Below are 57,671 nucleotides of genomic sequence, written 5' to 3' on the forward strand. Positions count from 1 at the left end.
AAGATGGTTAGCGGGTGTGAGAGCATGGCCCGTCTCACTGGGACTGAGACACTGCCCAGACACCTACGGGTGGCTGCAGTCGAGAATCTTCCGCAATGGACGAAAGTCTGACGGAGCGACGCCGCGTGCGGGATGAAGGCCTTCGGGTTGTAAACCGCTGTCATAGGGGAGGAAATTTTGACCGATCCTAAGAGGAAGCACAGGCTAAGTTCGTGCCAGCAGCCGCGGTAATACGAACTGTGCGAACGTTATTCGGAATCACTGGGCTTAAAGGGTGCGTAGGCGGCTACAAAGGTCAGATGTGAAATCCCACGGCTCAACCGTGGAACTGCGTCTGAAACCATGTAGCTTGAGGAAGTCAGAGGTAAGCGGAACTGATGGTGGAGCGGTGAAATGCGTTGATATCATCAGGAACACCGGTGGCGAAAGCGGCTTACTGGGACTTTTCTGACGCTGAGGCACGAAAGCTAGGGGAGCGAACGGGATTAGATACCCCGGTAGTCCTAGCTGTAAACGATCTGTACTAGTCTGTGGGGGCTTCCACACCCTCTCGGACGTAGCGAAAGTGTTAAGTACAGCGCCTGGGGAGTATGGTCGCAAGGCTGAAACTCAAAGGAATTGACGGGGGCTCACACAAGCGGTGGAGGATGTGGCTTAATTCGAGGATACGCGAAGAACCTTATCCTGGTCTTGACATGCTTGGGAACCCTCTTGAAAGGGAGGGGTGCCTTTCGGGGAGCCCTTGCACAGGTGCTGCATGGCTGTCGTCAGCTCGTGTCGTGAGATGTCGGGTTAAGTCCCTTAACGAGCGAAACCCTTATCTCTAGTTGCCAGCGCGTTATGGCGGGGACTCTAGAGAGACTGCCGGTGTTAAACCGGAGGAAGGCGGGGATGACGTCAAGTCCTCATGGCCTTTATGACCAGGGCTGCACACGTCCTACAATGCGTCATACAAAGGGAAGCAACCTCGCGAGAGCAAGCAAATCCCAAAAAGTGGCGCTCAGTTCGGATTGCAGGCTGCAACTCGCCTGCATGAAGCCGGAATCGCTAGTAATCGCGGGTCAGCATACCGCGGTGAATATGTTCCTGAGCCTTGTACACACCGCCCGTCAAGCCACGAAAGTGGGGTGCGCCCGAAGTCGCTGAGCTAACCCGCAAGGGAAGCAAGCGCCGAAGGTGAACTCCGCGATTGGGACTAAGTCGTAACAAGGTAGCCGTAGGGGAACCTGCGGCTGGATCACCTCCTTTCTAAGGATATTGATCGCTGATGTTTGGGGTAACCCGCATCAGAAGTTGTGGACATAGTCTTGTGTATAGCAGAGGTCGCGTCATTCGTCACAAAGCGAATGACAACTGCCGATTGAAAAAGACGAAAGCCGCCCGGGCTGAGCCAGCCCGGAGCGGTTTTTTCGTGCGCGCTCAGTAAAATCCCCCCAGCCTATTTACTGGATTTCGTAGCGAACTTACTTCAGAATAAAATAACCTGAGTTCATCCATCCCTCCTTCCACCCGGTCGCCCTGCCCATGCCAGCCATCTTCCACCAACCCATCTCACGCACAGACTTTCTGAAAATCAGCACAGGATTCTTGGGTGCACTCGTCGTTCGCCCGCAACCAGCGCGGGCAAACCAAGATTCCACTGCTGCCTATCAAATCGCATTGCTCTCAGACACGCATATCCCATCCGACGCGACCGAAACCTATCGCGGCTTCGCGCCAGTCCAAAACTTAAAACAAGTCATCCCTCAAGTTACCGAACGAAAACCGGCAGCGACCATCATCAACGGTGATGCGGCTCGCTTAATGGGAAATCTTGAAGACTATCAAATGCTCAAAGGACTGCTGGAGCCACTGGCCCAACAAAGTCCTGTCTACATCGGCCTTGGCAATCACGATGATCGTGACAATTTTTCCAAAATATTTAGTGGCAAAGATGACACCAATCGCCAATCGGTAAACGGCAAAAATGTGCTTGTTGTCGAACACCCGACGGTTCGCACCATCGTGTTGGACTCACTCCTCTATGTCGACAAGACGGCGGGTCTGCTGGGCAAGACACAGCGTCGCTGGCTTGCCAAATACCTGACCGATGCCGACAACCGGCCCACGGTTTTGTTTGTGCACCATAGTTTGGGCGACGGCGACGGCGAACTGCTAGACGTCGATCGTCTTTTTCGCATCATCGAACCCCATAAAAACGTCAAAGCTGTTTTTTATGGCCATTCGCATCGATATAAAATCGATCGGCGGGGCGATCTTTTTTTGGTTAACCTCCCCGCTGTCGGTTACCCCTTCGGAGCTTCTGAACCAGTGGGCTGGATCGACGCAATCTTCGATACAAATGGCGTTGATCTGACACTTCACGCTGTCGGCGGTAATTTGGAAAAGAATGGCCAAACGACAAGGCTGGATTGGTAATTCACTATTTCCCCGCCAACCGTTTGCGTTGGGTCGAGGTCAAAGCTCAATTCCTGTCACCCTGTTATTTGTCGCCCTTGAGGTCGTTTCGGACAAGAAATCCGCTTTTTCTATTTCCACAGGCAAGGACGCTGTTTGATATGTCGGGAAACATCTACTCGCCGGGGCCATCGCCGAATTTGGTTCGCAGCTCCGATGGCAGCCTTCAGCGGATTCCGTCAGGTTGGGTATTGCTAGCGCCTGGTGACGCCGGCCTAACTCGCCGCGTCAAGGCAGCGGGGGACCACTGGCTTGTGAAAGAAAAGAAGGGAAGACGAGTTTTCTCGAAAGGCGTTTGCGCACCGGAAGCTACGATCGAACGAATTCGCGGCGAACTGGCGGCCGAAAGATCCACTGAATCGTATCGCAAACGTCGGCTTGCCGATTCACGACGCCGAGAAAAAAGCCAAGCGGCCTACGTGAACGATTTCAATCGCGAGATTTTCGCTTTTCTCGACTTCCACCCCGACTACAACAAACTGGCCGAACAATTGGCGAAAGTTGTCACCGCTCACGCGACTCCAGTCGGCAGCGGTACGGTCGCCCGCACACAAAGAATTCCCGTTGAAAAACGCGCGGAGGCAGCGGTAATTGCCTGGCTACGTCATCAAACGACAGCCTACGACTCCATGCGAATTCCCCGCGTCAGAGGCAAACGTCGTGAAGTGCGACGAATGCTGGCCGAACGGTCCAAAGAGCTCCTAAATCGATACCGAGTTGGCGAGTTAGCCACTGCAAACTGCCCACTTCAACAGGCACTCAACACAGAAAGGAAATCGCCATGAAGCTCGGAAGATACCGCCATTACAAAGGAAATGAGTACACCGTTCTCGGTGTAGCTCGTCACAGCGAAACCGACGAAGAACTCGTCGTCTATCGACAGGAGTATGGCGAGCGAGGCCTCTGGGTACGCCCGAAACAGATGTTTCTCGAATCCGTGGAAATCAACGGAGAATCGGTGGCTCGATTTGCCTTCCTGAGCGAAAGTTCATGACATTGCCACTTGTTTCGAGTATCCACACTCGATGAAAGCTAGTCGGTTGATTTCAATAATTGGCCAAATGAAACGCGGTCAACCTTGTCGGACAATCGGTCAGTATCCTCATTCTGAAACCAAATGTGTTTCGAATGGATCCAGGCACCGTTGCTCGTTCCATCGGCGCGAAGCAGCGACGGAATAGAGATTCGCTCGGAGTTCGCCTCATCCTGGCGCCGATCATGCCCCATGATTCGCAACCAGCCACGATCTTTTGACTGCCAAACGAAAACCGCTTCGCGATTTGCATCAGAAAACACAATGTCGATGCCCTGGTCATCATTAAGGTCGATGAATCGCCAAGCAGCCTCCCCACCAAATGCAGGCAAATCGATCTGGGACGGAATTCCGAAGGAAAGCGCGCTCCACTGCCCTTCCGAATCGATCTGCAAAATCAGACTCGACTTTCCATCCTGCAGCAAGAGTTCACAGCGACCGTCAGCATCTAAATCAAAGAGCAATATTCGCAGACTCTTCCCCGGCTGCTTGATTCGCTTTTGCCACTCAGGACTGACCGAATTGGCAGCAAGCTCAATCGGCTTCACCCGCCAGCCCTGCTCCGAGTGCGTGGCGACTTTCAGAGGCTGTTGATCGATTGCAATGAACGAGGCCAAATCCCCTTCGATCACGCCAAACGATGAATTCTCAAGGGACAACTGATCTTGAGAATCTCGCCACACCGTGGCCTCGGGAGACCAAACACGTGTCGTCAGTAAACCATCAGCATCAGGAATCAACAAATCCATCCAGCCGTCACCGTTCAGATCCAGCATCCGCAGTCCGGCGTCGGCGCCCGATGCGTCACGTAATTCCGCCCCCTTCATGAGATTTTTTGAAAGACGATCGTGTACCTCACCGAACGTCAGATACTTGACTCGTGAGCCGTACGTTTCCATCGAATAGTCAATCAACTCCACGACTTGATCGCTGCGCATCCAACCATGCGGATGGAAGACCAGATCAAAGACACCTTCCTTCTGAACCACCGCATCGAGAGCCCGTTTCAGGTCCGTGACCGTTTGCGGATTGTTGGGCTGATGAAGATTTTGAGCTTCCCAATCAGACGGCACGACGCAAGGCAGCTCCCAACAAATCTTTCCGATGACATAGGGATATGGATAATCTTCGATCGTGTTCACAAAGGAGGGAAATGGCAGATATTTACGAAATCGCGGGCGTCCGGCCGAATCGGTCGTAATTCCTTCTGGCAACTCGGAGTCCGCTTGCGTCGTGATGTTAAACACAGAGCTATCGATGCGCAAAAAATTTCCAGCCACCGTTTTTTTGTTAAAAATCTCAGCCCAGAATCGTGGACTGGGCGTGTTCATCGAATCACAACAAGGCATCCGAAACGCAACCGGGTGGTTTCCTGGAATCCGGGTCATTAAGTCAACACACTGATCATACGTCTGCTTGGCTTTCTGGAAGTCACCACCGTGCAACAGCGGACATGGATGATCGATTGTGTGGATCTCAATCGACAATCCTTCTTGAACCCAATCACTGAGCAAAGGTAACTGGGGATCAACTTGATTCGTCATGATGCTGACTGGCGCCCGACCATCGTTCTGTTTGAGTCGATTCAAGATCGGTCGAAGATAATTCTCATACTTCGCCGGATCTCGCATGTCATCGATGGCCAAAACGATGACCGCATCTACACCGGTCTCACCTACCCACTGCGGCGTTGTCAAACGAGCAAAATCGCGAGAAACGTAATATGGATCGAGGGGGCCATTTAGATAATTCAGCCGATTCCCGTCTGCCACAAGCGATTGGACAGTCGAACAAAGAATCATGCCCGCAAAGATGATTCGAAAAAAGCTCATCACCGCCTCCCAGAAAACCAACTCAAGAACACAATTCTCACAATTGCAGTTAGCCCATCTCGGAATCGCTTACCACAAGCTCATCCGATCGCTGAGCGATCTGAATCGCCTCCTTAACGGCTCGGTCAATCCAATCAGATTCGCTCCCCTCACGGACAAGCCCAGCAACAATATAGGCGGAATAGATGTTAGCAGCCGCCGCTGCGACGACGCTTTCGCTCGCTCTAAGCGTCAGGTGAGTTCTGGTCATCAAAAAACCCTTTTTAAATAAAAGTTATTCATTCCATCGGCTTCTGTGTTTTCTTACCAACGGTCCATTTGCTCATTCAGCAAGAACGACACCACTTCAAGCAACAGCAGTGTTGCCACCCTCTTTCACAAGAATGCCTTACGACAGTCAATGGTCCGTAACGATTCACTACTTTCCCAACCTATCTCCCGTATGTTTACATGACCGGAGGCATTGGAATATAGAATTCGGGCTCTTCGAGCGGCAATTCAGCGTCCGACCGATTACGCACCGTGAGCACTGGACAAGGTGCATGACGAACACAGTACTCGGCCACACTTCCCAACAGTAAGTGAGAGATTCCGAGCCGACCATGAGTTCCGATCACCATCAAATCGCATTTTTGCTCCTGCGCCACCCAACATATTACTGGACCCGCTGGTCCACCGTGTGCCACTCGTTCAATCTTCAGATCAGCAGAGTCAGCGCTGATCGAAAGCAACTTATTTTTTAATTCCTGATCAACTTCGTCGATGCGACCACCGGCTGACCACGAATCGGGCACATCAAAGGCGTGAAACAAAACAATCGTGCCGCCTGAATGCCGTGCAATTCGCGTGGCGTAGGCAAAGGCTTTTTCCGAAGTCGGTGAAAAATCAATCGGGCAGAGAATGCGATGAATGGGGTCACTTTGACTGGAATTGACCATTTTTTGTAGCCCCGCTGCAGTTTTATTGATAAGTTAAGCATTCGTTGACTATTGCGAATATGAAAATAATCGACGATTCCAAGACCATTTTCAAGTAGTGCGGCGAGAGTGTGCGACTCGCCACTATTGTGTGCCGAAAAACGCACTTTATCGAGCAGAAAAAAGAGAAAGGATCTGCAAATGGTAGACACATCTGCGTCACAGTCGGGTAAGACGATAGATGCAATCCTTAAATACAGGGCCTTCCTGAGCTGGTTCAGCAAGATCAGAACCTCCCAAATTGCCCGTCGATGTTTTCGTAGGAAGTTTGCCTGCTAGTTCTTGAGCGACACCCCGATTGAGTTGGCGTGCCTTCTAAAAATCTCATGGTTTCCCGAAACCCAGATTCCAGCTCAGCTGACCCATCAACCTAAGCTGCCAAAATATCGAAATGAATGCCAAGCAAGAACGAGATCGCTAAAAATAGAAAATTGCTCGACCTGCCCGACCACGCTTTGCAACGAGGAAAGCGAAGATCGACTTCCGTTTCTCGAACGCCTCCAAATCACAAACATCCGCCTATGAGTTCGTAAGATGCCCCCGATTCAGTCGCTCACGATAGTAGTTCTTTTAAGCTGCCCTGCCCTGGCCCAAGAATGGACGGAATTTCGTGGTCCGACCGGTCAAGGTCATGCGAGTTCGAGACCACCGATCGAATGGGATTCACAACAGAACAATTTGCTCTGGAAATGTCCCTTGCCGGGTACAGGCTGGTCATCGCCTGTCATTCAGAACGGTCTTATCTTTTTAACTGCAGCCGTACCAATTGTTGACTCAAAAGATCTTTCGCTGCAGCTGATAGTGATCGATCTTAAAACGGGTACCGTGGAAAATCAGATCGAGGTTTTTCGGCAAACGGCTGATAACGCACCTGAGATTCACAGCAAGAACAGCCACGCCAGCCCTACACCAGTGATCGAAAACGATCATATTTACGTTCACTTTGGACATCAGGGAACCGCCTGCATCAACACCGACGGGGAGACCGTTTGGAAAAATCGCAATCTAGAATACGCTCCCGTTCATGGTAACGGAGGTTCACCGATCCTCTTCCAGGATCTGTTGATTTTCAGCTGTGATGGCGGTTCCGATCCATTCATTGCTGCGTTGGACAAAGGCACAGGAAAGCTGATTTGGCGCAAACAACGAGAATCTGACGCCGATCGTACGTTTTCGTTCAGCACGCCGTTGGTGATTGAAGTGAATGGACAACCGCAACTGATTAGTCCCGGCAGCAATTCAGTATGGGCTTACAACCCGCGTGACGGTCGCGAAATCTGGCATGTCAACTACGAAGGCTACAGCGTGATTCCCCGCCCGGTATTTGGCCACGGCCTAGTATTCCTGGGCACCGGTTATGATTCGCCGAAAGTCTTGGCTATTCGGCCAGACGGCAAGGGCGATGTCACCGACTCACACGTTGCGTGGACCCTAAGCCGAGGGGCCCCGCATACACCCTCCATGCTATTAATTGAAGACCATCTGTACATGGTTTCCGATCGTGGAATTGCAACTTGCGTGGATGCAAAGACGGGGGAAGAAAAATGGCAAGAACGAATTGGAGGAAACTTTTCCGCATCCCCCCTTTATGCAAACGGAAGTATCTACCTCCAAAGTGAAGCAGGCGAGTGCATCGTGATTGATGGCCGACCGGAATTTAAGGAAGTCGCCCGCAACGATCTTGACGAGAGATCGCTTGCGTCATTCGCTGTCGCAGGTGATTCACTGCTCATCCGAACAGCAGAGCATCTCTTTCGGATCGGCCGCAAATAACGGTCACCCAACGTTGTCGGATACGTCAGACAAACACCAAGCCCGGGCGGCAAGCATCGACTTTCGACTAGTTTCTCCGATACTCAGCAAGAATAGTCGAGGAGACAGGCCACCTGCTGGCGGATGAAATACCGCGGGATCCTTGCCACTGTTCGGACTGAACAAGGGGCCGGCTGGGGGTCAAGATCGTCCCCAGAATGAGGCTGCTGGGGCTCGAACCCAGGACCTACGGATTAAAAGTCCGTTGCTCTGCCAACTGAGCTACAGCCTCAAATATCACAGTGAAGGGACTGGAAAGCTGACGCTGTGCGTCAGCCGGAATCTTCTCCCGCTGCCCCCGGGAGAGAGACCGCAGATTCAGCCTACACTTAACTGCTTGGCATCCCTACTCTCATACAAGATCTCAGATTCTAGCAGTGAATCGCCGGTCACAAAAGGCTTGTCACTCAAAACAGCCTGCGTGAACGATCATCGCTCGATTCAAACTGCAAATCGCAGTAAACTAGGCCGTCTTAACGCAAAATCCCGGGTCAATTGGAACAAACGTGGTTCAAGACAAGTCAGAATCACTGGATGAATTGATCGCTTCCCACACCCCGGAGGCGATTCGGGCAAAATTGGCCGAAAGTTCGGGCCAGGGATACCTCCGTGACTTTATTTTTGCCGCAATTGACGGCCCAATTACAACCTTCGCAATCGTCTCGGGAGTTGCCGGTGCCCGGCGATCCTCTGGCTTTGTCGCGGTCCTGGAGTTCGCCACTTTAATCGGCGATGACTTCCGCATGGCGGTTGGCAATCACCAGGCCACTCGAGCGGAGCAGCAACTCCTATCTCGTGTGCAGGTAATCAAAAAAAAACAAATCGATTTGTATCCAGCAGGCGAAAGAGAAAACAGACGTCGGATTCTGAGCAAAGAGCGTTTTGAAGGTGCCGAACTGGATCAAGTGGTCCGAGTCATCACTTCGGACGAGAAACGCTGGATTGACACGCTGCTGCAAGAGGAATTGGGGATGACTTTAGCCGAGCTCACTCCGTTACGAACGGCAATCTTCACGTTTTTCGCCTTCATCGTTGCCGGCCTTTTTCCATTAATGGGCTTTGTTCTGGCACTTGCTGCCCCCGATCTGATCACCCGCCCCTCCATCAACAGCATCGTGATGACAGCCATCGCGTTCTTCACAGTTGGTGCGGCAAAATCAAGGTTTGTGCGGACCAGCTGGTCTTGGTCAGCGCTAGAAACATTGGTTGTTGGAGGCGGCAGCCGCTGGGCTTTCCTATCTGGTTGGCATGCTGTTACGTGGCCCTACCTAGCGATCGACCGGAGTGGAGAATTTCACCGAATGACACCGAATGACACTGAACAACATCAAGCTCAAAACCGTGTGACACCAGGATGTTGAATTCACCTTTCCCGAACACTGTTGCGTTTCGCTGCTACACCGTTCATGACGGGCTGGATTTCCAGCTCCACGAGCAAGAGCAACAGATCTTAAGTAGTCGAGCCATTGAAATTCGCCGAACACATTTCACGCGTGGAAGAGCTGCTGCTCATCATGCTCTTCAAGATTTAACCGGAGGTCCAACAGATCCGATCCTGACGGGGCCTCGGCGTGAACCTATCTGGCCGGAGGGAATTGTTGGCGCGATTTCTCACAGCGGCGAAATCGCTTGTGCAGCCGTCGCCAACCAGCAGGATCACGCTGGTATCGGACTCGACGTCGAACTCCTCACCAAGAAGTTTGACACCTCGATCGCGCATCTCGTCTGCACAACGGCTGAGGCGAAGTGGGTAGCCTCTGGCCTCGAAAAAAATGATGAAAGGATAAGGCTGTTGCAATTATTCTGTGCAAAAGAGTGCGTTTACAAAGCTTTCTTTCCGATCGCCCGCATCGAGCTAACTTTCCAAGATGCTGAACTCACGTGGAAAAAATCAGATCAACTCTTTCAAGGTCGGCTGATGGTCGCGGCCAGTGATCACCACCCGCCAGATTTCGAGTTCAACATCCGTTGCAAACTCATTGCCGATTATGTTTTTGCCAGCCTTATCTTACCCGCTATCGACAAATAGAATTGGTACTTTTTGCATCAGCGATCGGTCCGTTACCGCACATCCGGCACAACCGCAGATCGGAAACAGGGCCGAATTGAAGCGAGGTATACGGAAGCATCTGATTCATTTACGATCATCAGCTAAACGTCGAAACTCTCAATTCGTCCCGCCCGATGAATTTCCCTCTGCACTTTCGAATTCAATGAATGACTCAAAGACTATTCTTCGCCTCTGCGATATCAGCAAGACTTACCACATGGGCGATGTGGAAGTGCCTGTACTCCACAACATCGACTTAGAGGTCGCGGAAGGTCAAATCACGGTCATTGTAGGACCCTCGGGTTCAGGGAAGAGCACGCTGCTGAACTTGATTGGTGGAATTGACCGATCGAGTTCGGGAAAGATTTTTTTCCGCGAGCATGACATCACCGACTACACGGAACGGCAGCTTACCGAGTACCGACGAGCGCGCATCGGCTTCGTCTTTCAGTTCTACAATCTGGTACCCACTCTCACGGCGACCGAAAATGTAATCGTCGCGACAGAGATTGCAAAGGCTCCAATGTTGGCGGATGAGGCGTTGGAGTTGGTTCACATGGGGCATCGTCTCGATCACTTCCCATCGCAATTATCTGGGGGTGAACAACAACGGGTCGCCATTGCCCGAGCCGTGGCCAAAAACCCCGACCTGCTCCTTTGTGATGAACCCACTGGGGCCCTCGATCTCGAAACAGGGCAGCTTGTCCTGCGCGCCTTGGTTGACCTTAATCGACGCTTACAAACGACGGTTATTATCATCACCCATAACGTGGCGATCGCCGGCATCGCAAATCGACTTATCCGATTAGGATCTGGCACTATCGCAGAGGACCGTGACAACGAGTCGCCCATTTCCCCCGAGGAGGTGACTTGGTGACGATTTTGGATCGGAAACTGCGTCGAGATTTGTATGCCGCAAAGGGCTTGTTGCTTGCGATCATTTGCATCCTTGGCCTCGGTGTTTCGGCTTACGTGGCGAACCTCTCCTTATACTTTAATCTCGAGTTGTCACGACGCAGCTACTATGCCGAGTGTCGAATGGCTGATTTTTGGGTGGATATCGAAAAGCTGCCTCGCTCGGAAATTGACCGTTTAAGTGAAATTGAGGGAATCGCCGAATTACATGCGCGAATCGTGATGCCCGTCACCGTCGATCTGGAAGACGTTCCGCAACCGCTTTCGGGCAGGATCGTTTCCCTACCGATGGATCCCCGCCCAGTCATCAACAATCTGGTACTCCGTCGTGGCAGTTACTTCACCGATCCGCGTCGTGCTGAGGTGATTATTAGTGAAGGTTTCGCCCAAAGTCGCAACCTAAATCCCGGTGATCTCCTGCAGGTCCTCTTGAACGACCGTCGACAAGAGTTGCTCGTAGTTGGAACGGCGATTAGCTCAGAATTCGTTTTTGCCCGGGCCCCAGGAACAATGATCCCGGACAAGGCTAGTTTTGTGATTCTGTACGTGAACGAACAGTTCGCAGCAGAAACGACCAACCTGGAAGGCGCCACGAATCAGATTTTGGGCAAGCTAACAGCAGATCGCAGATCGAAACCGCTGGTGGTAACCAGCGAACTCGAGCAACAACTGGAACGTTTCGGGGAGGCAACGACCACACAGCTGGCGAATCACGAATCACATCAACAGTTGAGCAGCGATTTAAGAGGCTTGCGCACGATTAATCTGATCGTGCCAACCGTATTCCTTGCCGTCGCAGCCTTGATTCTCGATGTGCTGATGATGCGACTCGCTCAACAACAGCGAACGGTCATTGGCACGCTCAAGGCACTGGGCTATACGAATCGGCAACTGGTGCTCCACTTTCTGAAATACGGAATTGTCGTCGGTCTGCTGGGCGGTTTGGCAGGGGCCGCATTTGGCTATTGGCTGGCCGGATTCATGCTCGACATGTTTCGGCAATTCTATGAATTTTCTGCCATTATTAATCGCCCCTACCTCGGAATCGTCACTGCTTGCATCTTACTGAGTACCGTGATGGCCGTGGCGGGAACAATTCGTGGGGTCACGCAAGTCATGCGTCTGCGTCCCGCGGAAGCCATGCGGCCCAGGGCTCCTGAGTCATCTCAACGACTGTTCCTTGAACGCTGGACATCACTCTGGAAGCAGCTTGGCTTTCGCTGGCAAATGGTGATTCGAGGACTCTTTCGAAATCGGCTCCGAGTCTTCACAGGTATCTTCTCCGCCATGATGGGTTCTGCTTTGATTCTGCAGACATTGCAGATCAATGAATCCTTCGGGGAGCTAATCCGTTTTACCTTCGATCGCATGATCGTAAGTGATTTTGACCTAACGCTGAAGGATGAAGTCGATTTTGATGGATTCCTCGAAGTTACTCGCTTCCCAGGTGTCGACTATGCCGAACCGATCTTGACGGTGGCCTGCACTTTCTACAACGGGAATCATCAAAAAAAAGGAGCAGTAACGGGCATCCAGCCAACAGCTCGCTTGACTGTTCCTCGCGACCGTCAGGGCAACGCCGTCGTTCTACCCGACCATGGACTGGTACTCACTCGGCGACTTGCCGAAATTTTGCACATCAGTGCTGGCGAGCAAATTAGCATCGTGCCGCTCAACGGAGAACGAAAACCGATTGACGTGACAGTTTCGAAAATCGTAGAAAGTTTCGTCGGAACGGCTGCCTATGCCGATTGGAATTTCTTGAATACGCTCGTCAATGAAGAAGGATCCTTAAACTCGATTCAGGCCGAGGTAAACCTTGCACCACCCCGTCTCGCAGAATTCTATCAACGGCTGAAGAACACCCCGAAACTACAAGGCTTTTCCGCGCTCGGTGAACAAAAAGAGCAGCTATTGATCCTGCTGCAACCACTGCGTGTAGTCAACGCGCTACTGATCCTGTTCGCGGGACTCTTGTTTTGTGGCAGTATCGTCACATCCTCCTTGATCTCTCTGGCCGAACGACGGCAGGAAATCGCCACATTTCGTGTAATGGGCTACACCCCCCGTCAAATCGGAGGAATCTTTCTTCGCGAAAGTCTGATCGTTAACACGATCGGAATTTTTCTGGGACTGCCTGTCGGTTACTGGTTTGCCGCCTTCGTCAACCATTTCATCGCCACGGACTTGACCCGCCTCCCCTTCGTCCTCCCAACTTCACTGTTGATGATGACTGTTTTCCTCGGGCTACTATTTACCCTGATCGCATATATCCCCGTCTACCGCGCAGTGAGAAAACTCGACTGGTTGGACGCACTGAACACCAAAGAATGAATGAAAGAGGGATTTCACAATGGCGCGTTGGATCGTGATCGGATTGCTGGTCGTCGCAGGAATCGGTGTCGGAATCTACCTCGTTTCACCGCGCGGAATTCCGGTACTCACAGCCGCGGCCAAAGTTCAAACAATCCGTGCCTACGTCGAAGAATCCGCCAAAACTCAGTTGCCTGAAATCCATCGAGTCACGATGCCCTTGCAAGGTCGCATTTTGCCGATTGAACTTGAGGAAGGCGACTTGGTCACGGCCGATCAGATCGTGGCTCGAATGGACACCCAGGATCTCGATACCGATTTACAAGAGGCGAAAAACTCCGTCGAACAATACGTCCAAGGTCTGGAACAGATGTTGTTAACCATCAAACAATCCCAACAAACTGTCATCGCTAGTCAAGAACGCTATGAATTCTATGAACGTGAATTCAGTCGTGTCGCCGAGCTATTTCGTCGCAAAACACTGGCAGAATCCAGCCGAAATCAGGCCGAATTGAGTCTGATCGAAAGCCGTGTGGAACTGCGCAAAGACGAACTGGACCGTGATATTTATTCGATCGGGAAAACGATCTTCGAACTCTTACGGGACAATGAAATTGGTGAAAAGGACAAAGCAGAACGCAACCGCAAGCGAGCAGAAATTCGCACACCAGTCGCCGGTACGGTACTCAATCGCGAAGTCTCTAACGAACGTGTGCTGCAAGCCGGCGCCGTTCTGCTTGAAATCGGCAACTTAAATAACCTGGAACTCTTGGCGGAAGTGCTTACACAGGATGCAGTACGAATTCAAAACGATGACGCCGTAGATATTCAAGGGGCGGCACTCGGCAAGGAAACGATCGGCGGCCATGTGTCGAGAATCTTTCCCCAGGGTTTCACCAAGGTATCTTCTCTTGGTGTTGAACAACAACGAGTCAATGTGATTATCAAATTTGCCCCTGATGAACTCGCTAAATTGAAGCAGAAACATATCAACCTAGGATCCGAATTTCGCCTACGCGTGAAGATCTACACGGACGAGCGCCAACAGGCGATCGTGGTACCGCGATCTGCGGTCTTCCGCAGCACGGCTGGCACGTGGCAGACATTCGTTATCAGAAAGCAGAAAGCAGAACTACGAACGGTTCAGGTGGGGCTACAAAATGACTTTCAAGTTGAAATCATCAGCGGCGTCAAAGCTAAGGAGCATGTCATTCTCGCGCCAGAATCGGAACTGGTCGACGGACAGATGGTCGAAGCAACGATGCCGAACACTTCGGAAACTCCTTGACTGCCGAACGTTCATTGCGACACCGTTCGAGAATTTTAGTGAAACAACAATCGTCCAGTCGACATCCTCAAAGTCCAAAGTCCCGCCGGATTGCTGCGATTCACTGCTGCTGATTCGCGCATCACCCATGAGGCCTCGAAAAAACAAACTCGTCTTCGCGCCATCGATCTTGCCCCTCAACTGCAGTCACCATACAAACAGGATGTTTACTGATTGGAAACACGGCTGCACGACGAGACACCATCCTTGCGAAGTACGGTCCTATGCACGAATCCAAAATAGAAAAAAAACAGATCCAACAGGTCTGTGCAATTCCATTCCGACAACCGGCTGCGGAGGCTGAGTTCTGCCTGATCACCTCCGTCAAAAAACAGCGTTGGATCTTTCCGAAGGGAATTATCGACCCAGGTGAGACCTTTTCCGATTCGGCCCTCAAAGAAGCCTACGAAGAAGCCGGACTCCGCGGACAGATTCTCGACCACGAATTGGGGCGATTTGACGATTACAAATGGGATACTCCCCTCTCCGTACGCGTCGTCCTCATGGAAGTCGTGAGCTGCGCAACCGATTGGCCAGAAGCGGAGCAGCGGCGAAGAAAATGGGTCACCTTGAACCAGGGTCGAGCTTTGTTACATAAAAGAACGCTCAAGAAATTCTTGGCCGCTGCAGCCGAATACCTCCACACCCTAACTGACCCGACAGAGCCATCTAATCCGACCTAAGGTGTTTCAGGATCTGTTTCAGGATCATCGTTAGGCAACTCAGGCGTTTCTGGAGGCGGTGTGGAGTCGGGTGGCTGCGAACCCTTGTTCTCCTGAAACTTTTGGTAGTTCCCTTTCAGCGCTTCCAACAGCGGCGGTACGTGGGGAGCCGACATAAAAACTCGACTCGCGACCGCAGCATTGGGAAAGAATTGCGTCACAAAGTCAAAGCAAAACTCTGCGGCTGAATGCCGAATCATGACACCTTCGGAGAAATGTCCAGCTAGTTCCTCATCTGGAATTTTAATGTTGTCATAAACCTCTTGGATCGACGGTCGCTTAGCCGGATTCGCGGGCTTCGGCAGTTTCATCGGTTCGCCAAACTTTTCCTCGTAGTTGGCGAGATTTTGCTCTAACGCCTGAATGAAGCGTGGAACCACCTGGTGCGGCATGACCACCCGACTGACCAACTGGTTCGGCACACCCATCTGTTGCAGGAAATCCAGAACAAATGCATGCGGGCCATTCATAACAATGGCCCCCGTGCTAATCACACCCGTGCCGATCGCAGCCGGAACACGCGCGGTGACGCCCGGAACCTGCACTTGTTGATGCGGCCCGTTCGAAGTTTCATCCCCATTTCCATCCGGGTTGCCAGGCTTATTCTCGTCAGTCATTCGATTTTGTTCCGAGGACACTTATTTCGACTTCTTCACCTTAACAGATTCGCCAATAACTGGCGATTCCAGTCAGGAAAAGTGCCTCTGTAAGTTAATAATACGGGCAACTTATCCGCATTCAAATTGAACTGGCCTGCGTTGCCAAATTACCGACTAGTGTTGATCAATGGGATCAATTAGGCTTTGACACAAGTTACTTGCCCCAACTTAAATGTCGTCCCAAGGATACACTGATGTCGCACGCAGATCCAAACCGCTCCGGGATTTCTCGACGTTCATTATTCCACAACGCCGCAGCAGCTGGCATCGGCCTGAGTTCAATCCATTGGCTGCAAAACACCGCACAGGCAGCGGAAAGCTCAATTCCACGTAAAGGCGTTGTTCTATTCCAAGGCGATTCAATCACCGATGCCGGACGAAACCGTCAAGCAACGGGAGCGAACAACACCGGCGCCCTCGGTCACGGATACCCGATGCTGATTTCAGCCTACTTGCTGGCGAACCACCCCGAATTAGACCTTCAATGCTTCAATCGCGGCATCAGTGGCAACAAGGTGCCGGATCTCGAAAAACGCTGGCAGCAAGACTGCATCGATCTCAAGCCTAATTTATTGAGCATTCTGATTGGCGTGAATGACATCTGGCATAAACTGGGTGGCAACTACGATGGCACCGTCAAAGACTATGAAGACGGTTTACTTGCCTTGCTCCAACGCACAAGAAAAGCGTTGCCGGATACCCAGATCGTTCTCTGCGAACCGTTTGTATTGCGTTGTGGTGCCATCAACGACAAATGGTTTCCAGAATTTGATGAACGACTCGCAGCCTGCCGGCGCGTGGGCGAAGAAATGAATTGCACCTGGGTGCCGTTTCAGGAGATGTTCAACCAAGCCGTCGAAAGTGCCAAACCGGCTTACTGGGCCGGTGATGGTGTTCACCCTTCACTCGCCGGACACGCGTTGATGGCAAAGACTTGGCTCGAGGTGGTGAACCTTGGATAGACAAAGGTGGATGAGACAATTGACGAACCGTTAAACGATTCTTCGGCAGCTGATCGAGATGAATTAGCTGCCGATTATCTTGACCAGCTACCTTTTGAGCCGTACCCGGTTCAAGAGGAAGCGTTATTGGCGTGGTTTACCAGCGAACAAGGCGTACTCGTCTGCGCTCCAACGGGCACCGGCAAGACACTGATTGCGGAAGCCGCCTTGTTTGAAGCACTTCGTACTGGCAAACGCGCTTACTACACGACTCCACTAATCGCGCTCACCGAACAAAAACTCCAAGAACTTCGACAGGCCGCTGTTCGATGGGGTTTTTCGGAGGATAAGGTGGGGCTCGTAACAGGCAACCGCCGCGTCAATCCAGACGCCCCCATACTCGTTGTCGTCGCAGAGATCCTTTTCAACCGACTACTTCGAGATGAGTTTGACTTTGACGATGTCTCGGCAGTGGTAATGGATGAATTCCACAGTTTCAACGATCCGGAACGCGGGATCGTCTGGGAATTCTCTCTCGGATTGCTGCCACCCAAGGTCCGCCTCTTACTGCTCTCCGCGACCGTTGGTAACGCATTGGAATTTGTGCAATGGATGCGTCGCACCCACCACCGTAATTTAGACCTGGTCCAAAGTGACGATCGCAAAGTCCCACTCACGTTCCAATGGGTTGGTGATCAGCTGCTGAATGAATTGATCGAGCAAATGTCACAAGGCGATCAACAGCAGCGATTCACGCCCGCCCTCATCTTTTGCTTCAATCGAGACATGTGTTGGGAAGTCGCCGAACAGCTCAAAGGTAAGAAGCTGATGGTCGATGGACAACAGGCACAGCTCACCGAGGAGCTCAAGCAACATGACTGGAGCCAAGGAGCCGGGCCTAAGCTGCGACAAGTTCTGCAACGGGGCGTTGGAGTGCATCATGCCGGTCTGTTACCGCGCTACAAGCGAATCGTCGAGTCACTGTTCCAAAAAAAACTGTTGTCGATCACCGTTTGTACGGAAACACTGGCCGCCGGTATCAATCTACCAGCCCGAAGCGTCGTCCTGCCGAATCTCCTTAAAGGCCCACGCGATAAAAAGAAACTGATCGAGCCCAGTAGTGCTCACCAAATGTTTGGTCGTGCCGGGCGGCCACAATTCGACTCGCAAGGTTTTGTGTTTGCCTTGGCACATGAAGACGATGTCAAAATCCTCCGATGGCGTGAAAAATACGACAAAATCCCGGAGGACACAAAAGATCCAGGTTTGCGAAAAGCCAAGAAGGCCTTGAAGAAAAAGATGCCGACACGGCGGACCAATCAGCAATACTGGAACGAGGCTCAATTCGAAAAACTTCGACAAGCTCCGCCTGGTGACCTCGAGAGCCGGGGGCCGTTACCCTGGCGACTACTGGCTTACATGCTGGATGTCTCCCCCGAGGTTGCGCCAATTCGTCAGCTGGTCAATAAACGGCTGATTCATGGCAAGCGTTTGGAACAACAGCAGAAAGCTTTGGATGCCATGCTGATGACCCTCTGGCGAGCTGGTTACGTCGCGCTAGAGCCCAAACCCCCACTCCCCAACACGGAAACTCCATCTCCGCTCGAAACTCCATCTCGCCTCGAAACTCCATCTCCGCTCGAAGAAGCGCCGCCCCCCTATCGTCCTGAGCGAGCGATCCCGACAGAAGAGATGCAAAAGATTCTCGGTTTACGAGGCGTGAACCCGTTGTTTGGGGTGTTCGTGATCAACCAACTTGGCATTGCTGATCATAACGAACGCATTCAAGCATTTGAAAGCATTTTAGAGCTGCCACTTTCTGTCGCGAGGTTCGTAAAAGTGCCCGGCCACGAAGAGCTGCCGCCTGGCGCACTGGCCACCACCCGATTGGATGTGAAACTGCTTCAACTAGGATTGGCCACTGCCGATGAATTAACAGCCAGTGACAGCGAAGATGATGATGAACGGGGGGGTTTGTTCGAAGAAGAGAAACCTCGCCTTTTATCACTTGCCGACAAGCTGAAAAGGCTTTTCGATTATGACTTTCCTGGCGTGCATGACGTGCGAACTTTTCCAGTTTGGGCAGCCGGCGAAATCCTTGAATTCGGTGGCAATTTCAACAGTTACATCACTAGCAAGCGATTACAGAAACAAGAGGGTGTAATTTTCCGTCACCTGCTGCGATTGATTCTTTTAATTGGTGAGTTCGCCCAACTCACACCACCCGACATCTCGCCAGAGCAATGGCAGGCAGAAATCCTACCGATTCGGGACCAGCTGATCTCAATTTGCCGCACGGTCGATCCGAGTAGCGTCGACGAAGTTTTGGCCAGCTCGAAGAACGAAACCTAAGCCCTCGATCAACCGGCTTGAAGGTCTTTGCCAGACGTCATTCACCCTCAATCACATGTTGCGCCCAGGCGGCTGCGCCCAAGACGGCCGAATCGTCACCGAGCTTGGCTGGAACAACGTCGAAAGTGGACTCAAAAGATGGCATCACCCGTTTGTTCGCAGACTTTCGCACCGGATTCACAAATAGATCCGGCATCGCCTCGACCAAGCCCCCGCCAAGTACCACCGTATCCGGCAACAACACGTTGACAAGATTTCCGACGGCGATTCCTATCTGCCTCGCCGCATTCTGCACAATGTCTTTAATCACATCGTCACCGTGCTCAATCGACTCTAAAAGTGCCTTGCTGCGAATATTACTCAAGTCGCTGCCAAACTTTTTCATCAAATAAGGCGCATCCCCACGGTACGCTGCCTGAGTGGCTGCCGACGAAATTGCCAACCGACTTGAAACCGCTTCGAGACAACCGCGGCGGCCGCATCCACAAAGTGGGCCCCCCGAGGTGACCTGCATATGCCCCACCTCCATCGCCGAACCGGTCCGACCGCGAATAATTTCACCGCCATACACGCATCCACCACCGATTCCAGTGCCTGGAAAGACGCCCAAGAGGCAACGCGATTCTCGGCCCGCGCCAAACCGATATTCGCCATATACGCCTGCATCCACATCATTCAAGATGAGTGCAGGACATCCAAATTCCTGCTCGAGTATTTTCTTGAGGTGAACATCTTTCCAACCAAGATTTGGCGAGTCGATAATCACGCCTTCGTCAAGGTCGAGCGGTCCAGGACATCCGATACAGATCCCGCCGAGCTGTTCGGGCGCGAGATCGATGTCATCCAAAGCCGAGCGAATTAGATTGATGATCCGATGCACACCTGCTTCGACACCTTCATGCCCCCGAGTTCGAGTACGATGGCGGCTGAGGCAGCTAAAGCCACTGTCCAACAGTTGGCACAGCATCTTGGTACCACCAAGATCGAAACCGATCCAACATTTCCGTTTGCTGTCGTTGTTTCCCATAGCCGCCATTGTAGAGAGGAAACGGCGGCCTTTCTAGCGGCCCTGAAAGATTCGATCCGTCGAGCATTCAGAATTACGGCGCGACAAACGAGCGAGCTGTTTGGTTAAACGGAAGTTCAACGATCAATAAAGTTCCGCGACCGGGCCGGGAGCGAATCTGCGTCTGGCCGTAGTAAAGCTCAGCACGTTCCCGGATCCCCTCCAAACCAAAATGACCTTCAGCCACATCGTCAATCACGAAACCAACACCCCGATCACGTACGATGACCCTTAACTTCTCTGCCGATGCGGTGATCCGTACGAACGCTTTCTTGACCTGAGCGTGCCGACGAACGTTGGCCAACGCTTCTTGGATAATACGAAAGACGACCCGACCCAGGTCGGCGTCGAAATCCTTCTGGTCCATTGAAGACCGAAGCCGGACGTCCAACCCTTTCTGGCCTTCACCATCAATCAATTGTTGAATGGCCCCGAGCATACCGGATTCTTCAATTAACGATGGTCGGATTTCGCCGATCATGCAACGCCCCTCAACAATCGCCTGATCGACCAACTCGCGAACTCGATCCAGTTCCGGCGGAATGGGTGATTGCGACTGTTTCATGCGACGAGCCAGCGATTCCAAATGCATGTGTGCGGCGACAGCATATTGGATGAATCCGTCGTGGATATCGTGCGAAATCTGCTTACGATCGCGATCTTGCAGCATTAGCAACCGACGCAGCGCTTCCTTCTCCGCGATCAACGCAGAAATCTGACATGCGTCGAGCGGGAAACCTTGAAGCTGCCCCGACGGCTCGATTTCTGCGGCCTGCCTTGGGCTCACCGCCGCCAGCAGACCATTCCAAACCACCGTCGTCCCCTCAGCATCTGCCGACGGAATCAAGATCGTTCTCAGCGTCTTAATCTCCCCCTGCGGATTCACGATGCGGTACTGACAGCTACACCGTTCGCTCACTTTGATCGGTTGGTCGAGACCTTCAATCACTCGTGTGCGATCATCCGGATGAATCCGATCCCAGACTAAATTAACGTCTGACAGGATCTGGCGAGAAGTCAGTCCAAGAATCTCACAGCAACTTTCGCTAACGAACAGAAACGCTATTCGCCCCGCCGCACTTCGCTCGAGCCGATAAATCATGACAGGGGACTGGGGCAGCTCGGAATCATCAGCCGCATCCAGGGGTAAGCCCGGCAACAACTGCTGCAAGCTCGCAAGCTGTTGTTTCAGCTGCTGGTTCTCTCGTTCGAGGTGGGAGATCTTCACGTCTGACCGTTTGATCGGCGTTCACCAGGCTAAGATTGTGAAAAAATGGAGTTTGGCTGTGAAAGCCGTCTCATTCTAACGGCCGTTGAAGACGAAAACAGCCTTTCGCGACAATTGCAAAAACTTTATCTGTCGGAATCTCCATTTCACAACTAAATCGTTGCGGCCTGAGATAAGTTTTCCGGCAGAATCATCTCGCCGGGAGAGCTGACCAATGATTTTTGCCAGTGCGTCGCGAGCATTAAACAATTGATCCCCGAACCGATCCCCAATAAGGCAACTTGTTCATCCGCTTGCACAACGCCGGCCTGACATCCGATAGCCATCGTAATTGGTAACGCAACCGAACCGGTGTTGCCAAGCCATTTGAAAGTCGCGAAGTCATTGTCCGGATTCAGATCAAGTCCCCCCAACATCATCCGTCGATGAGCGGAGCCAACCTGGTGACACACCGATCGATCAATGTCGCGTGGACTCCAGCCTAGCTCTTCCAAGAATTGAGCAAAAGTAACCACGCCAGTGGCAATCCCCTCTCGCATCAAGGCCTCTGAATCGGTCTCCATCAGCGGATTCATCCCACCGCCAACGGCTTCATCCTTGCCGGAATGGCAGAGTTGATGGTGTCGCGTATTTGCCTGAACGGTGGCACCGAGCAAGCGATTGTCTGTCCGACTGGTTTCTCGATCGACAAGCAACATCGCGCAACTACCGGAGCCAATCGTCAGCGAAGCAACCGCCAACTTGATTTGGCTGCGAGTTAATGATTCATTGGAATTGAGCTCGTCGAGAGTCGATCGCATCAGTGGACCACTGTCCTCAGTACCAACCACGAGTCCGGCTTGAATTTGGCCCAATTCGATCATATTGGCAATTTGAACGGCACCGTTCATGAGGCCAAGACACGCATTCGACGTGTCGTAAATCATGCAATCGCTCGGCAACCCAAGTTCATGGTGGACCCGGCAAGCCGTCGCAGGCTCCAGATGGTCACGACAAACGGACGCGTGTATCAACGCGCCGATCTTGCCGGGGTCAATGTCGGCGGCCTCGAGCGCATGTCGACCACTTTCGACACTCTTTTCGCTCGGCAACATTCCTCTCGGCCACACACGCCTTTGCTGTATGCCCGTCATTAACTCCAAACGACCTTCCGGCAATCGGAGTCGACGGTAAAGCGGTTCAAGTCGCCGCTCGATCTCGTCACTCGAAACAATCTGTTCGGGTAGACAATAACCAAACGACTCTAAACAGACCTGTTGATACCGCATCAATAAATTCCTCTTTCATACCAAGCATCGCCGTCGATCAACGGATCGAACGCGCCGGCGGACCATTGCGTCTGGATTGATCGCTACCCATGTTTGATCGCGCCAGGCGAGCTATTCGTACTTCAGCATAGCCGTCGTGCTCAAGACCGTAAACCAGCACTCCGATGCCACCCAATCGGCTCTTCCTAAACGCTTTTGGCAAGATAGGCAAACCCGCTAAATTGACATCGCTAGCCCTGCTTGCACAGGATGTAGGGGGTAAACAGGTCAAGCACGCAAAATATGCGGACTCTATTGCCCTATTGTTAGGATTCGTTACTGTCAAAGGCGACTTACATCTTCTTTCGCGGAGGACACGGCATTCGGCAAATTTCAGGGAGGGTATGACCCCCGACAGAACGATCGATGGAGGTTTTGGCATCACGAAGGGTGCCAAAGCTAATTCGTAGGTTGACCGTCAAGGACGACGCGTCGCTGAGACCACGGCCTCCCGCTGTGGCTTTTCGGCTTATCGCTCACGACGCCACCAAGCGTCGATTCGGTTAACGCGAATTGATCGTAGATTTGCTTTCACAGTCCCAGCAGGATTGGGATCCGCTTCCTCAGTTATTTCTGATGCGAAAGGAATTGTTTCATGTCCAGGAAGCCACTAATTGGTTTGAATTTAGATTTGGTTGCCGCCACGCACAACCACCCCGCTTATTCGTTAATTTGTTCCGGCTATTACGATGCCATCAGCGCAACCGGAGGGCTTCCGGTTCTTATACCCCCATCGGATGACAACGACGACTTGAGCGAAACCCTTGACCGTTTAGATGGATTTGTCCTCGTAGGCGGTCGTGATCTCGATCCACGCAACGACGGTTTCATGCTTCATCCCACAGTGCGAGCGATGGAATCGCGCCGCGAGGAATTCGATCGTCGGCTCTGTCAGATGATCTGCGATCGACACCTGCCGGTGTTTGGCGTGGGCGTTGGCATGCAAATGTTGAATGTCACCATGGGCGGAAATCTGTTCCTCCACATTCCGGAAGATCTGCCGAAAGCGATTCCGCACAAAGATCCACAAGATTCGTCCCATCGCCATGGTTTGGTCGTCGAGCAAGATAGCGTGATGGAGCGTGTCTACGGAGATGGAGAAGTTCGAGTGAATAGCCTGCACCACATGGCCGTTGATGAGATCGCTCCTGGATTCGTCGTAACGGCACGCTGCCCCGATGGGGTTATCGAAGCGATCGAATCGAGAATTGATGGTTGGTTCGCCATGGGGACTCAATTCCACCCGGAAGCTGAATCAGCCTCGGCTTTAGATGTTCGAATCTTCGAAGAGTTTATCTTCGCCGTGAAAGGCGAACCTGCCGAGATGCGCATCGTGGCCTAACCCAGCGTGGAACGATCACCCGCGACTCGTTGATTATCAATCACGCCATGGACGGCGCAAAAATCACGAGTCCCCCTTGATGAACTGTGCGTGAACGGGACGTTTATGACAGCATCTGCCAGAAACGCGTTGCCGCTGGAGCGTCATCAAGCGGCTGATTCTGGCTCGCGACCGATTCGTTACTTCATCGGCCTTGAGTTGATTCATAGCCGTTTGGAAATCGAAGCTGCCCTTGTGAGGGTCACGGGCCAAGGTTTGTCAGCTGACTTACAGGTGATCGATACGGTCACCACTCAGGATCAACGTATTGAACTTGCTCTCTCGGTCGGCGAAAACCAGCAGACGACCTCAGAGGCTGCCTTATTTAACGAAGCGGCCCAATCGGCCTACCTGACAGAGGCGGCGGCTGATCTGGTGCATTCGATCACCGCTCGCTTCAAATTAGACGACGGACTCATCCTGGCTTGCGTCTTACACAACTTCGGCATTTGGTTCAACGACCCAGTCGATGGCTATCATTACTTGCCGCGGTGTGACACGTCGTTACTTTCCAAAATCACAGGCTTAACCATTATTGATGATCTGCCCGGCCGAGATCGAGCCTACGGAGGTCATGGAGGTCCTGTGGAAGCCATCGGAATTTGGATGCTTTTGGCGGACCGCGGCCAGATCCCCGGCCGACGCATCCGGGCGGTCGTGCAATTCGATACCACGTTACGATTATTGCTGCTACCACCTCGGCAGCCGCTCCAAATCCCCAACCATTTAATCTGTCATGAACTAGGGCCGGGCCAATCGCTGCTCGACCAAATCCTGCTTGAGCTCGTCGACGAGTCCGTTTCCGACCCATACGGCAAATTGGCCGTCCAAGGACGGCATCGTCCCACCCTGCTGCAACGATGGGAGCAACTGTTTAATGAGACGAGTTCCAACTGGTCACCCCACGGTCCTGCGACCGATCCATGGATCCAAGTCTTGCGCGACTGGTCACAAACACAATCGATTTCATTGCATGATGCACTTTGCACGGCCATTCAGATGCTGACTGGTCGCTTGGCTCAACATGTCAAACACGAATTACCTCGATCTCAGCCAGTCGGCCAAATCATTCTCGCGGGGGCCGGACACACCAATGCATTTTTCGTTCGAGAACTGCAACAAAGATTACCGGAAGTGGAGATCGCATTTCTCGAACCAGACAAAATACTCCCAACTCCGTCTCTAGGAGCCGCAGCCGCCGCCGTCCTGGGCCAACTTCATCTGGACCAAATTCCTGGCAATTCGCCCGCATTGACCGGAACGGATGTCCCCCGCGTTCTCGGCCGTTTGACTCCAGGCAACCCGGCCAATTGGCACGAAGTGCTGGCTAATTTAGCGAAAACCCTGCCGGCCAAGCTTCCGTTGCGCAGCGCGATCTGAGGCAGCGCGATCTGAATTTGGCCCGCGGCTTCAATTCAGGCTAACCCCGCAAGAAAGCAAGATGGGCGATCCGCTGCCCAGCCTTTCCATCCCAATATTTTGCGACCGCTGACGTCGAATTCAGGAAACGCCAGCGGGGATAACTGCCGAGCGACGCCACGACAACGTCACTCCTTAATCCAGTCGCGCGCTTCATCAATGCGGCTGGAATCAAAGTACTGGATTTTTGCGGTGGTAAATGGCTTACAGAACATCGCCATTCCCGCTTCCCACTTCGATTCACCGACGATTGCAATCCGTTCGATATCATGCCAATGCTTGCAGTCGAATTTGATATCTTCCCACATGGCACCCGCCGTCCAACCATGAAAATCATGCATCTGGAAGAGGATGTGAAGCTTGCCGTGCGCTTTGATATGGGCATCAATCGCAGGTACAAGTTCTTCATAGTTTTCTTTGGTCAGCTTGCCCGTGGCGCTCACTTCAATCACGTTACCGACCGTCTTAATTTCGATCCCATTCATCGTTCGAACACCTTTTCTAGCTAAGCATTTTTGTGATCCAGGGCAGCCTGCAGTTTCTCTTCGTCTTCGTGAGTCAGCGAAGTCTGCAACAATTTGCCCCCATACTGCTGCAACTCCTCAACGACTTTGTCTGGAGTCGCTTTTCGCACCAATACGAACAATACCGATGAATTGGGCTTCATCGCATCGGCCAATTCCTTCATGTAATCATCACTGATCCCTACATCGGAGAGGGCTCCCGACAGCCCACCTGCCGCAGCTCCAACCGCTAGACCGAACAGCGGATTGAGAAAGATCATACCAACTAGCGTCCCCCAAAAACCACCGGTCACGGCGCCCATGGCTGTGAGATTATGAGCTTGGTGAAGCTTAATTTTTCCGTTTTCATCCTTTACCGCCACGACGGCATCTTCCATATCAATCAAGTATTCTTGTTGCAATTTGACTAACGCCAAACGAACTTCTGTTGCCTTGTGCGGATCGTCGTAAGCGATGGAAACAAAGTCTGCCATGGGTTCTTCTCCTCGATTCTAATGACTATTAACTTGAAATTGCCGAATTACGACAAAGGAGCGGAGCCAACCAGGAAAATTTCCCGTTCCCATTCAATTTTTTTTCACGGAACGGGAACAAATGGACCACTCACCAAGCCGAGTTCTCGCCGGCCAACTCGCCGGCCAACTCGTGACCAGAAAATGGTTGGCATAGCGGGGAAATGAAATTAGGGAGTATTTCAACGTCTGTTACTAAATCGACCCACGCGATCTCGTCTGGCAACCCGCGCGTCAGCCCTGATCGCCGACCGTTATTGACCAGTGCACACATCGACCGTTGCAGATCAAACATGCTTTTCCTGAATCTTGTCGCGGGGGGTCCGAAACAACCTTCGAAACCCAAGCCGACAGGCCTTCCACACAAATCAGAAAAACTCCAGGTGAGAGCCTAAACTCTCAATGGGTGGAGGATCCTGCCCATCTGCTCGCTGTGAGTCTCGGCAGGATTCAGCCCTTAATGTAGCCAGATTAGTGCTACTGAACAGGGCCATGACTCGCATTCAAGGGCAGGCCCGATCAATTCAACCGGAAACGAGCGTAGACGGGGTTATGATCAGATCCGCCTGACTCCACCGTACCGTCCAGAATCTGGTAGGAGCCCGTTACGAATGATTTTGCCATCGCCGGCGAAGCGAAGATAAAATCGATCATCGATTGGTAGGGCCGGCGATTGTACGTCACACGATCCGACTGACCATCGAGCAGCGACTGAAGCGAGTTTTGGGGGGAAGCCAACATACGTGAGATCGTCGCACTTTCCAGCGTATCGTTGAAGTCTCCGCAGAGCAGGATACGAGCGGTCGGATGATTGGCGACTGCATCGTCATAGATTTTGCGAATCTGAGTCACCTCGGAAAGCCGGATGGGTTCAGCGGCCTCACGACCACCCGAGTTACTTTTGAGGTGGACGACCCAAACTTCGAACGGAGCTCCATTCCGAGGGAGAATTTCAACTTGCAACAAGTCGCGGCTCAGTCGTCGAGGCTTGCCGCGGGCATCGACAAACGTTTTGTGACGATGAGACGAGACGCGACCAATTGGCACGCGTGAGAGGAGGGCCACGTCGATACCGCGTGCGTCGTTTCCTTCCAGCAAGACGACATGGCGATAGCCGGACTTCGCCAAGAAAACATCCACAAAACGTTGCAAATAGCCGCGTGACTCAACCTCCTGCAACGCGAGTACATCCGCGTTCATCGCACGAATTCTAGCTGCCGCTTTGGCCAACTGCGCTCTCGGCTTCGCCGCGGTCGATTCGTCTGATCGATAAGGGTCATCACGATCGTCAAATAAATTGAGGAGATTAAAGCTACCAACCGTCAGCTCATTTTTCGCTGGCGGAACGTTCGACGCTGCTGAAATCGAAACGAATTCTGGCAACTTGTCCAACACCTGGATCTGCTCTGGAGCACTGACAACGATCTGGGGCACGTCTCGATAAAGCGACACTCGACCTCGAACGCGAATGAGTTTGTTTTCGTAAAGAGTTTCCAGGTCGGGTTGAAACTTTGCCATCGCATCTTCAAACAGAACCACACTGAAGACATCTCGTCGTTGACGATCGAAATTCAAGAAATGAACACGTTTCGCATGGCCCACTCGCAGAACTCGGCCCACGACCGCGGCCGTGCGACCGATGACTGACTCCGCGTTCTCCCAGGAAACGACAGGCAATCCCTCATCGGGCCGAATCGGTGGATCCGCATTCACGCACTGCCCCACGACCAACAGGAATGGGAGGCAGAAACAGGGGATAAAACGATTTTTCTTTGCCATCATCGCAGGATGCCACTCAACTTATCACTGTTCTTCACAACTTGTGAATCGTCGATTTAAGCACAAGCATCGTACAATTACCAACTACAAATTTTTCCGAAACGGCTCAGACACGTTCAAAACATGGAGAAACCCTTAACGGGCGAGAAAGCGAAGTACTTGGGCCGCGATATCAACGTCTAGCGTGCGCGCGAGGGCGCGCCAACCAGGAACCGCATTCACCTCTAAAATGTACCTCTTACCGTCATTTCCTGGCAGCACATCGACGGCGAGCAGTGGCGCATTGACGGCCTCTGCAGCCTGAAAAGCGATCTGGGTCAGAGATGCGTCCACATCAATTCGCTCGGCTTTTCCGCCGAGACTGATATTTGTTCGCCAGTCATCAACGGTCTTTCGTTTCATTCCGTATATTTCTTTTCCGATCACCAACAAGCGTAAATCGTAGCCAGGATTCGCAATAAATCGCTGCAAATAGATGACCGCTCCGATGCTCGTCAAAGCCTTGAATGTTCGCCAAGCAATCGCCGCATCCGTAATGCGAGTAATCCCCTTCCCTTCGCTGCCGAATAACGGCTTCACCACCACATCCTGTCCCAACGACTGAAACCCACGCATTGCATCGTCCACCGTTTGGGCCACCCTGGTGGCGGGGGTGGTTAAACCCGCCTCTTCAAGTAACGCCGATGCAAGATATTTGTCGATGGCGATTTCAAGGCAACGGGGCGGATTAACGATGCGTCCCCCTGCCGCCTGGAGCCGGTGCAGGGCATTCATCCTAAAAACAATTTGTTCCAACGTGCCGGGCGGCATCGATCGAACAAGAATCGCATCGAAGTCGCTCAAATCAACGTTGTCAGCCGCCTGAAACCAGGGCGAGACATCACCAAATCCCACGCCAAGCGTCGTAAAGGGCAAGGCCACCATCTGACTGCCACAACTTTCGGATGCTCGTTGCAAGTCACGAAAGTACCAACTTTCGGCAGCTCCCAAGACAGCAACCCGCATGTTATCCGGCACTAAACAGAGCCCCCCAAAAACGAGGCAGCGAGAATATCGTGCCGCGTCGCACCTGCCTGATGAACTCGCCCGCTCTCAAGATTGATCAGGCGAATCACGGCTGGACTGAAAAGGTGCGGGTCAATTTTATAAAAGTCGTTGTCGTAGCGGGCAAAGATTTCTGAGAACGGTTCACCAAAATCAGAAGAGGCACAACTAGGCACTTGATTGACAATCTGAGCAAGTGCATCATCATCACCCTGCACCCACAGCGTGACACAAGCACCATACAAAATGGCGTCGTTGGTCCTGCCAATGCCCGCCAGATCGTTCGCGGCGACCGGTGGTAAGGGAGCGACTCCCCAACCGCTGCGGATTTTAAAAAGATCAAAGCCAATTTCATACAATTTGTGCAACGCCGTTTCAACACTTCTTGCCACAATCTGCAAGTTGCCGGCTTGGCTTGAAGTCGGAGCAACACATAACTGCACTTCACTAGCAGCCACACCACAGCGACTGGCAATCCATTCGGTCACCTCTTCCGTTGGCAAAGTCGCCGTCTCCAGGACTCCGATCGCGTTATCCGCTGCTTCTCGACAATTGAGTCGCTCGAACAACTCTTCAGAACCTGCCGCCGCTCGCATGGGCCCGGACCCCATCGCAAAATAATTGGGCGGATTGATCTGCCATCCGGCGTATTGTGAAGCCATACACGCTGCCACAGGATGATCCGTCATCACTTGAACTGAAGTCCCAGTGGCGGGGATGTTTTCGTCAGACTGCAAGAAAATATCAGCCAGTCCCGACGTGCACACCCGAGCGAGTTGCAGGCCCGCCGCTAATCCACCCTCATGGTCCACGCCAAAGTCCCAAAGCTTCGCCTGATTGGGCAAGCGATGGGCGCCTACACGCAAAACAGAGGCTTGGGCGGCGATATTCTTACAGAGTTCGGCGGCACGTCGATTTAATTTCATGCCGACATCATGAATCACTGACCGAATCACCGCAAGCCGGCGGCTCCCGGGTTAATTCAGAACCATCCAGCGCCTAGAATACTCATCCGTCCCGTTATCGCCGGATGCCTTCAACAGCGTGGAGACTCCTCTATTGTCCACTCAGACGATTGAAAACTACATCAAGACGATCTACCAGATTTGCTCCGACAATCAGAGCGAACTAGCCGCCACCGGTGCAATTGCGGCAGCTATGCATGTCTCGCCGGGAACCGTCACCAGCATGCTCAAAACACTAAGTCAATCCGGCATGGTGACTTACACACCGTACGAGGGGGTTCGGCTGACCGAGTCCGGAAGGGCACTCGCTTTGAGAATCGTTCGGCGACATCGGCTGATCGAACTCTTCCTCGTACACACGGTCCGCTTGACTTGGGATGAAGTTCATGATGAAGCCGAAAACATGGAACACGCCGTCAGTGATCTGCTGGTGGATCGGATCGATGCGTATTTGAATTATCCACTCGTTGATCCTCACGGAGATCCGATTCCCCGAGCAGACGGCACCTTGCCCGATGCGACCAGTCATCGCTTGGCAAGTTGCGATACGGGTGTGAAATTCCGCTTGGTCCGAGTGCTCGATCAGGAGCCACAATTCCTGAGATACTTGAGTGAAATTGGACTGCCACTGGGCGCCGAGGGACGAGTGACCGCAAATCGCCTGGAAGCAGGAGTTGTGACGGTGGCGATCAATGAGCAAGAAACGTCTTTGGGACGTGAAACGGCAGAAAAACTTCTCGTGGCACCCCTCCCAACCGAGTAGATCAAGGGGTTTGGACACCGAGCAATTCCCGGTCGTCCAGGACTTCCATTAAATCGCCCAAGTCCACACCTTCGCTGGCTGCATCCGACCACATTTGTTTGACCGTTGCCACCTCGTAACGCGGTGTGACCGCCATATAGGCCCCCTTGAAAACCTTCGTCGAAACAGCTCGCTGGTTAAACCACCGGTCCGCAAGTGCCAAAGCGAGACCACTTGGTATCTGCCCACGATCGATCCGACGATTCTTACCCAACACCCGCAAGACGATGGTTCGGGGATTAACTTCGACGACGAAGACGGTCGTTTGTTTCAACGTCAACTCTGTACCTTCCACAAATTCCGTCCCATCATCGACAGCTTTCCAGAACTCACTCACATAGTCTTGGAGCATCGCGAATCGATCAACCATCGCCTCCTCTTTCGCACCCAAAGGAATTGAACGTAACTGCTGCAACAAATCTTCGCCCCGTTCGGTTCCTTGCTCGCTGAGTGCGCGATGTGCCTCAATAAGTAAGCGACGAGCTACTGCAACCTGCCCTGGAGTCAGTTCGATCACGTTCGCTGGATCGGCTGCCATCTCGAGCGAATTCGGTCGGTTCATTTCAGTATCAAGCGATTCCACCGCACTGGATAAAGAAGAACGCTCCTGCCGATCGGCCATTTTTGGTTCGGCCATTTCTTGCCGGGGCTTCGCACTGACTCCAGTCGACGTCCGGATAGATGACTCGATCTTCATTCGAGACTCTTCCGAATCGGATACGGCGGCCGCTGCTTCGCTGCTGTCGGAAACCGGGGTGCTCTCTTCATAACGATCGGACGACTCGGCTACCGGCAACGGTGAATTCAGTCCAACTCGCAACGACGTAGGATCCAGCTGCAGTATGAACCAACAAGCAGACAACATCCCTACGAAGCAAATACCGATCAAAATGAATGCCAATCGAGCGCTGACTTTCTGCTTTCGCCAGACTCGTTGGCGCGTGATTTCCCGCACCGCGGGAGAAGCACTCGAACGGCAAATCGTCGTCAACTCTTTTGACGACTCAACCGAACGCTGTCTGACCGCAGCCGAGTTGGTAATCGGCGGCGTCTGTGTTGGCGGCGTCTGTGTTGGCGGCGCTGGAACTGCCAGAGGCTCGGCAGCCAATGCAGCTTGTCGCGGCGGCGAATTCACATCCGCAAGAGGTGCCATCGGATCCAAACGGGCCCCCAAATCAGGTTCCGCGATCCCGACTTGGATTGCATCAAACTGCGATGTCTGATCTGAGACGAGACTCGCATCATACTGCGCCTTCAACTGCGGGTCAGCAAGAGAACTTCGACCTCGTTCGATTTGATCAAGCAACTGTTTCCACGCCTGGATGTGGGGCCCAGGCTTGACGTTTCGGACAGTTAACTTGGCGCGATGTGCCGCCTTTTGAATGACATCCAGATCCGCTTCAAACAAATTCAAACTTAGCAGACCGTAAAAACTGGTAGGTGCACCGGGCAACCCCAGCCAATCTCGATATGGATCAAACTGCAAATGCGGCATGGTTTTTCTTTGATCGAAAATGAAGGCGACTGCTTCAATCTTAATTTCCCGCTCCTAACAAAGCGAACAATGAAAGCTCATGGCTCCACAGAAACAGTTTTTTTGGCTCCTGACAACCAATGCAGCCGGCCAAAACGACAGCATTTTCCCCCAGAAAAACGAAGCGAAAACCGCCAAGTCGTTTCAAAATCGATTCCACTGATAAGATGATCGGTTCGAGTTGCCGATTTGGGATCCAATGCAGAAAACCTGGATGTTCGACCGACTCGTAACTCCGCATTCGGGCCACTCCCACCATCAAGAGAACACTTACTTGAAGATCTCAAGTAGCTTTTTCCCTTGCCCGATAAGTTGATCGGGTGACCCCGCTTCCGCCATCAACTGCTGCTTGATCAAGTCCAGTTGCTCATCACCGATTTCAAGCGATTCGAGTAACTCCCGCTGGTCCTCCATCAGATTCCTCTGCAAGGATCCCAACTCACGTTCGATCACTCGATTTCCTCGTTCGATTAATTCCCGTTGCCGCTCGACCAATTCAGCCTTAATCGCGGCATTCAGCGACGAAGCGATTTGGGTCCCCAAATCAGATTTCAGATTCCAGCGAGGCTGCTGGAGTTTTCCGGAGATAGAAAGCACCGCGGAAAACTGGTTGATCTCGCGCAAACTTTGCAGACGATCACCCGAAAGATATTTCGAATACTTCGGGCCAAGATGTGGCCGAAGATCTAATTCGCGCTGGCTCAGCTTGACCCAGCCTTGCAGCTCTTGGTCAACGACTTGAATTTCAGCACGAATGGCCAGCGTACCGGGAGCAATCTCCACTGCAAACTGTTGCCGATTGCCCAACACACGACCAGTTTGCTGGAGTGCCGGAATATCGATCACATAACGATCAATAGGGAGTTGGTGTCGACGATCGATGGTTGCGGTACCCACCAGATCGATCGCTCCCCGGGCTCTGACTTGCACGATCGTCGGCCTGCTGTGTCGCTTGGACTGGGGAGTCAATTCGGCAATTTGGCCAACAAAGTAAAAAGGATCGTTGCCAACTGTCCCACGACCGTCGAGCAGTAACTTTCGCACCAAGAAATCCGGAGTTGCATGATACCCCTGGAACAGCACGCTTAACCCGCGAGTCGCTTCATCTTGGTCCGCGGCCGCTTCCCCAACATCACCGGTCAATTCTCGCGTCAATTGTATCCATTGAAACGCCTTGACCAGACGCTCTGACCAGACTGGCCCCAGTAAATAGTCATTGATCGATTCCGCATCCAATGCATCAACATGGAGCTTTTCTCGCACGTAGGCAACATCATGTGCCTTCGCTTCCACCAAGGCCTCCCTATCCAGTTGCACTTGTCGGTGAAGAGCCTCCAATTGTTGTCTTGTTTCTGAGGTCTCGCGTCGCAACTGATGAATCCGTTCCACGGCAGGTTGGACAAGCTGTAGATTTTCAAGAGGACGTTCAACAATTCGTTCTACGTCGTCTTTTAGCTTCTGTCCCTCCGACTCAATCTGCTTACCCCGCAGTCGAAGTCGCTCATATTCGATTGGCCAGCGTTGCCTCAGTTCGCGGGACAATCGAATCGTGTGCAAATCACTTTCGAGATCTTGCTTAAAGGCACCTAATGATGAATCAAACCATGCTTCACCTCGCTGCTTGACTCGGTCAATGACGGACTCTCCACCTTTTCGATCGGAAGCCTCAAGCGCCCCGCTTTCATCTCGCCCCGTCTGCAAACGAAGCCCACTCACACGTCCCTCTCGAACAATCAGCTTTCGACGCAAAGCCGCATCGGTCTCCAAATCCAAAACAATCTCATCTGCCTCGAAAAGATTCTGCTGATCATTTCCAGGATCAGCGAACAGCAATCCTTGTAAGCTAATCTGCGCCGCCCCAAGATCAACCTTCACCACAGAGACGTCCACTCGCGAACCCGTGGCTGACTGACCACCGTACTTGATTACGAGATAGAGCAACGGTCCCAAGGAAAAGTAAAGGGCGGCCGTAATCGTCAACAAGATCACAACGCGAGGAATAATATATTGCCAACGTATCATCGGTCACTCCCCAGCGGTCTCAACAGGTTGGTGGACCGCTGCGCGTCGCTTTGCGAGATAATCGAACAGCGTCTCTCCCAAATGATAGACGGGATAAAACAAAGCAATTCCCAGTAAAAGACCACCGATCACCACGGTATTGTTCAAAGAGGTCCAAGGCACGATTGGCAGCTGGTGCCAAGCAGCTAAACGAACGTAGGAAGCCGGGTGGCCCAACACACGAAGCCCAATTGCGTGAGTTAGTGGATCGAGACTTGTAGCGACCAGGGAGACCAGAAATGTTGTTGTCAGCCCCACTCCCAGATTCACCCGCAGCGTGAACATCAAGATGGTGAGCGAGACGGCAATCAGGTTACCCTTTGGCAACAAGCCAATCATCAGCCCCAAAGCGATCCCCAACGCCATTTGTCGGGGCGAATTCTCGTGCGAAAAAATTCGTAACAGATCTCGAATCGGCTTGAAGTAACGCAGAATCATTAGGGAACTCCGATCATTTTCGGCGAACTGTAGTCGATTGTCGGGTCTGAGTTGTAGCCCAAGTTTTTTCATGTCCCTCGCTTCGACCAACCGAGCAGGGCCAAATCGGGCTCCGTGCACGGCTTAAAACAGCGAAAAAATCGCCCAAGCGAGCATTTATTAACTGGATTGAGCTGCCAGTTGAGCGACCAAGGGAAGAATTTGCCATCAAAACCGGATTCAGCCCATCATCCGGCAGCTGGACACCCCTAAATCACTCTTTCGCCCCATTCCACCTCAATAAACAGCTCGGGGACGACGGACAGATCGTAGGCTTTCCCTAAACAGCAGGCGCTTTTGACATCGCAACGGCCAACGAAAACAAGATTGCATTCTGACCCCCCCCCCCGTGTGAGGTGGGTTCGGACACTCGTCCGAGCCCGCCTTTTTTTGTGCGCCGACCATTGGCTGCCGCAAATTAAGAAGAGAGCTGGGTTCTACCGACTTCTCGTCGCGTCGCCCATTCGTTAAATTCTTGCTGTCGGCGGTCTGCCCACCACCCATAATTCACGGCTTCAAGACCACTGGCGGAACAAATCGAGAAGTTGCATGCCTACCAAACGCAAGCCAACGGGCTGCATCATTTCTTGACACAACGGTATATCTTAGGTACGAACACCGAACCGCTGTTCATTTGAGAAAACATCAGTCGTCCGCCCCAAGGTGAATGAGATGCTCGTTACTTTTGAACCAAATCAAGTGGAATGGCCGCAAGACCCTCCCCTGGCAATCGTTAATGCCGAATTCGAAGACTTCGATGACGACGGCGAAGACGACGAAGATTTCCACGATGACGACTTTGATGACGACTTTGATGACGACTTCGAAGAGGAAGAAGAAGAGAAATTCGATTACGGCGAGCACGAGTTTGATGCGAATCCGAATGATCCATCAAAAGACAAAAGCAAAGATAAGAGCGGGGGATTTGAAGAGGACGAATAACTCTTCCGCGGAATCACTGAAATACCATCCACCATCGAGATCCAACAGACATGAGTTCGTCGCAAGACCCAACGAAGCGTCCCGCCAAAGAGGCGCCAACGGGCTTTCATGCCGACCAGTCTCAAGATGAATTCGATTTCGAATTCTTCCGAGATGTGTTGAAACGCAGCGATGCCAACTCGGATGTCATGCGTCGCCAGGCGGAACTATTGGCACGTCGGGGTGAGTTCCAAGAGGCTTTGCAACTCGACCTGAAACTCGTGGAACGTTTCCCAAAAGATTATTTAGTGCGTTACAACTTGGCTTGCAGTCTGGCCATGGCCGGGGAGACACAACAATCCATTGCAGCGCTCACACAGGCGATCGACTTGGGCTATGACGACTTCGCTCATATCGAAGCGGATTCGGATCTCGACGCCCTTCGAGACGAATCCAGCTTTCAAGAACTGCTACGGCGGCACGGTATCAGTGACCTCGAGGCATGATTGGCATTGCGGATTTTCATGCCGTAGCGTGGCACGAGCACGCTTTTTCGATGTAGGGATCAGCAGCAACCGTGCGACTCAGTTCTGTCGATGAAACCGGCTAGACAATCCGCGTTCTTCGAACTCAATCTTTGATTAACAATGCAGGCAATAAGTCGACAGCCATGTTTTCAACCGACACGTGATCGGCTTGCAAACCGGGCGCAGCTCCAAGTAGAAGCTCATGTTTGAACCGGCTCCCAACAACGTCAGCTTTCCAAAACTCGAACTCGATATCTTGGAGTATTGGAAAGAGAATTCGATCTACCAGCAGTCGCTCAAGCAACGTCAAGACGCCCCGGCATTTGTCTTCTATGAGGGCCCCCCCACGGCCAATGGCATGCCGCATCCGGGACATTGCCTGACACGAGCGATCAAGGACCTCTTCCCACGTTATCGAACCATGCGGGGCTACCGATGCGAACGCAAAGCGGGTTGGGACACGCACGGCCTGCCGGTGGAAGTTGAAGTTTGCAAGGAATTAGGGATTCATTCCAAAGAAGAGATTGAAGAGTACGGAATTGAGCCATTCATTCAAAAATGCCAGCAAAGCGTCTGGCGTTACATGCAACAATGGGAAAAACTGACGGATCGCCTCGGCTTTTGGGTCGATCTTGACGACGCCTACGTCACCTACCATCAAAGCTACGTTGAAAGCGTTTGGTGGTGTCTCAAGCACCTCTTTGATCGAGGTCTGCTTTACCAGGGTCATAAGATTGTTTGGTGGTGGGCACAAGGTGGCACAGCATTGAGCAGCGGTGAAGTCGGGCAAGGCTATCGCGAGGTAGCAGACCCGAGTGTGTTCATCCGATTTCCCCTTCTGGATGAGACGGGACAACCGTCGGACACAAGTCTGTTGGTTTGGACGACCACCCCATGGACCTTACCGAGTAATCAATTCGCAGCCGTTCATCCAGATTTGGAATATGTGACGGTCATCGACAACGAGAGCCAGCAACAGCTGATCGTTGCAAAAGCGTTAGCTGAGACCATCGGTGAGAAGGTGAAGCATGAATTGGAAGTTGTCGCCACATGCAGCGGCCGAGATCTGATCGGACGTCGTTACCTGCCCCCCTTCGACTACTACCACGCGGAACAGGGAGAGTCAGTCGGACAACGCAAGGATGGAACGACAGGAGTTAAATCGTGGCATGTCATCGGCGCTGACTTCGTCACCATCGATAGCGGGACCGGCATTGTCCATCAGGCACCCGCGTTTGGTGAAGTCGACTATGAGGTCCTCATTGAGCAACAAGAGCGTTACGCCGAGGGTGAAGGGCCAGAGTTAATTTGTGCGGTCGGCCCCGACGGTAAATTCACGGCTGATGCGCCCAAGTATGAAGGACGATGGGTCAAAGAATGCGACAAGGACATTTCGCGTGAGCTCCGGGAACGAGGCTTGTTATTCCACCAAGAACAGTACCTGCACGATTACCCGTTTTGCTGGCGTGCTGAAGAAGATCCTCTAATTCAGTATCCGCGACGCAGTTGGTTCGTCCGAACGACACAGTACAAAGACCAACTTCTCGCAAACAACCAACAGATCAATTGGCTACCCGATCACATTCAAGAAGGACGATTCGGTAATTTCCTGGAGTCCAACGTTGATTGGGCTCTATCTCGCGAACGTTATTGGGGCACCCCTTTACCCATCTGGGTCTGTGAACAGACCGGCAAGATGGAAGCATTTGGAAGTTATGACGAGCTTTTGGAGAAGCCCGGAGTGTCAGGCACCGAAGTTTGGCAGGCAGCCAAGGCCAAGAACAACGATCTACCGGATGATTTGCGTGTTCACAAGCCTTACATCGACGAAGTCACTTACGATTCGCCCTTCGCCTCAGGGGCGAAGATGCGTCGGGTCACAGAAGTGATCGACTGCTGGTTCGACTCAGGCGCCATGCCTTTTGCTCAATGGGGCTACCCTCACCAAAACCGCGAGGCATTTGAAAACCAATTCCCGGCAGACTTTATCAGTGAAGCGATCGATCAAACACGGGGCTGGTTCTACAGCCTACTGGCGATCAGCACTCTGATGTTCGGGCCCGACGAACAGCATGAAGACAATGCCACGCCACATGCTTTTCCGCATCCCTATCGAAACTGCATCGTGCTCGGTCTGATGCTCGGCGAAGACGGTGCGAAAATGTCGAAAAGCAAGCGTAACTATCTCGCACCGGATGAGATCTTTGATCAATATGGTGCCGACGCACTGCGTTGGTACTTCTTTGCCAATCAGGCACCTTGGACGTCCATCCGCTATAGCGAACGATCTATCAAAGACAGTATCCCCGAATTCTTACTACGACTTTGGCACGTTTACAGTTTCTTTGTAATTTACGCCAACATCGACGGCTTTGATCCGGGGGAGCGACTGAACGGCCAAGTCGACCAAGTCGACCCCGACGAACTCGTGGAAGCTCAAGGCTTTCAACCAATCGCACAACGGGCTGAACTCGACCGCTGGATCCTCAGTGAACTCAATAAGACCTGCACTGACGTGACCGAAAAGATGGATGCCTACGACAGTTTCAACGCGTGTGCCAGTATCACCGCTTTTGTCGATGCATTAAGCAACTGGTATGTGCGCCGCAGCCGTGATCGTTTCTGGAGCAGTGACAAGGAGTCCCAAGAAAAACTAGACGCATACTGGACGCTTTACGAATGCTTGATCACAACCAGCAAAATCATCGCACCGTTCGTCCCTTTCCTGGCAGAACATCTTTGGCGAAATCTGACGAACGTGTTTTCTGATGGAGCAAGGGAAAGCGTCCACCTGTGTGACTTCCCGGCCGCCAACACAGACGCAGTTGACGAAAAGCTTTCGCACCAAATGCAATTAGCTCGTGAAATCTCCTCGCTCGGTCGCAGCGCGAGAATGAACGCGAAACTCAAGGTGCGACAGCCACTCGCGAAAGTTGAAGTCATCTTAGCGAATGACGACTACCTGGATTGGCTACAGAATCATGTCAGTTTGATTAAGACAGAATTGAACGTGAAGGAAGTCGAGTTCACTCGCGATGCAGAAACGTACATCAGCTACCAGATACAGCCGAATTTCAAGCGATTAGGGCCGCGTATCGGCAAGCTGATGCCCGCCGTCAAGAAACTGCTTGGCGACTCCGACGGCGGAGTTTTGATGCAAGAACTGGAGCAACACGGCAAAATCACTTTATCATGCGAAGGCCAGGAAATTGCTCTCGACAACGAAGACATTCAAATCCGGCTACAAGCCAGAGAAGGCTGGGCGGCCGCCCAGGGAACCGAATGCGTCGTGGTGCTCTCTACAGAACTGTCTGATGAGCTCCTGCGAGAAGGCTTGGCAAGAGACGTCGTGCGTCTGATACAGGATCAACGCAAACAGGCCGACTGCCAGTATACAGATCGAATTCGAGTTGAAGTGGCAACAGAATCGGACGAAGTTGGCACAGCCATCGTCGAGAATCTGGAGTACATCCAGAACGAAACTCTCGCCAGTCAGCTCGATGTCGTGACAAGCGGAGAGGGCGAGGAGCTGGAGATTGGCTCCCATCAATTAAGAATCCAGATTGTTGTGGAGTAATCGGGTGAGCAATGAATCTGGCTGCCGCCTCGCGGTACTCATCTCCGGTGGCGGCACCACGCTACAGAATCTAATCCAGAAGGTTCAGGCCGGAGAACTCGCAAACATCGAGATCGCGAAAATCATTTCTAGCAGCGAGAAAGCGGGCGGATTGGAGTTTGCCAAGCAAGCAGGCATTCCTTTCCAAGTGGTGCGGGCAGGACGGCAGCCCGACGCCGAGAATTTCAGTCGCCAGATCTTTCAGCCGCTACGCGAAGACAAAATCGATCTGGTCATGATGGCTGGCTTTTTGAAACACGTCTTAATCCCCCCCGAGTTCGAGGGACGCGTGCTCAACATTCACCCATCATTGATCCCCGCATTCTGCGGCCAAGGCTATTATGGCCAACGCGTACACACAGCGGTGCTAGAACACGGAGCCAAAGTAACTGGCTGTACGGTACACTTTGTCGACAACCAATACGATCATGGCCCGATCGTTTTGCAACGTGCTGTCGAAGTCAAAGAGGACGACACGCCATCCAGCTTGGCCGCCCGAGTCTTTGAGGAAGAATGTCAAGCCTACCCCGAAGCAATCCGACTCTTCGCCCAGGGGCGACTTCGGATTGACGGCTCACGCGTCGTCGTGGACTCGTGAAAAAAATTTGAGTCACTGGTTACCGCAGTTGCTCAACATCAACCAGAGCATTCACGAGTCGGCTTCCGCCCGAGCTTCCTGAATAAGCTTGAATGCCCTGTTTCAAAACGCGAATCCCAAGCTCACGATTTCCGCGGACTACTAATTCCTCGGCCACTAATTGATATAAAGCCACACTTGCCTGCTCACTGTGCGTCGCCGAGAATTCGGTCAGAGCAGGCAAGACCAAAGACAAGTCGGCCTGACCCAAATCGATCTCGTGATAAAATCGCAACGCTTGAACCTGATCTAAATCGTCCAACGAACGACTCTGAACCACCTCGGTGCAGATTTCCAGAAAACTGTCCGAATGAATTGCTGGCTGCATCTGAGCCGCCATGAAATGAATAATCAAATGAGAGAGTCGTGTACGATGCTGGTCCGCAGGCGTCAGAGCCTCGTTTTGTGAAAGCAACTCAAAAACATGATCTGTTTCCATCACGACTGCTGTTAGCTTTGCCGAGTTGATCGGGTGACGATGCTTTTGCCAGGTGGCAAATTCCTTCGACACAATCTCATTCAGTGACTCGAAAGTCGATTGCTGCATGGCAAGCGGTGAGACCGGCTTCGCAGCGACTTTCTTCAGCCCAACCAGATGTTGTTGCAACGACGCAAGTGAGTCACTGAAGGAATGGGGCGTCATCTTCGAGTACTGATTTGCAGCGAGTGCGACCAGCCCGACCATAACGGCCGGCATCAAGCTGCGGAGGTGCGAGTTTTTATTACGACCCATTTCAAATCTCCTCAACTACTTTCTGATTCATTACAGGACGACCTACAGTCAGTAAAACTGTAGCTTATCGCTGAAATCAGGACGGCCTCCATTGCCAATCGCCAAGGCCCCGCAAGCCCGTTCCACACGGCCAGGGCTCGGCCGCACTCAGGATGTTTGGCAAGATGATGCGGCCTCGGGGCCCACCTACTGCTTAATCTTTTGACTGCCCGAACTTGGACATTTTTCAATGTGCGACGCACTTGGACGGATAATGCGGATAGTAACGTGAGATCGGTGGCAATCGGAGGGCCAGATGGCTCCCAATCCGGCCAGCATCGAAGCGTCCAGCGGTTGGTATCGCAACTCGTCGGCCAGGCTGCGGAAGGCGTGGAATTCTGCGACAGTTACGCGTCTAGCTCCCCTTTACTTTTGCCCGCACTTTGCCAATCTCCTTAGGGATCCGAGAAAGCTTCCCACCGTCGCACTCACCAGATTCAAGTGACCGAAGAAACGGTTTTTGGCGGAGTAGCTCAGTTGGTGAGAGCAGCGGAATCATCATCTTGGTAGTCGCAAGTCAAGGTCCGCAGTTTTCTCTTGTTTCCCCGCACTTTGTGACTCATCCAGCGCACCAAAGAGCACCCGTCATCTCTGGTTGTACCATCGCGATGGTTTATCCCACCAACATCGCGATGCACGTCCAACAGTCATCCAGGGCACACTGACCAAGGGTTCAGTTTTATCCATGGGGATCGATCAAGTTGGCAGTAGTTTTGGCGTCGCTCGCCAACGCTGAATTGGCAGATGTCCATGTACCAGTTGCCTCCTGCTCACCAGTGCGGGTCCGTAGCGCGGCCGGGATGGCCTCCATTCCACGAAGGACGAAGATCTTGACCGCTCTACCATCGCACGACATAGTCGAGTCTTTGCTTATGACGCCTTTCGTGCACGGAAAACTGGCTTCACATTCCTCAGCGCGACAATTTCCGTTTTTGCCGGACTCACACGGCAAGAACACACACACAACCTTTTTCGCGTACTCAACTCATGTCGGATGAAAGACTCCCTGCTGGTATATCTGTGGTCGTACCTATTTCCAACAGTCGGGACACAATTAAGCTGCTAGTTGACGGGTTGGCAGAAGTGCTGCCGCGGCAAGCACAAACCTTTAAGTAAATTCTGGTTAACGACGGCTAAAGACTCTTCCATAGAAAAGTGAGGGGTGCCCTGATGAAGTGTGTAATTCACCAACCTTCATATATTCCCTGGCGGGAATATTTCGACCAAATTCAGCAAGCGGATGTCTTTGTATTCTACGACGACGTACAGTACGACAAATATGGATGGAGAAACCGGATCAAGACAAACGACGGTTCAAAGTGGTTGACTATCCCCATCCACAGCAAGAGAGCAACCGATGGGGTCCCCACCATCAATCAGATTCGAATCGACTGGGACAAGCATTGGTCACGTTCTCATTACAAGACCATTCGCCAGTCTTAGAGTAAGGCACCTTACCGGGTAGAATACCAGGCGTTCTTGGAAGAGTTCTACCAGCATCGTACAGAGCTACTAGCCGATTTCATCATCGACTTGACAGTAACAGTTGCGGAGTGGCTGGGAATCAAAGGAACTAGCTTCATGCGATCCTCGTCTCTCCCAGCTGAGGGGCAGAAGTCTGACCGATTGCTCAGCATCTTGCAACATCTGGGTGCCGACCACTACATCTCCGGTCCCTCCGCGAAATCCTACATGGAAATGCAGAAGTCCGAGGGTATCAAAGTCGAGTACATGGCCTACGATTATCCGGCGTACCCTCAACTGCACGGGGATTACGAACCGCAGGTCTCGGTCTTAGATTTGTTGTTCATGGTCGGTCCGAACGCGGACAGGTACATATGGAGCAAAGAGGTACCGCGATGAGAAAGATCGGTTATGTTGGATTTGGAGATGTGGGCCGACAAATTCAGGCCTTTGTGCCTGTGGCGTGGAGCGATGAAATTCATGAGCTCTTCTTCGATGACGAATTGTGGGAGAAAAGGGCTTCAAACAGTTTCGCTTTTTCTTCGTACTCAGACGATGAGTTTGGCGATTGCGAGTTTTTTGTGTGCCTGGGCTACAAGCATTTGCCGAGACGGGCTGAGATCTGCTCGTATCTTAAAAACTCAGGTAGAAGCCTGCCAAACCTAATTCATCCAACGAGCTATATCCACCCCCGGGCAAATCTTAGTGAAGGGGTTGTCGTTTATCCCCACTGCATAGTTGACAAAGGAGTAAGCATCGAAGACGGCGTTGTTGTATCTCACGATTCGGTAATCGAGAAGTGCTGTTTCCTCGCTCCTCGTGTGTGCATTTCTGGATTCTGCAACATAGGATCGTGCTCATTCCTCGGCACGGGAACGGTTACTGCGAACGGGATGCATGTGGGTAAGGAATGCACGATCGGCATTGGGACGGTGGTAACGAAAAACGTTCCACACGGCACCAGCTGCATTGGCAATCCGATGCGGTTGTTATCACGTCATCTGTCTTTGTGACCAAAGGACTCAAGCGACATTAAAACGCTTTCGATGGGGATGGCGATGTCAAATTTTCTGTGGAGCGTGCGGGCAGACCGCCTGCGGTCCATTGGTTGTCGTAGAACGGATTCGTTCGATGGGCTGACTCAACAATTCGCATGACGGCTTGTCGATGTGCTTCACGTTTCCAATCGTGCGTGTCTTGTTGCGGTTGATCTTTCTTTTCTTCACTCATGGTAATATTCTCTTCTCGTACAAGAAATAAGCCCACAGAGGGCGGTGGTAATGAAGCGGGCACCTGGACAACAGGTAATTCCGCGCGACATCGACGCACACGCGTGCCGGTTGTTGACGTAGTAGATGGCACCGCCACCCGAGGCCGCGAATTATCGCAGCGTGATGTCTGAGGTTATTCGTGCCCTGGCCTTGCAGCAGGGCAAGAATCATCCTCCTTGATACGAGATGAGAGTTGTTTTCGGATTGCGACTTGTTCGGCAGCGGTCAACTCGACCGGCTTGATCCAGCCGTCGCTGGTAACCATGAACATTCGATTCACTTCGGGGAAGCGAATCCTCCCGGACCCCTCATGTTAGCGACAGCGGTACACTTACCGCTGAAGCCGATTTCAAATCCAAGATTGTTCAATTCGCGACGGATGCGCTTGTCGTCTGAAGACATTTGTTTGATGGCATCCACCAATCACCGGATAAAGTTCCTGATGAAGACTACGATCGGAACAAAGAATCCTGCAACTTGTCTGTACGGCCCGCGTTTCAAATAATCTTTCAGGTCACTCACAGGCCCGCATCCCCAGTAGATCATCCATGATGTTGCGCTGTGAGGTACGATTACCGAGAACGCGGTTGTACCATCGGATTGCATCTGCGGTTGCACCATCGCATTCACCATCTCATAATGTAAAATCTGTACTGGTTACTTCGAGCACAGCTCGACAACTACCTGTTTTCAAATGATTTTCTAAACTTGGCGGAGTAGCTCAGTTGGTTAGAGCAGCGGAATCATAATCCGCGTGTCGGGGGTTCGAATCCCTCCTCCGCTACTACCCCCGTTTTCTGCTCATCCCTTAAAACAAGTGGTCAAAGTGCCGCCATCGCCTTAAGTCCTTTCGTGCTGTTACCTTTATGAGACAGTTATGAGACACTTGCAGGGTGCGAATGAGGGTGCGGATTTTAAGCCGCTTGCGAGATCCGCACCCTAACGGTCAAAATGCGCACCCTCATGGTGTTTTGAACTCGCAAAATAAGTGGTTAAAATATTGGGTACTCCGCATTGATATGCCGAACACCTGATATTCGAGAAACCCGCCGATTATCGTCATCAGGTTCTCTTTAAGGGACGTCTACACTCACTCTACTGGCTACAGGAGCAGAACTTGCATGGCCACTCTCGGGGGAATTGTTGGACTACTGGCTATCCTTGGCCTGATCGCCGCCATCATCCTCCGCACACGCTACTACGAAAGAAAGCGAACTGAGGCCATGGCCGCGGCAGCCGCAGAAATCGGGCTCGAATTCTCTGCTGATCAGGAGGACGCCCTGGTCGAAACGCTCCAAGTCTTCGCCCTCTTCACCAAGGGGCATAGACGTAAGATGCGCAACCTGATGACCGCCGAGACCGAGTTGGTAACCCTCACCATCTTCGACTACCGGTTTACCACCAGTGGCGGCGAGCATTCAACGACCCACCATCAAACTGTCATCTTGATGCAGTCGGATTCGCTTGACTTGCCAAGGTTCCGGCTCAAGCCAGAACGATTTTTCGATAAAGTCGGAGCAGCGATCGGATTCCAGGACATCGACTTTGATGAGAACCCGGAGTTCTCTCAGGCATTCACTCTGAAGGGGGATGACGAACCGGCCATTCGAACTTTCTTCGACCAAGAGATGCTGGCGGAATTCGTCAAACACCAGGGAGTCGCCGTGGAAAGTGATCGCGGTCTCTTTATCTATTACCAGACCGGGCGAAAAAAACCGGAGGAAATCCGCCAATTCATGACCGATGGCTACGCAATCTATTCCGCTTTCGCGGAACGCCTGGAACGCTCGGCGGCTGATTTTTTCACAGCCTTCTCCGCGTAAGGGCCCACAACATGGTCAACCAAACCGCACACGCAAATGTAGGTTCGGGAACAGCAGCGGCCATTGGCCGTTCGCCGGCCTCGTAGCCGCCATCCGCAAAGGCCAAAACCATGTCACCGCTGCCGAACATGCGATCACCATTCCAGTCGCCTTCGCCCCAATCGGCATTTCCACCATTTTCATATTTTCCCGCGCTGAAAACGGTAACTAAGTCGCCCGAATTAAAAAGCCCGTCCAAGTTAGCGTCGCCGAACCACGTCCCCTTGAGGACCGTAACCCAGACCGTTCGGTCCTGGTCATTTACAAAATTGTCAGAGTTGACGTCAAACTCAGGCACATTGTTTCCGGCGCGCACCTCCGCTGAAAGTGCATCGATATCGTCCGTGTCCAGCATTTCATTTCCGTTAAAATCGCCCGAGGGTCGCACCGGCCTCATGGCGATGGCAATGTGGTTGTTGATCTGCTCTTCGCTCAATCCATGCGGATAGATCGCGATTTCATCGAGCACGCCGTCCCAAGCAAAACCGCTATCGGGACCACGCGTCCGGGCTAGGTACCACAGTCCGTCGTCGCCACCAGCATCCCCAAGCACGCCGCTGAGGGCAATCGAATTCCCAGGCACACCATCGAGGTAAACGGTGCCCATTTCATCCGCATAGACTCCGACAACGTGGTGCCATTCTCCTCGTGACATGGTTTGATCGCTGTTCGGCCCAGCAAAACCATTAACATCGTTGCGAAGTGGAAATTGAAGAAAGTCGTTTAACTCCGCAGTCACGTCCAGCTCGTAGCTGCCGTCCCACCGAGCAATAACGGGAGCAAAGCTGCTGGACGAGTCCACGTCCAGATTAACCCAAGCTTCGACCGTAATCTCATCACCAGGATGTTGAGGTGTGCCGAGGGCTACGTGAGTCCCGTTGGCTCCGTCAAAACGTGATGCTTTGCCGAGGCCGGGAAACGCGCTAGGTACACCTAGCGTGACACCCCCTTCGTACAGGCCTGGATTGTTGGTTTGAGCCGGAACGCTACCGTTGGCTGGTTGATCAGGAATCTCATCTTTGGCTAGCTGATCGGTCGCCGTTTCCTCAAATCGCCAGTAGTGAATCGCGCCATCGGAGATCACCTGCTCGGCATACGTCTGAGCAAATGCATCCAGACACATTAGCATCAAGATTGCAAGGCTGGCACAGCAAGATCGAATCATCATTGCATCGCTCCAAATTCTTCGGGCCATCGCATGTCCATTTCAAACAGTTGCGTGAAAGACGGCACGAAAGCTGCTGTAAAAAGGACCGGAAAACTTTCTTGTCTTGGACTAGCGCTACCCCTTAAGATATCAGGCTATCAAGGCAAATGTCGATTGAAAATCTGAAGGCGAACTCAAGTTGGGCCGCACCGATGATAGTCGCCATCTTTGAGTAAAGCATCGCTTCGATGCCTGCAGTAAACGTTCGTTAGTCGCGACCGTGCCGCCACACCCTGGGAAAAGGCGGTAACCTACACGGAGCTGTCGCAAATCCCCATCTCGTCAATCAAAACCCCGAGAACTCATGCGAGATGCCGAGTAGACCACCCAGCTGTGCCTGGGCGAGCCGCTTGAGCGATGACACCTTGGAAGCTGCCCTTGCGTGCAAATGGTCACCGCCTACCTATTCAGCTGGTGCTGATGAGCGTGGCCTTCTGGATGTTGGTAATTGGAATTCCAAAGAGCGTCGCGAGTCGTTCCGCATGCTCGCGGCGGATGTCCATTTTTCGGTCACCAATCGAGTCAGTGGTACCTTCCCCGTTCGTGATGGTGCTTTCATGGTTGAAGTCGGTCACGGCTGTCGTCTTTTCGGTAAGTCGCTTGAGCAGGAACGGAACGAAAACGTACGGTAGACAAATGCATCGTGGCACACGTTGGCTATACAGCTCTACTAAACGCCCATCGGGACCGGCAACGACAGCCATGTATCCCCATTTTGTTTGCTTGGGTGATTTGATTACGCGACAACCGGTCGACTTAAGAGACGCGACCGTTTTGTCAACATCGCCAATCCCGAAGCCGAGACGAGTGGTGTGATCAGCCGACCTTTCTGCGGGTAAAGGATAGATTTCCACAACAGTTCCTCCGATTTTTTGCCGCGCGATCCGCATGCATAACCCACTGCGGCTAATCCGAAATTTAAACCGCGGTAGACTGTAAACGTCGATCCTCATGCTAAGACAAGGTGATATCAAAAAAGCATCTTCACTCCGAGCGACGGCAGTTTCTCAAGCTGAGCGCCAAGGCGACTGTCGTGGCAGGAGCTTCTGGTGAGGCTGACAATGTTCAAAACACCGACCCCGTCTGGGCACCTAAATCGACGGCGCTGGCCGGTGAAAACCTGATGCTTGCCCTGCGAGCTTTGGGGTTCGACAGTTGTCCGCTAAAAGGGATCGATACAACCCGCATTCGAAAGCTGCTGCCTCTGCCACGTGCGGCGGAAGTCTGCCTGGCTGTCTCCGCAGCTAACATTTTTCTGGAAAAAGGTCCGTGGCGGGGTGAAAGATTGAACCGTTCATAGAATGAAACAATCTTCCTCTTGGAAGACGAGTTTCCGACGAGCACAAATGGTTATTTGTTTTTAAAAAATTGACACTTGCGGTTGGCCTTCTTAAGATGGTCTCGCTATGGCTTTCGCAACTGAGGACAAATGCAATGAAGTATCCCTGTCTATTATTGGTTCTATGTGTAACCGGCACGCTTCTTTCTCAGCCTCCTCAAGTCAGCGCTCAGGTCGGCGCGAGAGTGGTCGGTTTATGGCAATTTAATGAAGCTGCACCCGGCACTGCAAACGATTCGTCCGGTTTCGGAAATCACGGCGTCGACATAGGCGTGGATACAGGACAGACGGGGCGCGTCCCAAGTATGCCCGATTTTGGCAATGCGCTCTCAGTGCGCCATAAGCCGATCGAAAAGACGGAGGGTGGTATACCGCAAAACGCAGCCCTTTCATACGTCGACGTCGACGGAAGCAGCTCCCTTCGCATCGGCCAGAGCGCGGATGATTCCTGGAGCATTACACTGTGGGCCCATCAGATTTCCAATGGCGGGGAATACATCGATCTCTACGGAAGATATATCGCTCTGGAGGAAGGGTTTCCCTTTTACTTTGATTCGGGAACTACCGGGGATGACCAGTACTACTTTTGGTCGCAAGACGTGCCGCCAGTTCGGGCCTGGATGAAAGGTGTCGGCGGGGAGCTGCCGCCCTCTGACGTGTTCGATCAATGGGCCCATTATGCGATCGTCTATGACGGCTCGGCGGCAGAAGACAACTTCAAGTTATACCGAGACGGAGATCAGGGGCCCAATGGAGGGCTACGGACCTGGACCGTGGATTCGGCACTGGAAGGCTTTGATGCCGAAGATGGAGTCCCTGGAGCCGTCCAGATCGGTGCGCAAACCCATCCTACGCTTCCCCCCAAAGACATGTCTCTACCTCGCAACTTCCATGGCAATTTTGATGACGTGGCAATCTTCAACGGGGCCCTCACGAAGGATGAGATCGCCACAATCATGGACGGCGACTTCAGGGCTCATGTTCCCGAGCCGTCCAGTCTCAGCCTGTTCGCGGTGGCGGTGACGGTGACAGGGCTTTTGTTCCGAAGGCGGCGCTAGCTCCTTGGCCTGTAACAAATATCGGGAGCCTGTCTAAGCTTGCAACTTATTTTCTAGCGTGACGACGTGGTAGCTTGGTGACTTATTCAGATATTCACCGAAAGTGAACTCGGATAAAAGCGCGTTTTTGGAATTGCCTGGCCATTGGTATCGTCGCGGCTTCGTTTCTAATGCGTCAAGAAGTATTGGCCCAACCGCTTGGACCGGAGGGGTTGCGCGGTGTGAATCAAATGCCAAATCCTAGCTTCGAAGAAGAGGGACCGGGCGGAGAAGAACATGCGTTGGGTTGGGTGGGTCGTCCGCCAGCGGAAAACCGGGGTTGGGTCACTCGCATTCAGGGTGAGGCCCGTAAGGGTGACTGGTCGATGGAGTACGATAACACAGCACCCAGCGATTTTGGTCAGTGGAAAGAGTTCAAGAATAATGATCGGTCGGAGCACATCGGCGGCACACTCATACTTCCTGATACTGGGCTGGATTTTACGTATGGGCCTCCGGATAACTGCCTTGCGTGCTATCCCGTCCTACCAAGTGAATCGTACACACAATCGGCGTGGGTCATGATGACTGACCCGTTCGTTCCGTCAGACGGTGCATCTATTTTAAGACTCGGAAGCCGACTTAACTTTGGCGGCGGTGCCGGCGGCGAGCCTTTGGATGATGATGGTAATTACGTATCCAATCTTCTTACCCCTCTTGACGACCTGACACTTAACGAATGGGTATTCTTTAAAAAAAACGTACATCCTGCCCAAACTTACTGCGAACGGTAGCGAAATATGGGCTGCCCAACCGGGGTGGAACATCGATCTGGGTGCCGGCAATTAAGAGAATCTTGACGGTAGGCTTATCGTCGACGATGTGTTTTGGGGGCTGACGCCTGAGCCGACGGGACTCTGTGATATCAACCGAGACGGCGTTTGCAACGTTGCCGACATCGACGCGATGACGCAGATGGTGCGTGCCGGCACTGCAACGCCCGACCAGCTTACCGGATTGATCCAGCGTCCGTCCCTCGACGGATTCAACACCTACTTGGGCGACGCCAACCTGGATGGCGAATTCAACAGCTGCGATTTGACGACGGTTTTTCAGGCGGCCAAGTATGAGCTTGACGAAGACGCTGGGTGGGCAGAAGGCGACTGGACGGGCGATGGCCAATTCGACACGGCCGACCTAGTTGCGCATTCCAAGACGGCGGCTACGAAATGGGGCCGCGAGCTGCAGTTGCGGCCGTCCCGGAACCATCATCCACAATCTTGCTGGCCATGGGGATCATCGGTGCATGTCAATTTCAAACGTCTCGATAGAGTTGAGCGTCAAGTCAGAAGTACCTATGGCGAAGAACCCCCGCAATTGAGTTCGGGCTTGTTGCTGTTGGGTGGATTTCATTAACCCATACGTATTACGGGACACGTCATCAATCGACCCTGTTTTTGGGACACGTTAAACGGGGCAAACTTTGTGCCCCGTTTGCTCATGAGAAGGGCCGCTCAGATTGCTGAACACCAGACTTCGCTGAAATCTGCCCCATCAATGGAAGCTGCCTGGGGCAAAGCAATCGGGATCGGACGTGAGCAGCGGTGACCACTCGGAAATCCCCTGCACCCCCACCAGAAATCAGCCTATCTGCAGACGTGGATAGAACCTATTCCGAGTCACATGCGCCGCGGAGTCTATATGTGACATGTTGCCGCCGGCTCGGCAACAAACGACATGTGGCGAGCGACTGCAAGAAGCACGTACAGATGCTGACGCGTCGGGAAGCGAGCCACGTGCTTAGCATGACCTCTTTTGGCGATCCCGATGGGAATGGAGTGTAGGCCAAACATCTTTGGGGCTCCGGGATCGACCGACGACAGCTGATGGCGATTCTTCAGATGAGGCGTTGAATGAAGAACGGGCAGAAGGTTCTTCAGTATCCGGTCACCGGTATTCACGAGAGGTCAACGCAGAGCCGTGGAAGAAGTCGACGAACCGGCTTCCTGCACGATTCTGCGTTTCATTTCACATCCTATTTCTGCAAGGAGAATACCCGATGGCCAATTTAGACAAGGCGAGCCGCCAACTGTTCCAACGCCAACCCGATGAGTGCTTCCCGTCCATTCCCTCTCTCTGGCAGCACTGTTTTCGGCAGAAGTCCAACCAGAGCGTCTACGTCCGTTTGACAATAATCGAGAAGAGATATCTTTTCAGCGAACGTGAACGGTCCACCCCGCATCGCCAGTTCTTGCAGTTCGGTCTTCTCGACGGCTGCGATGGAGTCCAAACCGTAGAACGCCAACGTATCAAGCAGGCCACGTCTTACATCGGAGCGCCCATTTGTGCGTACGCGTTGTTCGGCCCGAGTGTGGCGGCCAGATGAAGGTCGTGTCGTTCATCGAACCGCCTCAGGCAGACGTGATTGAAGAGATCCTCAACCACTGCGGTTTGTGGCAGTCTGCTACGCCGAGGGCACCACTAGACTGAGGCGTTCTTCCTGGGTAGGCTGCCGGAAATTAAATTTCCTATCAGTGCATAATAATATTGCCCCCTGATAAGTGAGGTAGCGGCAGCTTTAACCGCCTTGACGATATCGTGCTCTTGAGGATTAAGTAGGCGTGACATTATGGGCGTATGCTAAGGTCTCATCGATTTCAAACAAACAGGAGAACGACATGTCAGAGATAGATCCCTTATCGATGGCGGCAAGTCCTCAATCTGTTGCCGAGGGACATGCCGGTGTTGCGAGTGCTCATCCTTTAGCTACACAAGCAGGCATGGACTGTTTGCAAGCAGGCGGTAATGCATTTGATGCATTAATTGCAACCGCGATCACGCTGGTTGTAGTCGAACCTATGATGAGCGGTATTTTGGGTGTTGGCTTGGCCATGCTGCATTCTAAGAAAGAAGGCTCCAGCGTTTGTAACTTTTCCGGTCGAGTGCCGAAAAACTTTACTGCACCGGAGTGGAGTGAGAATAAAGCTGATGCTCTATCTATTGTATCGCCACAGGCGCTAGCAGGCTGGTTAGCTATTCATGAGAAATATGGAGTACTGCCTTCCAACAGACTTTTTGCAAGCGCTATTCAACATAGTGAGCGAGGATTTACATTAACTCAGGCAAACTGTTACTTTCTTAATTTGGCTAAAAAATCAGTCCCCAGAAATATGCAGTTTGACTATTACCAGTCGAAGAACTTTGAGGTGGGTGACAGCTTAATTCAGGTCAAAACGGCCGACGTGCTGCGTGCGCTTGCTGGAAATCCTCAGGCCCTTGCGCGCGGCAAAATAGCTGACGCCATTCAAAAGACGGTGAACGAGCATCATGGAGCACTTACGCTGGCGGATATCGAAAGCGCTCCCGTGTTATGGCAGTCCGCATTAGCTGAGGACGTGTTTGGTCGGCGGGTAGCGGTGCCGCCACCAAACAGCGACGCGTTTATCATATTACGAGCAGCGAAGTTGCTTGAGGCGACTTCGATTGATGCGCTGCAACACAATAGCGCGGAATATATCGACGCCGTTGCAGGCGTGCTTAAGCGAGTGATGAAGGAAGGGCGCAGCCTAGGCGGAGATCCGACAAAAATCGGACAAGAGTTTTCACCTGAAAAGCAACATACTACAACGCTGGTTGCTCGAGATGTGCAAGGCAATTGTGCGATTATGACTCAAACGCTCGGCGGTTTTTTTGGTTCAGGCATTTGGGTTGAGGAGTATGGATTACCGTTGAATGGGGTAGGCAGTTACTTCTTCGATGTTGACCAGAAAATACCTGCCAGTCGTCGAGTTGCGGCGGGGTCTCAGGTGCCCTGGAGTGTCTCGTTAGTACAAATTTTTGATGGTGATGATTTAGAATACGCATTTGGTACGCCGGGCGGCTTCACGATTCAGCAGGCAGAATTACAGGTGTTATTAAATCTGCTGGTATTTAAGATGTCATTGGCTGAGGCAATTGATACACCTCGATTTTTTCTTGATGAGCGCGAAGATATTACGTTAGAGGGGCGGTTTAGCGCTGAAGTCCTGTCTGGACTATCCGATAGAGGCTATGACCCAAAATGCTTAGGAGATTACTCATGGATGCTAGGCTGCATGCAAGGCCTCGCCTGTGGTGAAATGACTACGTTCGTTGGTGACGCCAGACGACATGCCGTAGCAATGGCTGTTTAGTTGTGCCTGTCGTACGCGATCTGTTTGAACAAACACGTTCGAATTTCACAAAAGATCTACCGTCCGGAGGCCCGACTTAGAGACCTGTATTTCTAGCGAGTCAAATTATGAGAATCTTGAGGTAGGATGGTAACCGTCGAAGCCTAAGATTGGTTCATGTCTGTGGGCCGGAACCGTGAACAGCGTCACGTCGTTGCGATCACCCGTGCCTTACGCGCCGATGGCTCCACAGTCCGGCCAATTTCTCTGTGACTCCTTGAGTCACGAATATCCCGAAAGTTCATCAGTCGGGAGCTCATTCTGCGTCGGCAGCTGCCGAAGAAATCGCCGGATACATCCCTCAATGGCTCTTTCCTCATCAGCAAAAACGTTTCCCGATCTGCAGTCCCCCCTGCCCTGACTTGGCACAACCTTCTACAAGTCAACTACCTCACTTGAAGACCTTTGTCCGCAGGAGAGCAAATCACGCGTTTCGAGAGCAGACACTTCGAGAGCAGACACTTCGAGAGGCTGTGCAAGCTGTCACAGCTTCCCCCGCATCAACGCCAAATCACGAACTGAGAGAGCAAAGGCCTCAACAGGCCTGCTTCAACTGTGCAGACCCTTGGTACTTTGATTTTGTCGTGCGTCACGGACGCCGGCTGTCCCCTGACAACCGGCTTGTTCTGAACGGTTACTGAAACGTCCTAGGTCAAGTTGATTAAGACGTTTCGTTGATGACGTTCAATTAACGTCGCTTCCGACGAATCGCACAAAGCGCGAGAGCACCAAGCAACAAAACGGCCGAACTCGGTTCGGGAACGACCTGAGCCGCGTTATACGGACCTTTTTCATAACCGCCATCGGAAAACGCGGTGACAAAGTCGGCCGAATTGAAGCGTGAGTCACCGTTCCAATCGCCTTCGCTCCAAACCGCTGCCTCATCAACTTCGTACTTAGCGGCACCAAAAACTTGAACGAAGTCACCACTATTGAATTGGCCGTCCAGGTCTGAATCGCCCATCCAAGTACCAAGCACGTCGTGCACGTAATTGACACGTTCCGCCGGATCGGTGAGCGAGCCGTCGTCGAGGCGAATCGTCGGATCAGGCGACACACCCAAGGCATAGTCAAGTGCACCTCTGAGAAGGGCCGTACCTGCATCGGTCAGGATTGTCGCTTCCCAACCAGGACCTGTGCCGTCGGCACCACCGGTTGGATCGTCTTCAGGCGCAGGACCACGATTGGTGTTGCTCAAGAACATACTAATGCGCATTCCTGGGGCCTCTCGACCATCACCCATCTCTTCGCCCGATTCGTAGACTGAGAGAACCGAAGCTTCAGGATGGCTTTCTTTGAACTCAGGCATGACAGCGAGGTTAGCACCCGTACCTTCTTGAGGGCTACACCAGCTCATGCGTCCGCCACCTTCTTCGCCCAAATCCTGATCATCGTAGATCGTGTAGACACCGTTCTGCAATCCTGACAACTGAATGATCGGATGAGAATCATCGATGATTTCGATGTCAGTCCCAAAGTGCGTTCCGGCAATAATCTCCTCGCCGTCTTCCACATTGTCTCGAATCGTTCCCGGCGATCCGTGTCCTTCGCCCTCACGACCAAAATCGCCCCAACCGAGCGTGTCGCAGGCAAAATTCTCGTTATTGATCATCGGCGTTGTCGTTTCCTCAATGTAACCAACGCGGCTTGAGCTAACTGATTCATTGATCCAAACGACATCCGCGTCGTCGGCTGCCTCAAGCGCCGCTTCCGGATCAGCAGCCGCGGAATCGTTGCTCCAGACGTCGAGCGAATGCCCGAGCCCCTCGAGGAAATCAATCTGAGCTTCGTCACCTTCGTCGACTGGCTCATCTGCTCGCTGAATGTAGAAAATTTCCGCCGCCTTTGCGTCAGCGACGATACCAGTCGCCAAGAAGATCGTCGCCAATCCCATGGCCAAAAACTTCAACTCAACTAAAATTTTCATAAATCCCCGTCCAAATTAAAATGTCCGTTTCGTCAGTGACTTGGGGCATACTCTAAGGTGCCTCCGATTAGCAATCAATCAACAAATCGAGAAGTTCCACAATTTGTTCAAAATGAACTTCGATTTCCAAATTTCCAACAAGAGGTTGAACCCATCTGGCAAGCCACCGAGGGAAAAATGTCTTCGTCACGGCAACGCATTGGCAGCTGCCCATGTTCAACAAATGAAACACCCAGGCGATCTCGTGACGATGGGCAACGAGCAACGAAGCGAACGCAACGGGAGATCGATGGGAGTGAGTGGAAGGGCGCCAGACAGCAAGCGTTAAATGAGATCGGAGCCGCGATGCGGCGATGAGTTCTTATCTTCCGAACAATTCCTATCTCTATTTCGATGAATTATCGCCAGCTGGATTATTTATTTGAGAACGCCGTTCGTGGATGGGGCTTCCCGCTTGATAACGTTTTAGTTGGGATCGACCTACCGCTTTGCGATTACTTGGCGACAATTCGATAGCTCTGCTCTGCCAGCGGGTCGCTTTTTCAAAATCTCCCACTTCCGCGTAGGCAGCGGCAAGCGTATCAAGCACCAGCGGATTCTCGTTGTTCGTTAGGCGAGCGGCCCGCTCGGCGTACACAACCGCTTGCTGGCCATCACGTAGACGATCATCTTCGCAGGTGGCCAAAACCCAAGCTAGATTGTTGAGCGTCTGCAAATCGCTGGCGTTCAGCTGAAGGCTTTTGCGATATTGGCCAATCCCCTCGTCGAAACTCCCCAAGCCGATAAGCGCGCGACCGAATTCACGGTGAGCAGAGGCGTTATTCGGCATCAGCCGAACAGCATTTCCGAGATTCGCAACAGCCTGTTGGTCCCGCTGCAAGAGCAGTTGCGTGGTTCCCAGATCGTAATACGCTTGTGAGAAGTCCGGATTAATTTCCAGGGCGGCTTGAAAATGCTTGATTGCTTCTTCGAGTGCACCTTGTGCTTGCAGAGCCCGCCCCCAATTTCGATGGGCTGCTGCTAATTGGGGATCAATTTCCAACGCAGCCTGATAATGCGTTATGGCTTCGTCGAAACGATCTTGAGCCTGTAAGACCGCACCCAAATTATTGCGAGTCTCCGCGGAATTCGCATCGATTCGCAACGCAACTCCATACTCCTTGGCAGCTTCCCGGTAGCGACCTGTAATTTTCAGTACGTTGCCCAGATTGATGTGTGCTGCGGCAGAATCAGAACGTAATCTGACAACCAATTCAAAATGAGGCAAAGCCTCAACGTAACGTTTCCGCCGGACTAACAATTTTCCTATTTCACGACAAGCATCAACATTGTCCGGTGCAATTCGCAAAGCCTGTTCGAAATGTTTCTGTGCCAACTCAAAGCGATTCAAG

At 52.4% G+C, this 57,671-nt stretch carries 47 protein-coding genes, 2 tRNA genes, 1 rRNA gene and 1 pseudogene (1 of these 51 running past the window's edge); 28 read left to right on the top strand and 23 right to left on the bottom strand.

Going from position 1 to position 57,671, the window contains the following annotated elements:
- From P8N76_01705 to P8N76_01720, 4 genes are all read left to right on the top strand, one after another.
- A 16S ribosomal RNA gene (locus P8N76_01705) occupies positions 1–1,248 on the top strand; the annotation flags it as partial.
- Positions 1,249–1,524: 276 nt separating this feature from the next.
- Entirely contained in the window at positions 1,525–2,418 is an 894-nt protein-coding gene (locus tag P8N76_01710; protein MDG2380366.1) for a metallophosphoesterase, read from the top strand.
- Between the two features lie 140 nt (positions 2,419–2,558).
- Positions 2,559–3,242: a DUF2293 domain-containing protein gene (locus P8N76_01715; GenBank protein MDG2380367.1), complete on the top strand. Its 684-nt coding sequence runs from the start codon at positions 2,559–2,561 to the stop codon at positions 3,240–3,242.
- The gene (locus tag P8N76_01720; GenBank protein MDG2380368.1) at positions 3,239–3,451 is read left to right on the top strand and encodes a DUF1653 domain-containing protein; all 213 of its coding nucleotides are present in this window, start codon (positions 3,239–3,241) and stop codon (positions 3,449–3,451) included. Before P8N76_01715 ends, P8N76_01720 begins: the two co-directional genes overlap by 4 nt.
- A gap of 38 nt (positions 3,452–3,489) precedes the next feature.
- Here the strand turns inward: P8N76_01720 and P8N76_01725 are convergent, their stop codons facing one another.
- The 3 genes from P8N76_01725 to P8N76_01735 form a co-directional block, all read right to left on the bottom strand.
- Positions 3,490–5,322 (bottom strand): polysaccharide deacetylase family protein, encoded by a 1,833-nt coding sequence (locus P8N76_01725; GenBank protein MDG2380369.1) that lies wholly within the window; start codon positions 5,320–5,322, stop codon positions 3,490–3,492.
- A 49-nt stretch (positions 5,323–5,371) separates the two neighbouring features.
- Positions 5,372–5,572 carry a hypothetical protein gene (locus P8N76_01730; protein ID MDG2380370.1) on the bottom strand — a complete coding sequence of 67 codons (201 nt, stop codon included), beginning with the start codon at positions 5,570–5,572 and terminating at the stop codon, positions 5,372–5,374.
- 196 nt (positions 5,573–5,768) lie between these two features.
- Positions 5,769–6,260 (bottom strand): universal stress protein, encoded by a 492-nt coding sequence (locus P8N76_01735; protein ID MDG2380371.1) that lies wholly within the window; start codon positions 6,258–6,260, stop codon positions 5,769–5,771.
- Positions 6,261–6,833: 573 nt separating this feature from the next.
- Here P8N76_01735 and P8N76_01740 point away from each other — a divergent pair.
- The gene (locus P8N76_01740; protein MDG2380372.1) at positions 6,834–8,072 is read left to right on the top strand and encodes a PQQ-binding-like beta-propeller repeat protein; all 1,239 of its coding nucleotides are present in this window, start codon (positions 6,834–6,836) and stop codon (positions 8,070–8,072) included.
- Positions 8,073–8,270: 198 nt separating this feature from the next.
- Here P8N76_01740 and P8N76_01745 read toward each other — a convergent pair.
- Positions 8,271–8,343, bottom strand: a tRNA-Lys gene (locus tag P8N76_01745).
- A 274-nt stretch (positions 8,344–8,617) separates the two neighbouring features.
- Between P8N76_01745 and P8N76_01750 the strand changes: the two genes are divergently transcribed.
- From P8N76_01750 to P8N76_01775, 6 genes are all read left to right on the top strand, one after another.
- On the top strand, positions 8,618–9,472 hold the full coding sequence (locus P8N76_01750; protein MDG2380373.1) for a VIT1/CCC1 transporter family protein: 855 nt from the start codon (positions 8,618–8,620) through the stop codon (positions 9,470–9,472).
- Positions 9,466–10,140: a 4'-phosphopantetheinyl transferase superfamily protein gene (locus P8N76_01755; GenBank protein MDG2380374.1), complete on the top strand. Its 675-nt coding sequence runs from the start codon at positions 9,466–9,468 to the stop codon at positions 10,138–10,140. The genes P8N76_01750 and P8N76_01755 overlap by 7 nt, the downstream gene beginning before the upstream one ends.
- Positions 10,141–10,324: 184 nt before the next feature.
- Complete coding sequence (locus P8N76_01760; protein ID MDG2380375.1) at positions 10,325–11,038, top strand: ABC transporter ATP-binding protein; 714 nt, start codon at positions 10,325–10,327, stop codon at positions 11,036–11,038.
- Positions 11,035–13,410 carry an FtsX-like permease family protein gene (locus tag P8N76_01765; protein MDG2380376.1) on the top strand — a complete coding sequence of 792 codons (2,376 nt, stop codon included), beginning with the start codon at positions 11,035–11,037 and terminating at the stop codon, positions 13,408–13,410. Before P8N76_01760 ends, P8N76_01765 begins: the two co-directional genes overlap by 4 nt.
- Before the next feature lie 19 nt (positions 13,411–13,429).
- The gene (locus P8N76_01770) at positions 13,430–14,677 is read left to right on the top strand and encodes an efflux RND transporter periplasmic adaptor subunit (GenBank protein MDG2380377.1); all 1,248 of its coding nucleotides are present in this window, start codon (positions 13,430–13,432) and stop codon (positions 14,675–14,677) included.
- A 263-nt stretch (positions 14,678–14,940) separates the two neighbouring features.
- Positions 14,941–15,399 (top strand): NUDIX hydrolase, encoded by a 459-nt coding sequence (locus P8N76_01775; GenBank protein ID MDG2380378.1) that lies wholly within the window; start codon positions 14,941–14,943, stop codon positions 15,397–15,399.
- Here the strand turns inward: P8N76_01775 and P8N76_01780 are convergent.
- Entirely contained in the window at positions 15,396–16,055 is a 660-nt protein-coding gene (locus P8N76_01780; protein ID MDG2380379.1) for a DUF3467 domain-containing protein, read from the bottom strand. The genes P8N76_01775 and P8N76_01780 overlap by 4 nt on opposite strands.
- 236 nt (positions 16,056–16,291) lie before the next feature.
- Here P8N76_01780 and P8N76_01785 point away from each other — a divergent pair, with 236 nt between their 5' ends.
- Together P8N76_01785 and P8N76_01790 are read left to right on the top strand one after the other, a co-directional pair.
- A complete protein-coding gene (locus P8N76_01785) occupies positions 16,292–17,059 on the top strand; it encodes an SGNH/GDSL hydrolase family protein (GenBank protein MDG2380380.1) in 768 nt (255 codons plus the stop codon).
- A 6-nt stretch (positions 17,060–17,065) separates the two neighbouring features.
- Positions 17,066–19,390, top strand: a complete 2,325-nt coding sequence (locus tag P8N76_01790) for a DEAD/DEAH box helicase (protein ID MDG2380381.1) — start codon at positions 17,066–17,068, stop codon at positions 19,388–19,390.
- 37 nt (positions 19,391–19,427) lie between these two features.
- On the opposite strand, the gene P8N76_01795 is transcribed toward P8N76_01790, so the two are convergent.
- The 3 genes from P8N76_01795 to P8N76_01805 form a co-directional block, all read right to left on the bottom strand.
- Positions 19,428–20,417: an ROK family protein gene (locus tag P8N76_01795; GenBank protein ID MDG2380382.1), complete on the bottom strand. Its 990-nt coding sequence runs from the start codon at positions 20,415–20,417 to the stop codon at positions 19,428–19,430.
- Between the two features lie 73 nt (positions 20,418–20,490).
- On the bottom strand, positions 20,491–21,684 hold the full coding sequence (locus P8N76_01800) for a PAS domain-containing protein (GenBank protein ID MDG2380383.1): 1,194 nt from the start codon (positions 21,682–21,684) through the stop codon (positions 20,491–20,493).
- 152 nt (positions 21,685–21,836) lie between these two features.
- Positions 21,837–22,952 carry a 3-oxoacyl-ACP synthase III gene (locus tag P8N76_01805; protein ID MDG2380384.1) on the bottom strand — a complete coding sequence of 372 codons (1,116 nt, stop codon included), beginning with the start codon at positions 22,950–22,952 and terminating at the stop codon, positions 21,837–21,839.
- 634 nt (positions 22,953–23,586) lie between these two features.
- On the opposite strand from P8N76_01805, the gene P8N76_01810 reads away from it, so the two are divergent.
- Positions 23,587–24,333, top strand: coding sequence for a gamma-glutamyl-gamma-aminobutyrate hydrolase family protein (locus P8N76_01810; GenBank protein ID MDG2380385.1), 747 nt, complete (start codon positions 23,587–23,589; stop codon positions 24,331–24,333).
- Between the two features lie 105 nt (positions 24,334–24,438).
- The gene (locus P8N76_01815) at positions 24,439–25,752 is read left to right on the top strand and encodes an anhydro-N-acetylmuramic acid kinase (GenBank protein ID MDG2380386.1); all 1,314 of its coding nucleotides are present in this window, start codon (positions 24,439–24,441) and stop codon (positions 25,750–25,752) included.
- Positions 25,753–25,919: 167 nt separating this feature from the next.
- On the opposite strand, the gene P8N76_01820 is transcribed toward P8N76_01815, so the two are convergent.
- The 5 genes from P8N76_01820 to mch form a co-directional block, all read right to left on the bottom strand.
- Positions 25,920–26,276, bottom strand: coding sequence for an STAS/SEC14 domain-containing protein (locus P8N76_01820; protein MDG2380387.1), 357 nt, complete (start codon positions 26,274–26,276; stop codon positions 25,920–25,922).
- A 20-nt stretch (positions 26,277–26,296) separates the two neighbouring features.
- Complete coding sequence (locus tag P8N76_01825) at positions 26,297–26,788, bottom strand: DUF1269 domain-containing protein (protein MDG2380388.1); 492 nt, start codon at positions 26,786–26,788, stop codon at positions 26,297–26,299.
- Positions 26,789–27,346: 558 nt separating this feature from the next.
- On the bottom strand, positions 27,347–28,609 hold the full coding sequence (locus tag P8N76_01830; GenBank protein ID MDG2380389.1) for an endonuclease/exonuclease/phosphatase family protein: 1,263 nt from the start codon (positions 28,607–28,609) through the stop codon (positions 27,347–27,349).
- Positions 28,610–28,741: 132 nt separating this feature from the next.
- Positions 28,742–29,611 (bottom strand): RimK family alpha-L-glutamate ligase, encoded by an 870-nt coding sequence (locus tag P8N76_01835; GenBank protein ID MDG2380390.1) that lies wholly within the window; start codon positions 29,609–29,611, stop codon positions 28,742–28,744.
- An 11-nt stretch (positions 29,612–29,622) separates the two neighbouring features.
- Entirely contained in the window at positions 29,623–30,576 is a 954-nt protein-coding gene (gene mch, locus P8N76_01840) for a methenyltetrahydromethanopterin cyclohydrolase (protein MDG2380391.1), read from the bottom strand.
- A 133-nt stretch (positions 30,577–30,709) separates the two neighbouring features.
- On the opposite strand from mch, the gene P8N76_01845 reads away from it, so the two are divergent.
- Positions 30,710–31,378 (top strand): metal-dependent transcriptional regulator, encoded by a 669-nt coding sequence (locus tag P8N76_01845; protein ID MDG2380392.1) that lies wholly within the window; start codon positions 30,710–30,712, stop codon positions 31,376–31,378.
- Between the two features lies 1 nt (position 31,379).
- Here P8N76_01845 and P8N76_01850 read toward each other — a convergent pair whose 3' ends face one another.
- The 3 genes from P8N76_01850 to P8N76_01860 form a co-directional block, all read right to left on the bottom strand.
- Positions 31,380–32,912, bottom strand: coding sequence for a hypothetical protein (locus P8N76_01850; GenBank protein ID MDG2380393.1), 1,533 nt, complete (start codon positions 32,910–32,912; stop codon positions 31,380–31,382).
- A 309-nt stretch (positions 32,913–33,221) separates the two neighbouring features.
- Entirely contained in the window at positions 33,222–34,973 is a 1,752-nt protein-coding gene (locus P8N76_01855) for a TIGR03545 family protein (GenBank protein MDG2380394.1), read from the bottom strand.
- Positions 34,974–34,976: 3 nt separating this feature from the next.
- Positions 34,977–35,522 carry a TIGR03546 family protein gene (locus P8N76_01860; protein ID MDG2380395.1) on the bottom strand — a complete coding sequence of 182 codons (546 nt, stop codon included), beginning with the start codon at positions 35,520–35,522 and terminating at the stop codon, positions 34,977–34,979.
- Between the two features lie 639 nt (positions 35,523–36,161).
- Between P8N76_01860 and P8N76_01865 the strand changes: the two genes are divergently transcribed.
- The 4 genes from P8N76_01865 (at position 36,162) to purN (ending at position 41,151) form a co-directional block, all read left to right on the top strand.
- Positions 36,162–36,431, top strand: a complete 270-nt coding sequence (locus P8N76_01865) for a hypothetical protein (GenBank protein ID MDG2380396.1) — start codon at positions 36,162–36,164, stop codon at positions 36,429–36,431.
- Positions 36,432–36,481: 50 nt separating this feature from the next.
- Positions 36,482–36,916: a hypothetical protein gene (locus P8N76_01870; GenBank protein MDG2380397.1), complete on the top strand. Its 435-nt coding sequence runs from the start codon at positions 36,482–36,484 to the stop codon at positions 36,914–36,916.
- 223 nt (positions 36,917–37,139) lie between these two features.
- Positions 37,140–40,514 carry an isoleucine--tRNA ligase gene (gene ileS / locus P8N76_01875; protein MDG2380398.1) on the top strand — a complete coding sequence of 1,125 codons (3,375 nt, stop codon included), beginning with the start codon at positions 37,140–37,142 and terminating at the stop codon, positions 40,512–40,514.
- 4 nt (positions 40,515–40,518) lie between these two features.
- The gene (gene purN / locus P8N76_01880; protein MDG2380399.1) at positions 40,519–41,151 is read left to right on the top strand and encodes a phosphoribosylglycinamide formyltransferase; all 633 of its coding nucleotides are present in this window, start codon (positions 40,519–40,521) and stop codon (positions 41,149–41,151) included.
- Positions 41,152–41,170: 19 nt separating this feature from the next.
- On the opposite strand, the gene P8N76_01885 is transcribed toward purN, so the two are convergent.
- A complete protein-coding gene (locus P8N76_01885; protein MDG2380400.1) occupies positions 41,171–41,923 on the bottom strand; it encodes a hypothetical protein in 753 nt (250 codons plus the stop codon).
- Positions 41,924–43,132: 1,209 nt separating this feature from the next.
- Here P8N76_01885 and P8N76_01890 point away from each other — a divergent pair.
- Positions 43,133–43,825 (top strand): annotated as a pseudogene (locus tag P8N76_01890) (WbqC family protein).
- A gap of 633 nt (positions 43,826–44,458) precedes the next feature.
- On the opposite strand, the gene P8N76_01895 reads toward P8N76_01890, so the two are convergent.
- The gene (locus P8N76_01895) at positions 44,459–44,656 is read right to left on the bottom strand and encodes a hypothetical protein (protein MDG2380401.1); all 198 of its coding nucleotides are present in this window, start codon (positions 44,654–44,656) and stop codon (positions 44,459–44,461) included.
- 751 nt (positions 44,657–45,407) lie between these two features.
- Here P8N76_01895 and P8N76_01900 point away from each other — a divergent pair.
- Positions 45,408–45,481, top strand: a tRNA-Met gene (locus P8N76_01900).
- Positions 45,482–45,818: 337 nt separating this feature from the next.
- On the top strand, positions 45,819–46,520 hold the full coding sequence (locus P8N76_01905; protein ID MDG2380402.1) for a hypothetical protein: 702 nt from the start codon (positions 45,819–45,821) through the stop codon (positions 46,518–46,520).
- Here P8N76_01905 and P8N76_01910 read toward each other — a convergent pair.
- Together P8N76_01910 and P8N76_01915 are read right to left on the bottom strand one after the other, a co-directional pair.
- Entirely contained in the window at positions 46,501–47,727 is a 1,227-nt protein-coding gene (locus P8N76_01910) for a LamG domain-containing protein (protein ID MDG2380403.1), read from the bottom strand. The genes P8N76_01905 and P8N76_01910 overlap by 20 nt on opposite strands.
- A gap of 446 nt (positions 47,728–48,173) precedes the next feature.
- The gene (locus P8N76_01915; GenBank protein MDG2380404.1) at positions 48,174–48,620 is read right to left on the bottom strand and encodes a hypothetical protein; all 447 of its coding nucleotides are present in this window, start codon (positions 48,618–48,620) and stop codon (positions 48,174–48,176) included.
- A gap of 110 nt (positions 48,621–48,730) precedes the next feature.
- Between P8N76_01915 and P8N76_01920 the strand changes: the two genes are divergently transcribed.
- The 4 genes from P8N76_01920 (at position 48,731) to P8N76_01935 (ending at position 51,558) form a co-directional block, all read left to right on the top strand.
- The gene (locus tag P8N76_01920) at positions 48,731–49,066 is read left to right on the top strand and encodes a nitroreductase family protein (GenBank protein MDG2380405.1); all 336 of its coding nucleotides are present in this window, start codon (positions 48,731–48,733) and stop codon (positions 49,064–49,066) included.
- Between the two features lie 134 nt (positions 49,067–49,200).
- The gene (locus P8N76_01925) at positions 49,201–50,163 is read left to right on the top strand and encodes a PEP-CTERM sorting domain-containing protein (protein ID MDG2380406.1); all 963 of its coding nucleotides are present in this window, start codon (positions 49,201–49,203) and stop codon (positions 50,161–50,163) included.
- A 170-nt stretch (positions 50,164–50,333) separates the two neighbouring features.
- Positions 50,334–50,936 (top strand): hypothetical protein, encoded by a 603-nt coding sequence (locus tag P8N76_01930; GenBank protein ID MDG2380407.1) that lies wholly within the window; start codon positions 50,334–50,336, stop codon positions 50,934–50,936.
- A gap of 88 nt (positions 50,937–51,024) precedes the next feature.
- Positions 51,025–51,558 (top strand): hypothetical protein, encoded by a 534-nt coding sequence (locus P8N76_01935; GenBank protein MDG2380408.1) that lies wholly within the window; start codon positions 51,025–51,027, stop codon positions 51,556–51,558.
- Positions 51,559–52,210: 652 nt separating this feature from the next.
- Here P8N76_01935 and P8N76_01940 read toward each other — a convergent pair.
- Positions 52,211–52,432, bottom strand: a complete 222-nt coding sequence (locus tag P8N76_01940; GenBank protein MDG2380409.1) for a hypothetical protein — start codon at positions 52,430–52,432, stop codon at positions 52,211–52,213.
- Between the two features lie 388 nt (positions 52,433–52,820).
- On the opposite strand from P8N76_01940, the gene P8N76_01945 reads away from it, so the two are divergent.
- On the top strand, positions 52,821–54,314 hold the full coding sequence (locus P8N76_01945; protein ID MDG2380410.1) for a gamma-glutamyltransferase: 1,494 nt from the start codon (positions 52,821–52,823) through the stop codon (positions 54,312–54,314).
- Between the two features lie 727 nt (positions 54,315–55,041).
- On the opposite strand, the gene P8N76_01950 is transcribed toward P8N76_01945, so the two are convergent.
- Together P8N76_01950 and P8N76_01955 are read right to left on the bottom strand one after the other, a co-directional pair.
- On the bottom strand, positions 55,042–56,280 hold the full coding sequence (locus tag P8N76_01950; protein ID MDG2380411.1) for a PEP-CTERM sorting domain-containing protein: 1,239 nt from the start codon (positions 56,278–56,280) through the stop codon (positions 55,042–55,044).
- A gap of 385 nt (positions 56,281–56,665) precedes the next feature.
- Positions 56,666–57,671, bottom strand: partial view of a tetratricopeptide repeat protein gene (locus P8N76_01955; GenBank protein MDG2380412.1) — the final stretch only. It continues 1,712 nt past the right edge of the window; 1,006 of the gene's 2,718 nt are visible here — the last part of the coding sequence; its start codon lies off the right edge, out of view; it ends in the stop codon at positions 56,666–56,668.

The sequence above is a fragment of the Pirellulaceae bacterium genome (genome assembly GCA_029243025.1).
Classification (GTDB): domain Bacteria; phylum Planctomycetota; class Planctomycetia; order Pirellulales; family Pirellulaceae.

Bases quoted from the DNA above. Each gene is read 5' to 3' on its own strand.
- P8N76_01710 (MDG2380366.1), top strand. From the start codon at position 1,525: ATGCCAGCCATCTTCCACCAACCCATCTCACGCACAGACTTTCTGAAA.
- P8N76_01715 (MDG2380367.1), top strand. From the start codon at position 2,559: ATGTCGGGAAACATCTACTCGCCGGGGCCATCGCCGAATTTGGTTCGC.
- P8N76_01720 (MDG2380368.1), top strand. From the start codon at position 3,239: ATGAAGCTCGGAAGATACCGCCATTACAAAGGAAATGAGTACACCGTT.
- P8N76_01725 (MDG2380369.1), bottom strand. From the start codon at position 5,322: ATGAGCTTTTTTCGAATCATCTTTGCGGGCATGATTCTTTGTTCGACT.
- P8N76_01730 (MDG2380370.1), bottom strand. From the start codon at position 5,572: ATGACCAGAACTCACCTGACGCTTAGAGCGAGCGAAAGCGTCGTCGCA.
- P8N76_01735 (MDG2380371.1), bottom strand. From the start codon at position 6,260: ATGGTCAATTCCAGTCAAAGTGACCCCATTCATCGCATTCTCTGCCCG.
- P8N76_01740 (MDG2380372.1), top strand. From the start codon at position 6,834: ATGCCCCCGATTCAGTCGCTCACGATAGTAGTTCTTTTAAGCTGCCCT.
- P8N76_01755 (MDG2380374.1), top strand. From the start codon at position 9,466: ATGTTGAATTCACCTTTCCCGAACACTGTTGCGTTTCGCTGCTACACC.
- P8N76_01760 (MDG2380375.1), top strand. From the start codon at position 10,325: ATGAATGACTCAAAGACTATTCTTCGCCTCTGCGATATCAGCAAGACT.
- P8N76_01770 (MDG2380377.1), top strand. From the start codon at position 13,430: ATGGCGCGTTGGATCGTGATCGGATTGCTGGTCGTCGCAGGAATCGGT.
- P8N76_01775 (MDG2380378.1), top strand. From the start codon at position 14,941: ATGCACGAATCCAAAATAGAAAAAAAACAGATCCAACAGGTCTGTGCA.
- P8N76_01780 (MDG2380379.1), bottom strand. From the start codon at position 16,055: ATGACTGACGAGAATAAGCCTGGCAACCCGGATGGAAATGGGGATGAA.
- P8N76_01785 (MDG2380380.1), top strand. From the start codon at position 16,292: ATGTCGCACGCAGATCCAAACCGCTCCGGGATTTCTCGACGTTCATTA.
- P8N76_01795 (MDG2380382.1), bottom strand. From the start codon at position 20,417: ATGGGAAACAACGACAGCAAACGGAAATGTTGGATCGGTTTCGATCTT.
- P8N76_01805 (MDG2380384.1), bottom strand. From the start codon at position 22,952: ATGCGGTATCAACAGGTCTGTTTAGAGTCGTTTGGTTATTGTCTACCC.
- P8N76_01810 (MDG2380385.1), top strand. From the start codon at position 23,587: ATGTCCAGGAAGCCACTAATTGGTTTGAATTTAGATTTGGTTGCCGCC.
- P8N76_01815 (MDG2380386.1), top strand. From the start codon at position 24,439: ATGACAGCATCTGCCAGAAACGCGTTGCCGCTGGAGCGTCATCAAGCG.
- P8N76_01820 (MDG2380387.1), bottom strand. From the start codon at position 26,276: ATGAATGGGATCGAAATTAAGACGGTCGGTAACGTGATTGAAGTGAGC.
- P8N76_01825 (MDG2380388.1), bottom strand. From the start codon at position 26,788: ATGGCAGACTTTGTTTCCATCGCTTACGACGATCCGCACAAGGCAACA.
- P8N76_01830 (MDG2380389.1), bottom strand. From the start codon at position 28,609: ATGATGGCAAAGAAAAATCGTTTTATCCCCTGTTTCTGCCTCCCATTC.
- P8N76_01835 (MDG2380390.1), bottom strand. From the start codon at position 29,611: ATGCGGGTTGCTGTCTTGGGAGCTGCCGAAAGTTGGTACTTTCGTGAC.
- mch (MDG2380391.1), bottom strand. From the start codon at position 30,576: ATGAAATTAAATCGACGTGCCGCCGAACTCTGTAAGAATATCGCCGCC.
- P8N76_01850 (MDG2380393.1), bottom strand. From the start codon at position 32,912: ATGCCGCATTTGCAGTTTGATCCATATCGAGATTGGCTGGGGTTGCCC.
- P8N76_01855 (MDG2380394.1), bottom strand. From the start codon at position 34,973: ATGATACGTTGGCAATATATTATTCCTCGCGTTGTGATCTTGTTGACG.
- P8N76_01860 (MDG2380395.1), bottom strand. From the start codon at position 35,522: ATGAAAAAACTTGGGCTACAACTCAGACCCGACAATCGACTACAGTTC.
- P8N76_01865 (MDG2380396.1), top strand. From the start codon at position 36,162: ATGCTCGTTACTTTTGAACCAAATCAAGTGGAATGGCCGCAAGACCCT.
- P8N76_01870 (MDG2380397.1), top strand. From the start codon at position 36,482: ATGAGTTCGTCGCAAGACCCAACGAAGCGTCCCGCCAAAGAGGCGCCA.
- ileS (MDG2380398.1), top strand. From the start codon at position 37,140: ATGTTTGAACCGGCTCCCAACAACGTCAGCTTTCCAAAACTCGAACTC.
- P8N76_01885 (MDG2380400.1), bottom strand. From the start codon at position 41,923: ATGGGTCGTAATAAAAACTCGCACCTCCGCAGCTTGATGCCGGCCGTT.
- P8N76_01895 (MDG2380401.1), bottom strand. From the start codon at position 44,656: ATGAGTGAAGAAAAGAAAGATCAACCGCAACAAGACACGCACGATTGG.
- P8N76_01905 (MDG2380402.1), top strand. From the start codon at position 45,819: ATGGCCACTCTCGGGGGAATTGTTGGACTACTGGCTATCCTTGGCCTG.
- P8N76_01910 (MDG2380403.1), bottom strand. From the start codon at position 47,727: ATGATGATTCGATCTTGCTGTGCCAGCCTTGCAATCTTGATGCTAATG.
- P8N76_01925 (MDG2380406.1), top strand. From the start codon at position 49,201: ATGAAGTATCCCTGTCTATTATTGGTTCTATGTGTAACCGGCACGCTT.
- P8N76_01930 (MDG2380407.1), top strand. From the start codon at position 50,334: ATGCGTCAAGAAGTATTGGCCCAACCGCTTGGACCGGAGGGGTTGCGC.
- P8N76_01945 (MDG2380410.1), top strand. From the start codon at position 52,821: ATGTCAGAGATAGATCCCTTATCGATGGCGGCAAGTCCTCAATCTGTT.
- P8N76_01950 (MDG2380411.1), bottom strand. From the start codon at position 56,280: ATGAAAATTTTAGTTGAGTTGAAGTTTTTGGCCATGGGATTGGCGACG.